Origin of the sequence: Citrobacter sp. Cpo015 (assembly GCF_030333035.1) — a bacterium.
In the GTDB taxonomy this organism is placed as follows: Bacteria; Pseudomonadota; Gammaproteobacteria; order Enterobacterales; family Enterobacteriaceae; genus Citrobacter; species Citrobacter portucalensis.
In genome coordinates this window covers 173,015-230,012 of record NZ_JAOWGS010000019.1, presented here as the reverse complement: position 1 = coordinate 230,012, position 56,998 = coordinate 173,015, and the positions used below count along the sequence as shown (strand labels likewise).

Below are 56,998 nucleotides of genomic sequence, written 5' to 3'. Positions count from 1 at the left end.
CGTTCTCGCTCAACAGCAGGCCTTTACCTGCAAAGCGGGAAAGGATCGCCGGAATGTTCATCATTGAGTTGAGCGGATCGCGTTTCAGCAACCAGGCAACACCCAGGAACGGCTTAACGAACACTTTGTCGTACAGCCAGTCGAAGCCCCAGGCGTTATACCACCAGGTACCCAGCAGGCGGCCCGGCGCACTGTTCGCAATCGACGTCACCAGTGTGCGTTTACCCAGCCACAGCCATGCTGCGATCAGGATGCCCGCAATCGCTACGATACCGGAGGTAATTTCCAGCGTCATGACGCGACCATGCTCAAGCTCGGTCGTCGCAGGCAGTACACCCTGCAGTGGCGGCACAATCAGCGCGCCAACGAAGGTGGACAGGATCATCAGCACAATCAGCGGCAGATGATGGGTAATCCCCTTCCCTGCGTGGGCGTGAATTTGTTCTTTACCGTGGAACACGATGAAAATCATACGGAAGGTGTACAGAGAGGTCATGAATGCACCGACCAGACCTGCAACCATAAGATTAATATGACCATTCGCCATTGCACCGGCCAGAATCTCATCCTTACTGAAGAAGCCAGCGGTAATCAGCGGCAGAGCCGACAGCGCCGCGCCACCGATCAGGAAGCAGAGATACACCAGCGGAATTGACTTACGCAGCCCGCCCATCTTGAAGATGTTCTGTTCGTGGTGGCAAGCCAGGATAACCGAGCCGGATGCCAGGAACAGCAGCGCTTTAAAGAAGGCGTGCGTCATCAGATGGAAAATCGCCGCATCCCACGCCTGTACGCCGAGAGCCAGGAACATATAACCAATCTGGCTCATGGTGGAGTACGCAAGAACGCGTTTGATGTCGGTCTGTACCAGCGCAGCAAAACCCGCCAGCACCAGCGTGATCGCACCGATAATCCCCACCAGGTGCAGGATTTCAGGCGTCATCAGGAACAGGCCGTGCGTACGTGCTATCAGGTAGACACCAGCGGTAACCATCGTCGCGGCGTGGATCAACGCGGAGACAGGCGTCGGGCCAGCCATCGCATCAGCAAGCCAGGTCTGCAACGGCAGCTGTGCAGATTTACCGACCGCACCGCCCAGCAGCATCAGGGTTGCCCACATCAGCATGTTGTTACCGTCTGCAAAGTGCGCAGGCGCCAGTTCCACCATTTCGCGGAAGTTCAGCGTGCCCAGCTCGTTGTAGAGGATGAACAACGCGAACGCCAGGAATACGTCACCAACACGGGTTACCACGAAGGCTTTCATTGCCGCAGCGCCATTCTTCGGATCGGTATAGTAGAAACCAATCAGCAGATAGGAGCACAGGCCCACGCCTTCCCAGCCGAGGTACATCAGCAGCAGGTTATCCGCCAGCACCAGAACCACCATGCTGGCGATAAACAGGTTGGTGTAGGCGAAGAAACGAGAATAGCCCTCTTCTCCGCGCATATACCAGGAGGCGAACATGTGGATCAGGAAACCAACGCCGGTCACCACGGAGAGCATGGTCAGCGACAGGCCGTCCAGCACCAGGTTAAAACCGATGTTGAAGTCGCCGACTGACATCCACGTCCACAGTGGCTGGCTGTAAGCCTGCTGGCCATTGGCAAAGAAATCAACGCCAACAAACGCAGTAACCAGCGCAGCCAGACCGATCGACCCGACACCCACGGTAGCGGACAGATTTTCTGACCAACGACCACGAGAAAACGCCAGTAATACAAAGCCAATAAATGGCAGAATAATGGTTAAGGCAAGCATGTTCATCCACGCATCTCACTTACTGAATCGATGTTCAGGTTCTGGCGACGGCGATGAAGTTGCAGCAACAGCGCAAGCCCAATGCTCGCTTCGGCAGCCGCAAGGCTGATGGCGAGAATATACATCACCTGACCATCGGTCTGGCCCCAGTAGCTTCCTGCGACCACAAAGGCCAACGCGGAGGCGTTAATCATGATTTCCAGCCCGATCAGCATAAACAGCAGATTGCGGCGGATAACCAGACCGGTTAAGCCCAGCACGAATAAGATCGCAGCGAGGATCAGTCCATGTTGTAAGGGGATCATGCGTGCTCCTCCGTTTTTCTTTTCGCGCGGTCATCGGTGCGATTGCTCAGCACTTCACCAGAACGCTCTTCGCGCCCCACGTGGAAGGCCACAACCAGACCCGCCAGCAGCAGCATCGAAGCCAGTTCAACCGCCAGTACATACGGTCCGAACAGGGAAATACCGACTGCTTTCGCGCTAATTGGCGTGCCGTCGATGCCCTGATCGTTAACGCCCAGAATGGCGTAAACAATAACCACCAGCATAATGGCCGACAGAATCGCCGGACCAATCCACACCTGCGGTTTCAGCCACTGACGTTCCTGTTCAATTTCAGAACCACCAAGGTTGAGCATCATCACCACGAACACGAACAGCACCATGATGGCGCCCGCGTAGACGATAATTTCCAGCGCACCGGCGAAGTAAGCGCCTAACGAGAAGAACACCCCAGAAATCGCCAGCAGCGAAATAATCAGGTACAGCAACGCGTGTACCGGATTGGTGTGGGTGATCACCCGCAAGGTTGCGAGAATGGCTATCAGGCCACAGATATAAAAAGCGAACTCCATTGCCCCTCTCCTTACGGTAACAGGCTCTTGACGTCGATAGGCTTAGCTTCGTTCTCTGCTTCGCCCTTATCTTTGCCGTCGATTGCCATACCTGCCATCCGGTAGAAGTTATATTCCGGGTATTTGCCCGGACCGGAGATCAGCAGATCCTCTTTCTCGTAAACCAGGTCCTGGCGCTTGTACTCACCCAGCTCGAAATCTGGAGTCAGCTGAATAGCCGTAGTCGGACAGGCTTCTTCGCACAGGCCGCAGAAAATGCAGCGTGAGAAGTTAATGCGGAAAAACTCCGGATACCAGCGGCCGTCTTTGGTCTCTGCTTTTTGCAGAGAAATACAGCCTACCGGACACGCAACCGCACACAGGTTACAGGCAACGCAGCGCTCTTCACCGTCTGGATCACGAGTCAGAACGATACGACCACGAAAACGGGGCGGTAGATAGACCGGCTCTTCCGGATACATCTGCGTTTCGCGTTTCGCGAACGCATGCAGGCCGATCATCCAGATACTGCGTACCTGGGTGCCGAAACCTACGAACAATTCTTTTAAGGTCATGGTCTTTGTGTCCCTTATTGCGCCTGCCAGAGAATGACAGCCGCCGTTACCAGCAAGTTGACGAGCGTCAGCGGCAGACAGACTTTCCAGCCGAAGGACATTACCTGGTCATAACGAGGACGCGGTAACGACGCACGAATCAAAATGAACATCATCATGAAGAACGCGGTTTTCAGCGCGAACCAGACGAATGGCGGTAAGAACGGGCCATGCCAGCCACCGAAGAACAGGGTAACCATCAGTGCAGAAATGGTGACGATGCCGATGTATTCACCCACGAAGAACAGACCGAATTTCATACCGGAATATTCAATGTGGTAACCGTCGGCCAGTTCCTGCTCGGCTTCTGGCTGGTCAAACGGGTGACGGTGGCACACCGCCACGCCCGCGATGGCAAAGGTGACAAAACCAAAGAACTGCGGAATAACGTTCCAGATATCAGCCTGGTTGTTGACGATGTCGGTCATGTTAAATGAACCGGCCTGCGCCACCACGCCCATCAGGGAAAGCCCGAGGAACACTTCGTAGCTCAGCGTCTGCGCAGACGCACGCATCGCACCGAGCAGGGAGTATTTGTTGTTACTGGACCAGCCGGCGAACAGCACCGCGTATACCGCGAGGCCCGCCATCATCAGGAAGAACAGGATCCCGATGTTCAGGTCAGCAACCACCCAGTTCGGACTCACCGGCACGATGGCGAAAGCCAGCAGTAGCGAGGTAAAGGCGATCATCGGTGCCAGGGTAAAGATGACGCGATCCGAGAATTTCGGGATCCAGTCTTCTTTAAAGAACATCTTGATCATGTCCGCAACCAGCTGGAGCGAACCGCCCCAGCCAACACGGTTCGGTCCGTAACGGTTCTGGAACAGACCCAGCAGACGACGTTCGCCAAAGCTCATGAATGCCCCGCAGGTGACCACCACCAGCAGGATCACGACCGCTTTGAGAATGCTCAGCAGGATCTCAATCAGATCGGGTGTAATCCAACTCATTGTTGTGCCTCCTGCAGATCCTCAAGACGCGCGCCTGCCAGAACCGGCGCGATGCCAGGCATACCCATCGGCAAACCAACCTGCCCTGCCGTTAATCCTTCAGCGATTTCAACCGGCAGCGTAACCGTGTTGCCATCGTAGCTGAAAGAAACGCGCGTACCGGCATTAACACCCAACTTCGCGGCATCAGCCGGGTTGAGTTTGATGTACGGCTGCGGCATACGGGTCTGGAAGACCGGCGCACGCTGGGACATTTCGTCGCTGCCAAACAGATGGTAGTACGGCGCGATACGCCACTGACCATCCTGAGCCTGGAAGCTCGCCGGAACGGTAGTGAAGTAATCCAGACCATCCGCAGAAGCTTCGATCAGGCGCACGCCCGGATCGCCATGACGCAGTTTACCGCCCACTTCATCCTGGAACTTGTTCCACGCCTGTGGGGAGTTCCAGCCCGGAGCCCAGGCAAACGGAATTTGTGAACGCGGCGCAGACGGTTGGTTGTTCCCTTCCATAGAGAAGGCGAACATAGTGTCTTTGTCCTGCGGCTGGCGCGGTTCGTGTACGCTGATGTTGGCGCGCATTGCGGTACGACCGCTGTAGCGGTGCGGTTCACGAGCCAATTTCTGTCCACGGATACGGAAGCTTGCGTCCGGCGCGGCATCTTTGATACCCGCCAGTTGCGGCAACTTCTCAACGACCGCGTCGATAACGTGGTCGAGCTGCGTCCAGTCCACTTCGCGGCTCTGCACGGTGCTGTGCAGCGAGTGCAGCCAGCGCCAGCTTTCCAGCATCACGGTGTTACTGTCGTAGTAGGACGGGTCGTAGACCTGGAAGAAACGCTGAGCGCGGCCTTCGTTGTTAATCACCGTACCATCGCTTTCGGCGAAGCTTGCGGCGGAAAGCACCAGATGAGCGTTTTCCATAATTGCCGTACGCTGATGGTCAATGACCAGTACCAGCGGTGCTTTAGCCAGCGCAGCGTTCACACGCGTTGCTGAAGCATGGCGATGCAGGTCATTCTCCAGCACCACAACGGCGTCAGCACGACCTGTTTCCAGCTCGGTCAGCGCATCGTCAAGGGAACCACCGCCAATCATACCAAGGCCCATGCTGTTAACAGAGCGAGCAATCATGGTGATGCCGACGTCTGCGCCACGGCCTTTCAGCGCCTTCGCCACGTTGGCAGCCGCCTGAATCACTTCGGCGCTACCGGCGTTGGTGCCGGAAATAATCAGTGGTTTCTTCGCCCCGGCCAGTGCCTGAACGATAACGTCAATTTTGTTTTGCAGGTCACGGTCGATACCGTCAACCGCCGGAGCGTTGTTATCCAGCGCATGAGCGATAGCGAAACCTAAACGCGCCTGATCTTCAACCGGTGCACGATAGGTCCATGCGGCGATGTCATCCAGACGGGTGTTATCGACGTTGGTAACGAACAGCGGGTGCTTAGCACGCTGGCCGATGTTAAGGATTGCTGCGATCTGCCAGTCAGCCACTTTCTGTGCCGCCGCCATTTCACGCGCTTTACCTTTCACCGCCTGACGCACTGCCAGCGCAACGCGTGCGCCGGTCTGGGTGACATCTTCGCCCAGCACCAGAACCGCATCATAAGATTCGATTTCGCGCAGTGCCGGAGTATGAATCCCGCCGTCACGCAGCACGCTCAGTGCCAGTTGCAGACGTTCCTGCTCGCCCTGGGCGATACCGGTATAGAAGTTATCCGCACCCACCAGTTCACGCAGCGCGAAGTTACTTTCAACGCTGGCGCGCGGGGAGCCGATACCAATTACTTTCTTCGACTGACGCAGAATATCTGCCGCGCCCTGCATCGCCTGCTCGGCGTTCAGCGTGATCAGGTCATCGCCACGACGCTGTACTGGCTGACGCGGACGGTCTTTCAGGTTCACGTAACCATAGCCAAAACGACCACGGTCGCAGAGGAAGTAGTGGTTAACGGTACCGTTATAACGGTTTTCGATACGACGCAGTTCACCGTAGCGTTCGCCCGGGCTGGTGTTACAGCCGATGGAACACTGCTGGCAGATGCTCGGCGCAAACTGCATGTCCCACTTACGGTTATAACGCTCGGAGTGCGTTTTATCAGTGAAGACGCCGGTCGGGCAAATTTCTACCAGGTTACCAGAGAACTCGCTTTCGAGCGTACCGTCTTCCGGGCGACCGAAGTAGACGTTGTCATGTGCGCCATAGACGCCCAGATCCGCGCCATCGGCGTAATCTTTGTAGTAACGTACGCAGCGATAGCAGGCGATGCAGCGGTTCATTTCGTGAGAGATGAACGGCCCCAGGTCCTGGTTACGGTGAGTACGCTTCGTGAAGCGGTAGCGACGGAAGCTGTGACCGGTCATGACGGTCATATCCTGCAGGTGGCAGTTGCCGCCCTCTTCACAGACCGGACAGTCGTGCGGGTGGTTAGTCATCAACCACTCCACGACGCTTTCGCGGAACTGTTTCGCTTCTTCGTCATCAATAGAAATAAAGGTGCCTTCGGTGGCCGGTGTCATACAAGACATCACCAGGCGACCACGCGTGTCTTCCGCGTTTTGATATTGCTTCACCGCACACTGGCGGCAAGCACCGACGCTTCCCAGCGCCGGGTGCCAGCAAAAGTACGGAATATCAAGGCCGAGAGACAGACAAGCTTCCAGCAGGTTGTCCGCTCCGTTGACCTCATATTCTTTGCCGTCTACATGAATCGTAGCCATAGTCAGCATGCTTCCAGTTGGCTCGGTCGTAACCGAGCGTTAATCGAATTTCTTATCGCGACACAGGGCTAACCCTGTAATCACCAGCGCTCTTTCAGCAGGTTCGGCTGAATACCACCAATCTGATGGGTATTGCTGAAGGACTGCTTGATGCCAGCTTCGAATTCTTCGCGGAAATATTTAATGGCGCTCTGCAGCGGTTCCACTGCGCCCGGTGCGTGTGCACAGAAGGTTTTACCCGGGCCGAGGAAACGACACAGTTGCTCAAGTGTCTCGATATCCCCTGGCTGGCCTTCGCCACGCTCCAGCGCGCGCAGAATTTTCACACTCCACGGCAGACCGTCACGGCACGGCGTACACCAGCCGCAGGACTCGCGGGCAAAGAACTCTTCGAGGTTACGCACCAGAGGAACCATGCCAATCTCGTGATCGACAGCCATGGCCAGCGCGGTGCCCAGACGGCTACCTGCTTTACCAATGCTTTCGAATTCCATCGGCAGATCGAGGTGTGCTTCGGTCAGGAAGTCAGTCCCTGCGCCGCCTGGCTGCCAGGCTTTGAACTTCAGTCCATCGCGCATGCCACCCGCGTAATCTTCGAGGATCTCACGCGCGGTAGTACCGAAAGGCAGTTCCCACAGGCCAGGATTCTTCACGCGACCAGAGAAGCCCATCAGCTTGGTGCCCGCATCTTTGCTCTTCGAAATGTTCTGGTACCACTCCACGCCGTTCGCGAGGATAGCCGGTACGTTACACAGGGTTTCGACGTTGTTTACGCAGGTCGGTTTGCCCCATGCGCCAGAGCTTGCCGGGAACGGCGGCTTGGAACGTGGGTTAGCACGGCGACCTTCGAGGGAGTTGATCAGCGCGGTTTCTTCACCGCAGATGTAACGCCCAGCCCCGGTGTGGACAAACAGTTCGAAGTCGAAACCGGTGCCCATGATGTTTTTGCCAAGCAGACCGGCTTCGGTCGCTTCGGCGATCGCGCGACGTAGATGCACGGCTGCTTCGATATATTCACCGCGCAGGAAGATGTAACCACGGTACGCTTTCAGCGCAAACGCGGAAATCAGCATGCCTTCCACCAGCAGGTGCGGCAGCTGTTCCATCAGCAGACGGTCTTTATAGGTGCCCGGCTCCATTTCATCGGCGTTACACAGCAGGTAACGGATGTTCATGGATTCGTCTTTCGGCATCAGGCTCCACTTCAGACCGGTGGAAAAGCCCGCGCCGCCGCGCCCTTTCAGGCCAGCGTCTTTTACCTGATTAACGATTTCGTCCGGTGACAGCCCGGTCAGGGCCTTACGCGCACCTTCGTAGCCGTTCTTGCTACGGTATTCGTCCAGCCAGACCGGCTGTTTGTCATCACGCAGACGCCAGGTCAGCGGATGGGTTTCGGGAGTACGGATAATGTCTTTCATTTATACCGCTCCAGTAGTTCGGGAATGCCTTCCGGGGTCAGGTGAGCATGAGTATCTTCATCGATCATCATGTTTGGCCCTTTATCGCAGTTCCCCAGGCAACAGGTCGGCAGCAGCGTAAAGCGACCATCAAAGGTCGTCTGCCCCGGCTTGATGTTGAGTTTTTTCTCAAGCGCGGCCTGGATCCCCTGGTAGCCGTTGATATGGCACACCACGCTGTCGCAATAGCGGATCACGTGGCGACCTACCGGCTGGCGGAAGATCTGGCTATAAAACGTAGCAACACCTTCTACGTCGCTTGCCGGAATACCCAGCACATCAGCGATCGCATAGATCGCCCCATCCGGCACCCAGCCACGCTGTTTCTGAACGATTTTCAGCGCTTCAATGGACGCCGCACGCGGGTCTTCGTAGTGGTGCTTCTCGTGCTCAATCGCTTCACGCTCAGCCGCACTCAGCTCAAAAGCCTCGGTTTGTGGTTGTTGATTCTCGTGCATAATTAGCGGTCCACATCTGACATAACAAAATCGATACTACCCAGATGGACGATTAAGTCGGACACCAGGCTGCCACGTACCGCTACCGGGATCTGCTGCAGGTGCGCATAGCTCGGGGTACGGATACGGGTACGGTAACTCATGGTGCTGCCATCGCTGGTCAGGTAGTAACTGTTGATACCCTTGGTCGCTTCCACCATCTGGAAGGACTCGTTTGCCGGCATAACCGGACCCCACGAAACCTGCAGGAAGTGGGTGATAAGGGTTTCGATATGTTGCAGCGTGCGCTCTTTCGGCGGCGGCGTCGTCAGCGGGTGATCCGCTTTGAACGGGCCTTCCGGCATGTTATTGAGGCACTGCTCAAGGATGCGCAGACTCTGGCGCAGCTCTTCAACTTTCAGCATCACGCGGGTATAGCAGTCAGAAACGCCGCCGCCAACCGGGACTTCAAAGTCAAAGTTTTCGTAGCCAGAGTACGGACGCGCTTTACGCACGTCGAAATCAATACCGGTCGCGCGCAGCGCAGCACCGGTACAACCCCAGTCCAGCGCTTCTTTCTTACCGTAAGCGGCAACGCCCTGCGAACGGCCTTTCAGGATGGTGTTACGCAGTGCGGCTTTCTCGTAAGAATCCAGACGTTTTGGCATCCAGTCGAGGAAGTCACGCAGCAGCTTGTCCCAACCGCGCGGCAGATCGTGTGCCACACCGCCGATACGGAACCAGGCCGGGTGCATACGGAAACCGGTGATCGCTTCCACCACGTCATAGATTTTCTGACGGTCGGTAAAGGCGAAGAATACCGGGGTCATCGCGCCGACGTCCTGAATGAACGTGGAGATGTACAGCAGGTGGCTGTTGATACGGAACAGTTCGGACAACATCACGCGAATCACGTTGACGCGATCCGGCGTGGTGATACCAGCCAGCTTCTCAACGGCCAGTACGTAAGGCATTTCGTTTACGCAGCCGCCGAGGTACTCAATACGGTCGGTGTACGGAATGTAGCTGTGCCAGGACTGACGTTCACCCATCTTTTCAGCGCCACGGTGGTGGTAGCCGATGTCAGGTACGCAGTCGACGATTTCTTCGCCATCAAGCTGCAGCACAATACGGAAAGCACCGTGAGAAGACGGATGGTTAGGACCGAGGTTGAGGAACATGAAGTCCTCATTTTCGGTGCTACGCTTCATACCCCAATCTTCTGGTTTGAAGGTCAGCGCTTCCATTTCCAGATCCTGTTTGGCTTTAGTCAGCTCAAACGGATCGAATTCGGTCGCACGCGCCGGGTAGTCTTTACGCAGCGGATGACCTTCCCAGGTATGCGGCATCAACAGACGCGTCAGGTGCGGGTGACCTTCGATATCGATGCCAAACATTTCCCAGGTTTCACGCTCATACCAGTTGGCGTTCGGGAACAGTTTGGTGAAAGTCGGTACGCGCAGATCGTTTTCAGACAAAGCCACCTTGAGCATGATATCGCGATTGCGTTCAATGGAGATCAGGTGATAGAAAACGGAAAAATCCGCGGCAGGTAACCCTTCGCGGTGCGTACGCAGACGTTCGTCCATGCCGTGTAAGTCAAACAGCATGACGTAAGGTTTCGGCAGTCTCTTTAAGAAATCGCCAACTTCCAGTAATTGTTCACGCTTGACCCAAACAACGGGTACCCCGGTGCGAGTCGCCTGAACGGTAAAGGCATCCGGCCCAAAACGGTTGCGCAGTTCGCCAATGACCGGGTCATCAAGGTGATCCCGTGTTTGCCATACGGCGTCTTGCGCGGTTAAGTCGGTCATATTGTTCACCATTGCAAATGGTCCGTGGTGGTCGGCAGTGCTTCGCGCTATTTATGTAGTGATAAGCGAAGGAAGTGCTGCTGCCGACAGGCGCAAATTAAATCTCGTCTGGTGTACGAAGATTCGTTACAGCAATACGTTCGCCGCGTTTACGCTCGCGTTCTGACTGCATATTGGCGCGATAAACGCCCTGATCGCCAACCACCCAGGAGAGCGGGCGGCGTTCTTTGCCAATGGAATCTTGCAGCAGCATCAGAGCCTGCATATACGCTTCTGGGCGCGGCGGACATCCCGGGATGTACACATCGACCGGAATAAATTTATCAACGCCCTGCACCACAGAATAGATGTCGTACATACCGCCGGAATTGGCGCATGCGCCCATGGAAATAACCCATTTCGGTTCCAGCATCTGATCGTAGAGGCGCTGAATAACTGGCGCCATTTTGGTAAAGCAGGTTCCGGCTACGACCATCAGGTCAGCCTGACGCGGCGATGCACGCAGTACTTCCGCACCAAAACGGGCCACATCGTGCACGGCGGTAAACGAGGTCACCATCTCAACGTAGCAGCAGGAAAGGCCAAAGTTATATGGCCAAATTGAGTTTTTACGGCCCCAGTTAACCATGTCATGCAGTTTGCCCATGAACACGTTTTTGTTAACTTCTTGTTCCAGGGGGTCGGTTACGATCTCCTGTTTTTGCAGGGGGTAACGGTCGTTCTCACCGTTAGGATCTATGCGGGTGAGCGTATAATCCATCTTAATGCCTCGCGGTTAGCGTTGACGATTAGCGATACTGTTCGTTTCCGGGTTCATACGCTCGCGGCGTGAACGCGCGGGCGTCCAGTCCAGCGCGCCAATACGCACCAGATAAACCAGACCTGCCAGTAACACAAAAATAAAAATTGCAGCTTCCACAAAGCCAATCCAACCGCTTTCACGGATAGAAGTTGACCATGCGAACAGATACAGCGCTTCAACGTCGAAGATAACGAAGAACATGGCTACCAGATAAAACTTGGCAGACAGGCGCAGGCGGGCGGTGCCGACCGAGTCGATACCTGATTCAAACGGCACGTTTTTAGATCTCGCGCGTGCGCGACCCCCTAAAAACCAGCCGCCGACGAGCATCAGGCAGCACAGGCCAATGGCAACGATAAGAAAGATAGCGAATGCCCAGTGATGAGCGATGATTTCAGTGGATGTTGACATACTCATTGCTTACTCATCAAAAGTAGCGCCAAATTCTCTGCTCTTTTCGGCAGATGAACGCCACATCGATTCATGGGGAGGAATAAAAAAAACCTTACAATCACTGTGAAAAATCATTTTATACAGCTAATTGATGGGGTTTTTTACTCCTTTCTATAACCTTTTGTCAACTTTAACAAAAGTTTCCTCACATTATTTTACACTGTTCCAACTTCATTAACATAAAGTGCTCTTTAGACCCATTTCGATTGCATCATCGGTCATTTTTAATGTTGTTGAATCGTGTCCGTAGTGAAGTAAAAAAGATAATACACGTCTATTTTGACAGGAATTCACCCAGATGCCTCCCCCTAAATGGGAGTATTTTCTTGATCTGTGACACGCTTTTGTTAATTCACCATAAAAAACAGCAACAATTTCTCTAGTTTTTTAACATGGAAACATTTAGCAACTCAGCTGATTATTTTTCATCCTATTGTCAGTCTGTTTTTTTACCTGCTGATTTTGTTAAGTTTTAGTATATGAATGAACAGAAAGCAGTAATATTTGCATAAAAAAAGAGCCGCTGGATGTTTTTTCATCATCAGTGGCTCTTTTTTACACTTACATTTTAAAACGTTTTTTTGTGACGCTTTACTCAAAGTCGCCTTCAACAATCAGCGAGTCATCTCCCCCTTCAGGGGTAAACTGATTGTATTGCCAAGGATTTTGATATGTCTGCATCGACTTAAAGATAACCTGAGCTAATTCATTTTGCGTGGCCGGATCGCTGCACAACAGATACTCGGTATCAGGCAGAGGTGGCAATCCGTCCGCCGCACCCAGTACGCGTAAATCCGGGCTCATCATTTCGACAGGACGGGCAGTAACGCCCAGCCCTGCTTTTACCGCCGCGCGGACCGCAGGCAATGTTGAAGCGACATAAGCCAAACGCCACGGGATCTGTGCGGCATTCAACGTCGCCAGCACGATATCGCGAAACGGGCTGGGATCGTCCAGCAGAACTAACGGCACCGGTTCCCCTTTTTGCAGGATATATTCGGCTGCGCAATACCAGTGCGTCGGTGAAGTTCGCAAATTCAGGCACTCAAAATCGCCAGGTCGGTTAGTGGTGACCACTAAATCCACTTCTTGCGACTTAAGCATCTCTACCATGTAGGCGTTGCGTTTCACTCTGACATCCAGTGCAAGTTTCGGATAAACCGAACTTATACGGTTAAGCAGAAAAGGGAGTATGGTATCGGCGGATTCATCAGAAGCACCGATAGTTAACACCCCCTGAAGATTGTTAAACATCAATGATGAGCATGCCTCATCATTAAATCGCAGTATTTTCCTGGCGTAACCCAACAGCTGGATACCATGTTCGGTCAGCAGTTTGTTGCGTCCATGGCGCGCGAACAACTCTTTCCCCACAAGTTGTTCAAGACGCTGCATTTGCTGACTTACCGCAGACTGAGTTCGACATACCGCAGCTGCCGCAGCCGCAAAGGTATTCAGGTCGGCAACAGCAACAAAGGTTCTCAGCAGATCGAGGTCGAGGTTAATTATCGGACGATTTGCATTTATCATAGTTTTTCACTTACTCGCGGGTCATACCGGGTTAATGCTGTGCATTCAGAATCAAACAACTCCATTTGTAATGTGCCTCCCTTCAGTTTCGCTTAGTGTAACCAAGTGAAAATAAGGATGTATTTGGTTTAACAAACGAAACAATTCCCTTTCTGAGCTATTTTAATACCCGTGATATTCATCGGAATATAGCAACGAGAAAGAGCCGTATTTTTAGCTGCTGGATGATTCTGACTAATGGGAAACATGTAAATTTTGTAAATTTAAAAAATAGTTAACGAACAATAATTTACACATTAAAAACTAACTTTTCAGGATGTTAGGAACAACCAACAAACATTTGAATTATCGTAAAATTCGTACTACACACCATTTCATAGGAGTTATCTTAACCTAAAACCACTATATTTATAAGTGTTATCGCGAATAATTCCGGGCAAATTGGTGTTATGTCAGCGCAACGGTTTTCGTATTATTGGCCCACTCAATTTGATGTCGTTTAAATAATAAATAATAATTAATTAAGAATCTCTCAATTCATTAATTATGCTTAACAATGGATTCACACCGCATCACGCAGGGATCAGACCGATAACAGATTTCGCAGGCAAAACCTCAGTATTTTCGAATTACGCCATTCAGCTGAGATCTCGGCCACCTTTTTCTTTACAGGTCTAACTTTTTTAGACCGGACAAATCACCACACCCACACTAACAAAGCAAAATATAAACCACGAAAAACACAACAATCCAGATTATTACTCTACAAAAGTCACATTATTTAGTCATTAACAGTGAATCATAATCCTCCTGCTTTCCAAAATCTTCTACTAAAGACCCTTCAAAACTCACCGTCGTGGGAGTACATTGTGCTGGGCTGACTTCCACGGCAGGGAGTGGCATTCACAGCTAAAAAGGTCAACGTTCATGTCCCCCATTGAAAAATCCAGCAAATTAGAAAACGTCTGTTATGACATTCGCGGCCCGGTTCTGAAGGAAGCAAAGCGCCTGGAAGAAGAAGGCAATAAAGTTCTGAAACTGAACATCGGCAACCCTGCGCCTTTCGGGTTTGAAGCGCCAGATGAAATTTTGGTGGACGTGATCCGCAATTTGCCAACTGCGCAAGGATATTGCGATTCCAAAGGCCTTTATTCAGCCCGCAAAGCAATCATGCAGCATTACCAGGCCCGTGGGATGCGCGACGTAACCGTGGAAGATATCTATATCGGTAACGGCGTATCTGAATTGATTGTGCAGGCCATGCAGGCATTGCTAAACAGTGGGGACGAAATGCTGGTTCCTGCACCTGATTATCCACTGTGGACGGCGGCGGTTTCGCTCTCTGGTGGTAATGCCGTGCACTACCTGTGTGACGAATCGTCAGACTGGTTCCCGGACCTGGATGATATCCGCGCCAAAATTACGCCGCGTACCCGTGGGATCGTCATCATCAACCCAAACAACCCTACTGGCGCGGTGTATTCTAAAGAGCTGCTGATGGAGATTGTTGAGATTGCCCGCCAAAACAATCTCATCATCTTTGCGGACGAGATTTACGACAAAATTCTTTACGATGACGCCGAGCACCACTCGATTGCGGCAATGGCCCCTGACCTGCTGACTATTACCTTTAACGGCCTGTCAAAAACCTATCGTGTTGCCGGTTTCCGCCAGGGCTGGATGGTACTGAACGGACCGAAGAAACATGCCAAAGGGTATATCGAAGGCCTTGAGATGCTGGCTTCTATGCGCCTGTGTGCCAACGTTCCGGCACAACATGCCATTCAGACCGCACTGGGTGGATATCAGAGCATCAGCGAATTCATCATGCCAGGCGGGCGTCTGTATGAGCAACGTAACCGCGCCTGGGAACTGCTTAATGACATCCCCGGCGTCTCTTGCGTAAAACCGCGCGGTGCGCTGTATATGTTCCCGAAAATTGATGCTAAACGCTTTAATATTCATGACGACCAGAAGATGGTACTCGACTTCCTGTTGCAGGAAAAAGTACTGCTGGTCCAGGGGACGGCATTCAACTGGCCGTGGCCGGATCATTTCCGCATCGTCACGCTACCGCGTATTGACGATATCGAAATGTCGCTGAGTAAATTTGAGCGTTTCCTGTCAGGGTATCGCCAGCTGTAACCACGCAAAGTGCTGCCGGGTTTGCATCCGGTAGCACTCTCTGCGCAAAATACCGTTACTGAAGTCACTGAGTAAGGGTCGTTATGAAGCAGAGCCACTTTTTTGCCCACCTCTCCCGTCTGAAACTCATTAACCGCTGGCCGCTGATGCGCAACGTGCGCACCGAAAACGTGTCCGAACACAGTCTGCAGGTTGCCATGGTTGCCCATGCGCTGGCCGCAATTAAAAACCGTAAATTTGGTGGTCAGGTTAATGCTGAGCGTATTGCCCTGCTGGCGATGTATCACGATGCGTCAGAGGTGTTAACCGGCGATCTCCCTACCCCAGTGAAATATTTCAACTCGCAGATTGCCCAAGAATATAAAGCGATAGAGAAAATTGCCCAACAAAAACTGGTCGATATGGTTCCCGATGAGCTGCGCGATATTTTTGCGCCGCTCATTGATGAACATGCCTTAAGTGAAGAAGAGAGGTCGATTGTTAAACAGGCCGATGCCCTGTGCGCATATCTGAAGTGCCTGGAAGAACTCTCCGCCGGTAACAACGAATTTCTGCTGGCGAAAACACGTCTGGAAAAAACGCTGGAGTCACGACGCAGCGAAGAGATGGACTACTTTATGGACGTGTTCGTCCCGAGTTTTCACCTTTCATTAGATGAAATCAGTCAGGATTCTCCATTGTAAGTTTGCGACGACGTTACCTTTGTAGGCCGGATAAGGCGTTAGCCGCCATCCGGCACATAAAAATCAAAACGGAAACAGCATCGGGATCATCACCACGCACACCACCATCACAATGATGGTAAACGGCACGCCAATTTTAACGAAATCGCTAAAGCTGTAGTTACCCGGCCCGAGTACCAGTGTGTTTACTGGTGAAGAAACTGGCGTCATAAAGGCTGCTGAAGCCGCCATCGCAATCACCATCGCAAAAGGATACGGCGAAACGCCCATCGACTTTGCTGCCGCCAGCGCAATCGGCGCCATCAGTACCGCCGTCGCAGTGTTAGAGATAAATAACCCAATGGTCGCGCACAGCACGAACAGGCAGCCCAGCATCATATACGGGCCGTACCCTCCGCCAACGTCCATTAGCCCTTTAACCACCAGATCAACACCGCCCGTTTTCTGTAATGCCAGCGCAAAGGGCATCATTCCGACAATCAAAATAATACTTGGCCAGTGAATGGCTTTATAGGCGCTTTCGGCATCGATGCAGCGGAATTTTCCCATCAGCAAACAGGCGATAATCGCGGCAACCGTATTAGGGATTTCATCGGTGAGCATTAACGCGACCATCAGCACCAGACAGAAAATCGCATGCGGCGCCTGGCTGTGCGCCGGAGAAGCTTCACTAACTTCCACGGGCATATTCAGCACCACGAAATCGCGCCCTTTTTGCCCCAACAAAGTGATGAGTTTCCAGTTGCCCACCACCAGAATGATATCGCCCATCAGCAGTGGTTCATCCACCACCGCTCCGGCCAGTGCCGTACCATCACGCTTCAGTCCGACGACATTCAGGCCATAACGCGTACGAAAAGCGATTTCCCGTACCGTTTTGCCGATCAATTCCGATTCAGGGATTAATGAAATCTCGGCCATACCCACGTCAAGCGCCTGCTCGGAGAAGTATTCACCGCGCAGCACCATCGGCTCCAACAGTTGCTCGCTGCAAAATTCACGCAGGTCGACGTCGGCCGCTGACATATCAATCAGCAACACGTCACGGGCACGGAACTCAGAAACCCCGTTAACATCGACAATCACGCGGCGAAAACGCCGCCAGCGTTCAACACCAATCACGTTTGCCCCGTAGCGCTCACGCAATTTCAGGTCATCCAGACGTTGGCCAATCATGGGAGAACCCGGGCGAATCGCCAGGCGACGGGCACGCCCTGTCAGGCGATATTCTTTGATCAGATCGCGAAAGGTCCGGCGCTTCCAGCCGTCTCCTGGCTGCCCGGAGTCTTCACCTTTCAGCATAAAACGCATCACCAGCATATAAATTATGCCGAGTACCAACACCACCAGTCCCAGTGGGGTTACGCTAAAAAAGCTAAAACCGTTAAGTCCTTCACGTAACAATTCACTGTTGACGACCAGGTTCGGCGGCGTTGCCACCAGCGTCATCATGCCGCTTATCAATCCGGCAAAGCTCAACGGCATCATCAGCCGTGAGGGGGAGATTTGCATGCGCATGGAAACGCTTAAGACAACCGGAATAAAGATGGCGACCACACCGGTCGAACTCATGAAGGCACCGAGTCCGGCTACGGTTATCATCAGCAACACCAGCATTTTGACTTCACTGCTGCCGGCGACCTTCACCAGCCAGGCACCCATTACCGTCGCCACGCCGGTACGCACCAGGCCGTCGCCGATAATGAATAAAGCCGCTATCAAAATAACATTAGGATCGCTGAACCCGGAAAAAGCCTCTGTGATGCTCAATGTTCCACTCAGAACAAAGGCAATAATGACCAGCAAAGCGACCGCGTCCATACGCACTCTGCCAGTTGCAAACAAGACGACGGCAATCGCCAGCAATGAGAGAACCCATATCAATTCACCGTTCACAACATATCCTTGTTAAATGAGAGGGATGGACTGATTCTGCCATAAAAAAGCCCCAACAATCTGGGGCTAAATCATGATCAGGTATTTCTTATAACGACCACATTTCCGTTGGGTTGTTTGGTCACAGAAATATGTTCCAGACTGGTCAGCGAAAAATCAACTTCGTCCAGACGCGGCGTATCCGCTGGCGCGTTAACCGCGATGACATGACACCCAGCAGCCAGTCCTGAGAGCACCCCGGCGGGGGCATCTTCCACCACTGCACATTCCTGCGGTGCCAGGCCCAGAAGCTGAGCACCTAACAGATACGCGTCTGGCTCTGGTTTCCCTCTTTTTACCCGCTCGGCGGTGACAAACACTTCTGGAGCAGGAAGCCCGGCAACACGATGACGCGCACGTGCGACTGGCATAGAACCGGAGGTCACAATCGCCCATGGAATACCTGCTTTATTGAGATGGTTGAGTAAATCAACTGCCCCCGGCAGCGCGGTGATCCCGGCGGTTTCCGTCGCTTCGATCTGCTCCAGACGGGTAAATTCCGCGGCGATCTCTGCCTCAGACTTGCCCACCATAAAGTGTCGCAGGGAGGTAATGGCCTGCTTACCATGAATAAAGCCGAGTACCTCGGCGTGATCGAGGCCGAAGCGATCGGCCCAGTTGCACCACGCACGCTCTACTGCGGGTAAGGAATCGACCAGCGTTCCATCCAGATCAAACAGAAAACCTTTGCACTGCACGCTCGCCCCCTCAGGCATTAATGATTTGGTTAATTTCATTCGCGCTCAGGTGATACTGACGCGGGCAAGAGTGCCAAACATTCAGCATACGCTGATATTTTTCCCACATTGGGGTCTGGGCGTTGAAGCCATGCGTACCCGCATCAAAGTGGGTGTAACGACCTTCCACATTGACCATAAAACGAACGTACCCGAGGAAACGGGCTTCCGTTGCGGCGTCAAAACCGAGGAAGGTCACGCGACGCTCATCAATAGCCTGCGCATCCTTAAGATTAGTCCAGGACACATGTAATGCGTGATACATCTCCATAATATCGATAATCGTACGACAGGTTTCTTCCGTCAGTTCACCAAACTCACGATCCAGCTCACGCATCTGCAAGCCGTAACCGCGTTCAATAATCGTCTGCAAACGACGATAACGCTCGGCGTTAGTTGGATCGAGCATAGTCATCATTTTGTACTGATTCGACAAAATCAGACGTTGAGCGTTGGTCATTTCCATTTGGGACTCCTGTATCACTACTACTGCGATGAAAAAAAAGAAGGCATCTTGTGCCTTCTTTTATATGCGTAATCAGGGGTCAATTACAAATCATCAAGGAAAGTTTTATCCAGTTGTTTGAAGGCGCGCTTAAGCGTGTCAGCCAGCGCCTGGTAATCCGGCTTTCCTTCTACCGGAGAGAGCGCCTGCCCAGCTTCTTGCAATTTACCCCGAACTTCGTAGAACCAATTGAGAATTGAAGGCGGCAGCGGCGTTACGGAACGTTTTCCCAGCCACCACATCCCCTGCATCGGCAGGCTAAGCGCAAACAGCGCAGTCGCCACGGCCGGGCCCAACTGCCCCCCTAACGCAATTTGCCAACATAAGGTGAAGACGGCGATAGGCGGCATAAAACGGATCGCGTAACGCGTCATGCGGATCACGCGGTTCTCAACAAACACGGGCGCAAGGCGCTTTTCCATTGGCCACGTCTTTGCATAGTGCTGCCCCCGGCGAAACAAGCTAAAAAAATTGACGGAGCGATTATCCGGTGTCGACATGGCGGTTACCTCAACTTCACATATAAAAATTAAAAAATTTGTGCAAAACAACAACTACAAGGGACATCGTTCAAAACATTTTGTCTTTGATACCCACATTCAGGTATCCTGTGCCGGCCTGTAAGGCCTGTAGTCCAAAATCATTGAGTCGTCAAATTGGCATACATTATGCCATTGCCTGAAAAATACGCAAAATGACATAGACTCAAAGGTATTTATTCCATCGTGCCCAAAAAGACTATGGCGCATGATGTTAATCATAAACGTCGGTGTCATCATGCGCTACGCTCTATGACTCCCTGACGTTTTTTTAGCCACGTATCATAAATAGGTACTTCCATGTCGAGTAAGTTAGTACTGGTTCTGAACTGCGGTAGCTCCTCACTGAAATTTGCCATCATCGATGCAGTAAACGGTGAAGAATACCTCTCTGGTTTAGCCGAATGTTTCCATCTCCCAGAAGCACGTATCAAGTGGAAAATGGACGGCGGTAAACAAGAAGCGGCTTTAGGTGCAGGCGCCGCTCACAGTGAAGCGCTGAACTTTATCGTTAACACTATTCTGGCACAAAAACCAGAATTGTCTGCGCAATTGACCGCTATTGGTCACCGTATCGTACACGGCGGCGAGAAGTACACCAGCTCCGTGGTTATCGATGATTCCGTTATTCAGGGCATCAAAGATTCTGCCTCTTTCGCACCGCTGCATAACCCGGCTCACCTGATCGGTATCGCAGAAGCGCTGAAATCCTTCCCTAATCTGAAAGACAAAAACGTGGCTGTATTCGACACCGCGTTCCATCAGACTATGCCGGAAGAGTCTTACCTCTATGCTCTGCCGTACAGCCTGTACAAAGAACACGGCGTTCGTCGTTACGGCGCGCACGGTACCAGCCACTTCTTCGTCACACAGGAAGCGGCAAAAGTGCTGAACAAACCGGTTGAAGAGCTGAACATCATCACTTGCCACCTGGGCAATGGCGGTTCTGTATCTGCTATCCGTAACGGTAAATGTGTTGATACCTCCATGGGTCTGACCCCGCTGGAAGGTCTGGTGATGGGTACGCGTTCCGGTGACATCGACCCGGCGATCATCTTCCACCTGCACGATACCCTGGGCATGAGCGTTGACCAGATCAACAAAATGCTGACCAAAGAGTCCGGCCTGCTGGGTCTGACCGAAGTCACCAGCGACTGCCGTTATGTTGAAGATAACTACGCTACTAAAGAAGACGCTAAACGTGCAATGGACGTTTACTGCCACCGTCTGGCGAAATACATCGGTTCTTACACTGCGCTGATGGATGGTCGTCTGGATGCAGTTGTCTTCACCGGTGGTATCGGTGAAAACGCAGCGATGGTTCGTGAACTGTCTCTGGGCAAACTGGGCGTTCTGGGCTTTGAAGTTGACCACGAACGTAACCTGGCCGCACGTTTCGGCAAATCTGGTTTCATCAACAAAGAAGGTACCCGTCCTGCGCTGGTTATCCCAACCAACGAAGAACTGGTTATCGCGCAAGACGCGAGCCGCCTGACTGCCTGATTTCACACCGCCAGCCTAGCTGGCGGTGCTGTTTTGTAACCCGTCTAAATTGGCGGTAACGAAAGAGGATAAACCGTGTCCCGTATTATTATGCTGATCCCTACCGGAACCAGCGTCGGCCTGACCAGCGTCAGCCTTGGCGTGATCCGCGCAATGGAACGCAAAGGCGTTCGTCTGAGCGTCTTTAAGCCGATCGCTCAACCGCGTGCCGGTGGCGATGCGCCAGACCAGACTACCAGCATCGTCCGTGCTAACTCTTCTCTGCCAGCCGCAGAGCCGCTGAAGATGAGCCACGTTGAATCTCTGCTGTCCAGCAATCAGAAAGATGTGCTGATGGAAGAGATCATCGCGAACTACCACGCGAACACCAAAGACGCTGAAGTTGTACTGGTTGAAGGCCTGGTCCCAACCCGTAAACATCAGTTCGCGCAGTCTCTGAACTACGAAATCGCGAAAACGCTGAACGCGGAAATCGTCTTCGTTATGTCTCAGGGTACCGACACCCCGGAACAGCTGAACGAGCGTATTGAACTGACTCGCAGCAGCTTCGGCGGCGCGAAAAACACCAACATCACCGGCGTAATCGTTAACAAACTGAACGCACCGGTTGATGAGCAGGGCCGTACTCGCCCGGATCTGTCCGAGATTTTCGACGACTCTTCCAAAGCGAAAGTGATCAAAGTTGATCCGGCTAAACTGCAAGAATCCAGCCCGCTGCCGGTTCTGGGCGCGGTGCCATGGAGCTTCGATCTGATCGCTACTCGTGCAATCGATATGGCGCGTCACCTGAACGCCACCATCGTTAACGAAGGCGATATCAACACCCGTCGCGTGAAGTCTGTGACGTTCTGCGCACGCAGCATTCCACATATGCTGGAACACTTCCGCGCAGGCTCCCTGCTGGTAACTTCCGCAGATCGTCCTGACGTGCTGGTTGCAGCATGCCTGGCGGCCATGAACGGCGTGGAAATCGGTGCCCTGCTGCTGACTGGCGGCTACGAAATGGACGCGCGCATCACTAAACTGTGCGAACGTGCATTTGAAACTGGCCTGCCGGTATTCATGGTAAACACCAACACCTGGCAGACCTCTCTGAGCCTGCAGAGCTTCAACCTGGAAGTTCCGGTTGACGATCACGAGCGCATCGAAAAAGTTCAGGAATACGTTGCTAACTACATCAACGCTGACTGGATTGAATCTCTGACCGCGACTTCTGAACGCAGCCGTCGTCTGTCTCCACCGGCGTTCCGTTATCAGCTGACCGAGCTGGCGCGTAAAGCGGGCAAACGTGTTGTTCTGCCGGAAGGCGACGAACCGCGTACCGTTAAAGCGGCTGCTATCTGTGCTGAACGTGGTATCGCAACCTGCGTACTGCTGGGTAACCCGGATGAGATCACCCGCGTTGCAGCCTCTCAGGGCGTTGAACTGGGCGCTGGTGTAGAAATCGTTGATCCAGATGTGGTTCGCGAAAGCTACGTTGCTCGCCTGGTCGAACTGCGTAAAAACAAAGGTATGACCGAAACCGTTGCCCGCGAACAGCTGGAAGACAACGTTGTTCTCGGTACCCTGATGCTGGAACAGGACGATGTTGACGGTCTGGTTTCTGGTGCAGTACACACCACCGCGAACACCATCCGTCCGCCGCTGCAGCTGATCAAAACTGCACCGGGTAGCTCTCTGGTGTCTTCCGTGTTCTTCATGCTGCTGCCGGATCAGGTTTACGTTTACGGCGACTGCGCGATCAACCCGGATCCAACTGCAGAGCAGCTGGCAGAAATCGCGATTCAGTCCGCTGATTCCGCAATTGCCTTCGGTATCGAACCGCGCGTAGCGATGCTCTCCTACTCCACCGGTACTTCTGGTGCAGGTAGTGACGTAGAGAAAGTTCGCGAAGCAACCCGTCTGGCACAGGAAAAACGTCCTGACCTGATGATCGACGGTCCGCTGCAGTACGACGCCGCCGTTATGGCTGACGTAGCGAAATCCAAAGCGCCGAACTCTCCGGTTGCAGGTCGCGCTACCGTGTTCATCTTCCCGGATCTGAACACCGGTAACACCACTTACAAAGCGGTACAGCGTTCTGCCGACCTGATCTCCATCGGGCCAATGCTGCAGGGTATGCGCAAGCCGGTGAACGACCTGTCTCGTGGCGCGCTGGTAGACGATATCGTCTACACCATCGCACTGACCGCGATCCAGTCTTCCCAGCAGCAGCAGTAACCTGCCGAGTGTGCCGGATCTCTTATCCGGCAACACATCTGCTTATCAAACCGGAAATAGCTGATATTTCCGGTTTTTTTATGTCTATTTCCCTTTTGGCATAATCTGAAACATTTGCCTGGATGCGCTGCATCAATGAATAACTATTCTTCTGTTCGCATACTTACTCTCTTTTGCGTTGCAACAGGGATAGTCTTTCATGTCAGCAGTAACAGAATCACAGCCAGCTAAAAAATGGGCGATGCCCGACACGCTGGTGATTATTTTTTTCGTCGCCGTTTTAACCAGTCTGGCGACATGGGTTGTTCCCGTCGGGATGTTCGACAGCCAGGAAGTTCAGTATCAGGTTGATGGACAAACCAAAACCCGTAAGGTGGTTGACCCCCATTCCTTTCGTATTCTGACCAACGACGCAGGTGAAGAGCAGTATCACCGGGTGCAGTTATTCACCACCGGAGATGAACGCCCAGGCCTGATGAATTTCCCGTTTGAAGGATTAACCTCCGGCTCGAAATTCGGCACAGCTGTCGGCATCATTATGTTTATGCTGGTCATTGGCGGCGCATTCGGCATCGTTATGCGTACCGGCACCATTGATAACGGCATCCTGGCGCTCATTCGCCATACGCGGGGCAACGAGGTCCTGTTTATCCCAGTGCTGTTTATTCTCTTCTCCTTAGGCGGCGCGGTGTTTGGCATGGGGGAAGAGGCTGTTGCCTTTGCCATTATCATCGCGCCTTTGATGGTACGGCTAGGTTACGACAGTATCACCACCGTGCTGGTTACCTATATCGCGACTCAGATTGGTTTCGCCAGCTCATGGATGAACCCATTTTGCGTGGTGGTCGCGCAAGGTATTGCGGGGGTACCGGTGCTCTCTGGTTCCGGGCTACGCATCGTGGTCTGGGTGATCGCTACGTTAATCGGGCTGACCTTCACGCTGGCCTATGCGGCGCGTATCAAAAAGAATCCGCTTTTGTCCCGGGTACATGAATCCGACCGCTTCTTTCGCGAGCAGCAGGACGAAGTCGTGGAACGACGCTTCACGCTGGGAGACTGGTTAGTGCTAGTGGTGCTGACCGCGGTGATGATTTGGGTTGTCTGGGGCGTTATCGTCAACGCGTGGTTTATTCCTGAGATCGCCAGTCAGTTCTTCACGATGGGTCTGGTGATTGGCATTATCGGCGTCGTGTTTCGGCTCAACGGCATGACGGTCAACATCATGGCCTCCTCATTCACTGAGGGCGCACGAATGATGATTGCCCCTGCCCTGCTGGTTGGTTTTGCCAAAGGCATTTTACTGCTGGTCGGTAATGGAGAGGCGGGTGAAGCCAGCGTGTTAAACACTCTGCTGCACAGCATTGCCAATGGCATCAGCGGGCTGGATAACGCCATCGCGGCGTGGTTTATGCTATTGTTCCAGGCAGTATTTAATTTCTTCGTCACTTCCGGCTCTGGTCAGGCTGCGTTAACCATGCCGCTACTGGCACCGCTGGGCGATCTGGTTGGCGTAAACCGTCAGGTCACAGTCCTGGCCTTCCAGTTTGGCGACGGATTCAGTCATATTATCTATCCGACGTCAGCATCTTTGATGGCTACGTTAGGCGTTTGTCGGGTGGATTTTCGTAACTGGCTGAAGGTAGGTGCTACGCTGTTGGGACTGCTGTTTATTATGTCCAGCGTGGTGGTGATTGGCGCGCAGATGATGGGTTACCATTAAAAAGTGTGCGTCCGGCCTACTCGATTTCTCGACGCAGTAGGCCGGATGAACAGAGTTTACTCAGCTTCTTCCTGCTTTTCGGCTTTCGCCCCTTCATTCTTGGCGTTGCGGGTCATCCACAGCGCCAGGGCTTTCAGGGAGTCCGGTGTAAATTCGTCGCAGCGCGCGGTAATTTCTTCCGGCGTCAACCAGCAAACTTCACTGACCTCATCTTCCTGAAGCGCAAACGGTCCGTGGGAAACGCAGCTAAACAACCCACCCCATACGCGACAGTTCTGATCTTCAAAGTAAAACTGACCATGCTCGGCAAACGGCACGCCCGCAATCCCCAGTTCCTCTTCTGCTTCACGACGCGCTGATTCCAGCATCTGCTCGTCAGCCTGAACCACACCGCCTGCGGTGGCATCCAGCATGCCGGGCAAAAAATCTTTTGTCTCAGTGCGACGTTGAACCAGAATTTTGCCCATACCATCATGCACAACGATATACGTTGCACGATGGCGTAAGCGTTGCGCCCGCATTTGTTCCCGGCTGGACTGTGCAATGACTTCGTTGTCTTCATTCACAATATCCACCCATTCAGTACTTGCCAAACGACGCTGTTCCACCATCAGGAAACCTTCTTTTTTCTGGCGCTCTTACGGCGCGTTTATGTTTGTGGGGTAAATTACGGATTAATCTCGACCTGTGCAATAACACTTTGATCATTGAGTGCCATTACGCTGAGAACATTATCATCCAGAATCCCGTAACTTGCCGCAAAGCCCCCTTTCGGGATGCTTACCGAGCCGGGATTGAAATGATAGATACCCTCGCGCCGCTCAGCAACCGGCAGATGAGTATGCCCATAAACCAGAACATCGCCCGCATTGAGCGCCGGCATATTTTGCGGGCCAAAAAGGTGTCCGTGCGTCAAAAAGAGTCGCTGGTTTTCTGTCAGAATTTGCTGCCACGGCGCAGTCATCGGAAAATGCAGGAGCATCTGATCCACTTCGCTGTCGCAATTACCACGCACCGCAATAATTCGCGATGCCAGCTCATTCAGCCGTTCAGCAACCTGCGCAGGTGCATAGCCTTCTGGAAGCGCATTACGCGGCCCGTGGTTTAAAACATCACCCAATATCACCAGCCATTGCGCGCCGCTTGCAGCAAACCGTTCGAGTACGCGTTCCGTGGCTGGCAACGAACCATGAATGTCCGATGCGAACATCAGTTTCATCACTCACTCCTCGCTGAAAATCACCTTGTAATGATACTGGATTACGGCCCGTTTTTCAGCAGGAACGCTTCGCTGAAAGCGCGATAAAACGCTGTACTGAAGCGCGCTGCCACTGGAAGGTGGCGTATTCCGCAAGCGCTTCTGGAACCTCATCACCATTCAGGACCAGGCGATTAAGCATTAGCGCTAAATCACAGTCAGCGATACACCATTCGCCAAATAAATTCTGCTTGCCGTGGCTCAGTAAACTGCTCGCAGTAGCGAACAGTTTTTCCGCACTGGCTTTTCCCGCTTCGCTTAACGGTCCTTTCTTTACGCCAGCAAAAACAACATCTGTTGATCGTTCTTCACGGATAGGCATTAAATCGCTGCGGATCCACGCCTGAACCTGGCGCGCCCGCGCGCGTTTTTGCACATCGTGCGGATAGATACGCTCCCACTGTGGCGGCGCAAAGCTCTCTTCCAGGAATTCCGTAATCGCTGATGATTCGCTCAGTTCAAAACCATCGATCTCAAGAACCGGTACGCGGCGCGTCAAGGCGTAACCTTGCCATGAAGGATGCAAGTGTTCACCACTATTGAGATCAACGGTTTTCAGCGTGAAAGGTAGCCCCTTCTCTTGCAGAGCGACATAAACAGACAGCACGTAGGGGGAGAAAAAATTGGCATCTGACCACAGCGTAATTGCAGATTTGCTCATAATGTCCTCTGAAGTGTATTGGCTTGCCTTCAAAATATAGAGTCTTTCTCTCGCTGTCACTTGATGAAAACTCACGCACGCCAACAGGCTCTATACTTGTAATGACCCGGTTCATGACAAAACGGATGCTGAAAATGATCGATCTCTATTACACGCCATCGCCAAACGGTCACAAAATCACGCTGTTTCTTGAAGAGGCACAGCTGCAATACCGTCTGATTCATGTCGATATCAGCAAAGGCAGCCAGTTTCGCCCCGATTTTCTGCTGATCTCGCCGAACAATAAAATCCCAGCCATTATCGATCATGCGCCGGAAGATGGCGGAAGGCCCATCAGCTTGTTTGAGTCCGGAGAAATTTTACTCTATCTGGCGGAGAAGAGCGGTAAGCTGCTCAGCGGTGAATTACGCGAACGCCACACCACGCTGCAGTGGCTTTTCTGGCAGGTCAGCGGTTTGGGCCCCATGCTGGGACAGAATCATCATTTCAGTCATTACGCTCCGCAAACGATCCCTTACGCTATTGAAAGATACCAGGTTGAAACCCAGCGCCTGTACAACGTGATGAATAAACGTCTGGAAACGTCACCCTGGCTGGGAGGCGATCACTACAGCATTGCTGACATTGCCTGCTGGCCGTGGATCCACGCCCATCAGCGTCAGCGCATCGACCTCGACAATTACCCGGCGGTCAATAACTGGCACGAACGCATCCGTACGCGTCCTGCCACGGAACGCGCCATGCAGCAAGCACTGAGTGAGAAGCGGTGACGCAATTCGGTTCTCGTGTATCATGCAGAGGTTCATACATGGAGGAAACCTGCAATGTCACAACCTGACGCTATTATTCGTATAAAAAACCTTCGTCTGCGCACCTTTATCGGCATTAAAGAAGAGGAGATCCTTAACCGCCAGGATATCGTCATCAACATTGCCATTCACTATCCGGCAGACAAAGCGCGTACCAGCGAAGATATCAACGACGCGCTGAATTACCGCACTATAACCAAAAGCATCATTGCCCACGTGGAGGGTAACCGCTTCTCATTGTTAGAAAAATTAACTCAAGATGTGCTCGATATCGCACGCGAACATCACTGGGTCACTTATGCTGAAGTCGAGATAGATAAACTTCACGCATTGCGTTACGCCGACTCAGTATCAATGACGCTGAGCTGGCAGCGCTAAAACGTAACCCGGGAGGCGACATGCAGATTCTGATTACCGGCGGTACTGGCCTGATTGGACGTCATCTGATCCCCTGCCTGCTGGAACTGGGGCATCAGATAATCGTAGTGACACGTACCCCTGATAAGGCTCGTCAGATTCTCGACTCTCGGGTCACGTTATGGAAAGGACTGGAAGAGCGGCAACATCTCAATAATATTGATGCCGTGATTAACCTTGCCGGAGAGCCTATTGCAGATAAGCGCTGGAGCGCACAGCAAAAGGAACGCTTGTGCCAGAGCCGTTGGGGCATTACGCAGAAACTGGTCGATTTAATCAATGCCAGCGAGACGCCGCCCTCAGTGTTAATCTCCGGTTCCGCTACCGGTTACTACGGTGATTTGGGCGAAGTTGTGGTTACGGAAGAAGAGCCACCGCATAACGAATTTACCCACAAGCTGTGCGCCCGCTGGGAGCAAATTGCCAGCACTGCGCAAAGCGACAAAACCCGCGTATGTATGCTGCGTACCGGCGTGGTACTGGCCTCAGCAGGCGGCATTCTGGCAAAAATGGTCCCGCCGTTTCGTCTTGGCTTAGGCGGCCCGATCGGTAATGGACGCCAGTATATGGCCTGGATCCATGTTGATGATATGGTCAACGGAATTATCTGGCTGCTGAATAACGATCTACGCGGTCCCTTCAATATGGTTTCGCCATACCCAGTGCACAATGAGCAGTTTGCCCACGCGCTGGGTCACGCTCTGAACCGCCCTGCCATTCTGCGCGTTCCCGCCACCGCTATGCGACTGCTGATGGGGGAATCGTCAGTACTGGTCCTTGGTGGACAACGCGCATTGCCCAAACGCCTGGAAGCTTTCGGTTTTACGTTTCGCTGGTACGATTTAGAAGAAGCGCTGACGGATGTCATCCGATAACCCCTATGCACTATTCACAGTCGCCGTTGTGGTGGTAAGGTTATAGACCAGATTTCCGCAATGGCGACGTTATGGCGATAATATCGACTCCCCGACTTACCCTCTCTTTGTTTCAATTTTCTGACTGGTCATTTTTCCAGAAACTCCGTGAATGTCCTGAAGTCATGCGCTATATGGGCAACATCGCCCCGGCGAAAGATACGCGGCTGTTATTCGCCAGACGTCTGGCCGCACAGCACACTTTCGTCATCCGCGAACATAACAGCCCGATGCCACTTGGCGATATTGGTCTGCAAATCAGCCATCTTTACCCGCAGGAAGCCGACCTCGGCTACGCCATCATGCCACAGGCTCAGGGGAAAGGTATTGCCAGCGAAGCCGTGCGCGCGGTGTGCCAGTATGCCTTCGAGCATGCAGGTGTGACGGCGATAAACGCATACGCGCTGGCGGATAACAAGGGTTCAATCCGTATTCTGGAAAAGACAGGCTTTGTACGTACGCAGGTACTGGAAAAGGCGTATGAGATTGACGGCATCGCCTACGACGACTGGGTGTTTCGGCTGGAGCGCGACGCGCTAAAATTGTAAGCCCGGAAAGCGTAGCGCCTCCGGGCTGTTGACTTACTTCAGCGATCCTTTAAGGAACTGTTGCAAACGCGGGCTTTGCGGATTACCGAATACCTGCTCCGGGTCGCCCTCTTCCTCAATTTTCCCCTGATGCAGGAAAATCACGTGCGTGGAAACATGACGAGCAAACCCCATTTCGTGGGTCACCACCACCATGGTTTTCCCCTCTTCAGCCAGCTGTTGCATAATGCGCAGCACTTCACCCACCAGCTCAGGATCAAGCGCCGACGTAGGTTCATCAAACAGCAACACTTCCGGTTCCATCGCCAGCGCACGGGCAATGGAAACACGCTGCTGCTGACCACCGGACAGGTGCACCGGATATTTTCCCTGTGCGCGCTCATCAATGCCCACTTTAGCCAGATACTTCACCGCACGGTCGCGAGCTTCCTGCTTGCTCAGCCCCAACACCTGAATCGGCGCTTCCATGACGTTTTCCAGCACTGTCATGTGACTCCACAGATTAAAGTGCTGAAAGACCATCGTCAGACGCGTACGCAGCAGGCGTAGCTGATTTTTGTCCGCAACCTTCAACTGGCCGTCTTTGTCGCGCACCAGACCAATGTTCTGACCGCTGACGACAATCGACCCGGCACTCGGTTTCTCGAGAAAGTTAATGCAGCGCAGGAAGGTACTTTTACCGGAACCTGACGAGCCAATAATGCTGATAACATCACCCGCGTTGGCCTGCAGCGATACCCCTTTCAGCACTTCATGTTCGCCGTAGTGCTTATGTAAATCGATAACGTTTAATTTATTTTCAGACATCGTGTTACTCGAATCATTTAGAGGATACATGCTGCAACCAGCGTTTTTCCGCTTTACGGAACAGACTGATCAGGACATACGAAATAATCAAATACAGCACAGCGGCAATACCGAAGGCGGTAAACGGCTGATACGTTGCCGAGTTGATATCGCGAGCGATTTTCAACAAATCTGGCACCGTGGCCGTAAATGCCAGCGCCGTGGAGTGCAGCATTAAAATGACTTCATTACTGTATGCCGGCAGCGCAATACGCAGCGCGGAAGGTAAAATAATGCATCGATACAGTTTGAATGACGAGAAACCGTATGCGCGCGCAGCCTCAATCTCACCGTGAGGCACGGAACGAATAGCCCCGGCGAAAATCTCCGTGGTATAGGCGCAGGTATTCAGCGTCAGCGCCAGCACGGTGCAATTCAGCCCGCTGCGGAAAAACGCGTTGAGGAAGTCCGTGCCTTTAACTATTTCCAGCGTATACATCCCGGAATAAAACACCAGTAGCTGAACGTACAGCGGCGTCCCACGAAAAATATAGGTGAACAGCCAGATGGGAAACTGGATAAATTTATTACTGGAAACGCGACCAATCGCCAAAAAGAGTGCCAGTATTCCGCCCATCACTACTGACGAAATCAAAAGCCACAGGGTGATAGCGACGCCAGTGTAGCGATATCCGTCGGTCCACAGCAGGGACTTCCAGTATTCCTGAATAATCTCGATCACAGGTCAGCCCTCTTCACACCCACGGAATAGCGGCGCTCAAGGTATAGCAGCACACCATTAGAAACAGTGGTAAACACCAGATAGATGACCCCGCACACGACGGCAAAATAGAACGGCTCCCAGGTGCTCTTCCCGGCAAGCTGAGTCGCTTTCACCACGTCTTCAAGTCCAAGCAACGATACCAGCGCCGTAGCCTTAAGAATAACCTGCCAGTTATTGCCGATTCCCGGTAAGGCATATCGCATCATCGCCGGGAACATAATGCGACGAAATATTTGTGAGCTGGTAAAGCCAAACGCCGTCGCGGCTTCAATATGGCCTTTTGGTACAGCCATAAACGCACCGCGAAAAGTTTCGGTAAAGTAGGCACCGTAGATAAATCCAAGGGTGATAATGCCCGCAACCATCGGATCAATATCAATCTGGCCGATACCGATGGCATCGGTAATGGTATTCAGCGCGATTTGTAATCCGTAGAAGATGAGCAGCATTAAGACCAGATCGGGCACGCCGCGGATTAGCGTTGTGTACCCTTCGAAAATAAGCCCCATTGCCCGGCTTTGCGACAGCTTTGCTGCTGCGCCGACAAGACCTATCAGAACCGCCAGTACCACCGAGCTGAGTGCCAGCTCCAGCGTAACAATTGCGCCCTGTAAAATAACACCTGAAAAGCCATACAACATGCTGCCTGTCCTGTCGTGTGTGGTGGAGTAGTAAGCCTCTTTTGATTTCAGACTAACCGTTAAATGCCGGATGGCGGCCTTGCCTTATCCGGCCTACAAAATCACCGTAGGCCGGATAAGCGCGGTGCCATCGGGCATAAATTCAACGCGTCAAAAATCTACGGGCTTTATCAGCACCTGCGGTAATTAACCGCCGTAAACATCAAAATCGAAGTACTTTTTCGCCAGCTTCTCGTAAGTACCGTCAGCTCGCATTTCGGCAAAGGCTTTATTCAGCGCTTCGCGCAGTTCGTTATCGTCTTTGCGCAGCCCCATACCGGTACCCACGCCGAACAACTTCTCGTCTTTCACAGACGGGCCGCCGAATTTGTAATCTTTACCGACTGGCTGTTTCAGGAAGCCTTCGCTAGCCGCGACTTCATCCTGGAACGCGGCGTCAATACGCCCGGCAGTCAGGTCAGAATAGATATTGTCCTGCCCCTGATAAGAGACAATCTCAATACCTTTTGGCGCCCAGTGTTCGTTGCCGAAAGTTTCCTGGGTAGTGCCCTGCAGCACACCAACACGTTTGCCTTTCAGCGACTCAATGGTCGGCTGAATAGCCGAATCTTTAGCGACAACCAGACGCGAATCGGCTGCATAAAGCTTGTCGGTAAATGCGATTTCCTGCTGACGTTTTTCAGTAATGGAAAGCGAGGACATGATGGCATCGATTTTCTTCGCTTTTAGCGAAGGGATCAGCGCGTCCAGCGGGTTTTCCACGAAGGTACATTGCGTATTGATACGTTTGCACAGCTCTTTAGCCAGATCGATATCAAAACCGACTAATTCACCCTGCGCATTCTTAGATTCGAACGGCGCATAAGTAGGATCGGTACCGATACGAATTTTTTGCGGAATGGCTGCAAATGCTGCGGTAGCACTGGAGAAAGCCAGAACCAGAGAAAGAGACAACACCAGTTTTTTCATAACTATCCTCAACAGACTGTCTTTTATAGGGGATCTTTACAGGACCAGGTGCAGTTATCGTGCCATTAATCAGGCCGACAAGGCAAAGCATTCTACCCTGTCGGCGGTATTTATTTGCATGAAAAGCGCTTAAGTATGCACTCATGCTTATTAAGTCAGCGATAAAAGCACCAAAACAGTGCACTGAATTTATTATGCACCGAAATGGTTACCCGCAATGGTGCAGTCAATTCCCCACGCCGCTGTATTAATCGCCGTAGACATTAAAATTAAAATATTTGCTCGCCATTTTGTCGTAGGTGCCGTCTTTACGCAGTTCGCCCAGCGCTTTGTCGAAAGCGGCTTTCAGCTCTGCATCATCTTTGCGCAAGCCAATCCCGGTTCCGTCACCAAAGTATTTTTTATCTTTCACCGACGGACCGGCAAAAGCGTAATCCTTACCAGCAGGCTGCTTCAGGAAGCCTTCGCTGGCCGCGACTTCATCTTGCAATGCCGCGTCCAGACGGCCTGCCGTCAGGTCAGAATAGATGAGGTCCTGGTTCGCATAGGCCACCACGTCCACGCCTTTGCTGCGCCAGTTGTCATTGGCATAGGCTTCCTGAGTAGAGCCTTGCAAGACGCCAACGTGTTTACCTTTGAGGGAATCCAGAGTCGGCTGAATTGGGGAGCCTTTCGCGGCGATCAGACGTGAGTCTGCAGCGTAAAGTTTGTCTGAGAACGCAATCTCTTGCTGACGCTTTTCGGTGATAGAAAGCGAGGAGATGATGGCATCAATTTTTTTCGCTTTCAGCGATGGGATCAGCGCATCAAAGTCACTGGCAACCCAGGTGCATTTGATCTGCATGCGCTTACACATCTCATTTCCCAGATCGATATCGAAGCCGACAAAGTCACCTTTGGCATCTTTAGAGGAAAAAGGAGCGTACGTTGTATCTGTACCAATACGAACCGTCTGCGGAAGTGCTGCGTAGCTGGCCGCGGTGGCGGAGAGTCCTACCAGCAAAGACAAAGCAAGAACCGTCTTCTTCATACATAACCCTCAAGTGGCGTAATTTTATTATGTTTTACGTTGTGTTGTGTGTTTGCAGACTTTTTCATGCAGGTCTTATGCCATTTTCACGTCGATGAGGATATTCGACGTTAAATATGTTAATAAAACGTTGCAATAATGTCCTGATTTTGAAGATAGCAGGTCTGGCGGTTGAACCGCAGCGTTTCGTTGAGTTTTAACGAATTAAATGTTGAGGATATGATCGCGGTTACAAAATTGCCCTGAAACAGGGCAACGGATGATTCTTTGCACGCTGATGGAACGGCTTACGCCCCTTGCCAGCGGGTGAACAGGTCCTGCGGAAGGGTAATATCAAACTGGTCAAGCACGCGATTAACCGTTTGATTAATCACATCATCGAGCGTTTGCGGACGATGATAAAACGCCGGGACTGGTGGCATAATTACCGCCCCAATTTCTGCCGCCTGCGTCATCAATCGCAAATGCCCCAAATGCAGCGGCGTTTCGCGTACACACAGCACCAACGGACGGCGTTCTTTCAACACCACATCCGCCGCACGGGTAAGCAACCCATCGGTGTAACTGTGGACGATGCCAGAAAGCGTTTTGATTGAACAAGGCAGAATAACCATTCCGGCGGTCTGAAAAGAGCCGGAGGAGATACTGGCGGCGATATCACGGCTATCATGATTCACATTTGCCAGCGCCTGCACGTCGCGCACAGAGAGGTCCGTTTCCAGCGCCAGCGTCTGCCGGGCAGCGGCACTCATCACCAGGTGGGTTTCCACATCAGTGACGTCACGCAATACCTGCAACAGGCGCACGCCGTAAATTGCCCCGCTTGCACCAGAAATACCAATGATGAGTCGTTTCATGTGTAATCGCCCTTACTTGCTCAGGGCCGACTTTGCAGGAAATTACGGTGAGTTGCAAGCAAGGACGCAGGTTGCGCCCTTGCTTGCGAGCAAACATTAACCTTCGTTGTGCATCTCAAGGTTTTCCGCTTCGTTCTGACGCAATACCGCTTTGGCATCGTCATTACGCAGGGAGTCGAGGAAATCGAGATATTGCTGGTCGACATCTTTGGTAACGTACACGCCGTTAAATACTGAACATTCAAACTGCTGAATATCCGGGTTCTCAGCACGGACAGCTTCAATCAGATCGTTCAGATCCTGGAAGATCAGACCATCTGCGCCGATTATCTGGCGAATCTCGTCCACTTCACGACCATGCGCAATCAGCTCCGTCGCCGTAGGCATATCGATGCCATAAACGTTCGGGAAGCGAATTTCCGGGGCGGCAGAGGCCAGATACACCTTCTTCGCTCCGGCTTCACGCGCCATCTCGATAATCTGTTCTGAGGTGGTGCCACGCACGATGGAGTCATCCACCAACAGCACGTTTTTATCACGGAATTCCGCACGGTTAGCGTTCAGCTTACGGCGCACAGATTTACGACGCAACTGCTGGCCCGGCATGATAAAGGTACGGCCCACATAGCGGTTTTTCACAAACCCCTGGCGGTACGGCTTACCGAGAATGCGGGCGATTTCCAGCGCGATATCACAGGAGGTTTCCGGGATTGGGATTACTACGTCGATGTCCAGATCTTCCCACTCACGGGCAATTTTTTCGCCAAGCTTAGTCCCCATATTCACACGGGCGCTGTAGACGGAAATTTTGTCGATAAAGGAGTCAGGACGTGCGAAGTAAACGTATTCAAACAGACATGGATTGCTCACCGGGTTATCGGCACACTGACGGGTAAACAGCTGGCCTTTTTCGGTGATGTACACTGCTTCGCCAGGTGCTACGTCGCGCAGGAATTCAAAGCCCAGCGTATCCAGCGCTACGCTCTCAGACGCCACCATGTACTCGGTACGGCCATCGCCAATATCGCGTTTGCCCATCACCAGCGGACGGATACCGTTAGGGTCGCGGAAGGCAACCATACCGTGACCGATAATCATCGCCACGCAGGCATAGGCGCCGCGAATCTGGCGGTTGGTTGCCGCAATGGCCGCAAAAATATTGTCGGCTTCCAGCGGGTAATGGCGGAAGTTATCCAGCTCGCTGGCGAAAATATTCAGCAGAATTTCAGAATCTGAAGTGGTATTGATGTGGCGGCGCTTTTCTTCAAACAGCTTTTTACGCAACTCATGTGCATTGGTCAGGTTGCCATTGTGGGCAAGCGTAATGCCATACGGTGAGTTGACGTAAAAAGGTTGAGCTTCGGAGGCGCTGGAGCTGCCAGCCGTTGGGTAACGCACATGACCGATGCCCATATTGCCCTGCAAACGCTGCATATGGCGCGCTTCAAAAATATCGCTCACCATTCCGTTTGCTTTACGCAAGCGGAAGCAGTTGTTGGCATCAATGGTGATGATGCCCGCAGCATCCTGACCACGATGCTGGAGCACCGTTAACGCGTCATAAATCGACTGGTTTACCGGCATAACACCGGCGATACCGACAATACCGCACATACGTCTTTTCCTCGTTCAGCAACGACCCAAAGTTTATACTTTGGGCAAGAAACTTGACGAGCTTTGCAGATAGTCAAAGAACCATCTGATGATGAAACTGAACTGCGGGATCAGCTGTGACTTACCCCAGTCTTCACTTTTCGACAGACCGGTAAAGGTATCGAGAAAGAACAGTATGGCGGCGACGATCAACGCTCCACGCAAAGCACCGAAGCAAATCCCCAACACTCTGTCGGTACCCGACAGTCCTGTTTTCTCTACCAGTTGGCCTATCACAAAGTTAACGATAGCGCCGACGATAAGTGTCGCGATGAACAGTATCGCGATAGCAATCCCATTTCGAACCAGTTCGTCTTCAAAGCCCGTAAACCAGACAGACAGGTAAGTGTAGTAATGGCTGGCGACAAAGAAAGCACAACCCCAAGTCACCAACGATAATGCTTCACGAACAAAGCCACGGATCAGGCTAACCAGACAGGAAAAACCAATCACCGCGATAATGGCGTAATCAATCCAGACCATATGTGTCCCACGATTTTACGCCCTGTCGTCCTGTTCGGGGCGCATTCTAACAGAAAAAGAAAACGTTTGCGTAGGGATTTCCTTTCCACGCGTAAATAAAAATGGCGCTGAAAAAATCTTCAACGCCATACGATTTTATGCCTCTTCGGACACTGCCGGATGGCGGTGTAAACACCTTGTCCGGCCTACATCAGAGCAACGTAACGCAATCCCTTAGTTAGGGGTATACCCCATCACCACCCCGCTCAAACCAGAGATCTTCTGCAGCTCGCCCAGCGAGTTCTTCAGCTTATCTTTGGAGGCGTCAGGCCCTACGAGAATGCGGGTTATTTTACCCTGCACCGGCGTTGACGGGGAAGTATATACCCGGAAGCCCGCGCCACGAAGTTTACCCACGATCTCATTGACCTTATCCGCGTTTTTCAGCGCGCCGAGCTGTACAACGTACGCTTTGCCGGTAGGGGCTGGCGCTTCCTCAGCGGCCGGTTTCGGCGCTGGAGTCGGTGCCGGTGTTGGCGTCGGGGCGACGGCAACGGGCTGCGGTTTCGGTTTAGGTTTCGGTGGTTCCACAGGCGCAGGGACAGGATCTAACTCCGCGCTGTTTGCCGTCGTCAAACGTGATGGATCCAACGATGGCGCGGCAGCATCACCCGCACGCACCTCTTCTGCCGCCCCTTCCGGCGGCTGAGTCGGCAGCGCCTGCGTTGCTGCAGGCATCATGTCTGGTTCATCGCGATCGCCGGGTTTAGGCACCAGTGGGATCGCTGCAAATTCATCCTGATAATGCTTTTTCTGGCCGTCAAGCAGCCCGGGAAGCACAATTACCCCGAGCGCGACCAGCACAATTGTGCCGACTAATCGGTTCTGAAACTTACTCGCCACCGCTTCTCCCCACGTCTATTACTTCCATGACATGTGCGACAGTGTGAAACGATCCACACACCAACACGGTATCTTCTGGCTTCGCCTCAGCAAGTGCCGCAGTCCATGCCTGCGCCACGCTGTCATAAGCGTTGCCTTTGCCCAGGTGCTCCAGCAGCTGTGCTGCCGTTGCACCACGCGGCCCTTCCAGGGGCGCACAGTACCAGTCGTCAACCACACTTTTCAGCCAGGCTAACGTACCGGCAATATCTTTATCATGTAGCATACCGATAACCGCAAGTACACGCCCGCTTTTCACTAACTTTTTCAGACGTCCGGTCAGATACTCCGCCGCATGCGGGTTATGGGCAACATCAAAAATCACCCGCGGCGACTCGCTCACAATCTGGAAGCGTCCCGGTAAAATCGCTTGTTCGATACCGTCACGAATGGCCTGCTCGCTGACGTTAAGACCGCTTGCGCGCAGTGCAGCCAGTGCGGTTGCAGCGTTAGGTTGTGGCACCTGCGGCAACGGCAGGTGCGCCAGCGTTCCATGAGCATCAGTAAACGACCAGTCGTTCTCCGTGACCGCATAGCGCCAGTCCACACCGCAACGTTGCAAAATCGCCCCGCACTCCTGAGCGACATCTGCGATGGTGTAAGGCATTTCCGGTTCGCCGACGATGGCCGGTTTCTCTGCGCGGAAAATTCCTGCCTTCTCACGACCAATACTTTCGCGATCCGGGCCCAGCCAGTCAGTATGGTCAAGCGCAATACTGGTGACTACTGCGACATCGGCATCGACGATATTGGTGGCGTCAAGGCGGCCGCCTAACCCCACTTCCAGAATAACAACATCCAGTTGGGCCTGTTTAAACAGCCAGAGTGCCGATAACGTACCGTATTCAAAGTAAGTCAGGGAAATGTCACCACGTGCGTCTTCAATCTCAGCAAACGAGGCGGTATGAGCTGATTCCGGCAGTTCACGCCCCTGCACGCGTACGCGTTCCGTGTAGCGCACCAGATGAGGCGAACTGTACACCCCAACTTTATAGCCTGCCGCAGTCAGCACAGATTCCAGCGTACGACAGGTTGTGCCTTTCCCATTGGTTCCTGCCACCGTAAAAACAAATGGCGCAGGTTTCAACACACCCAGTTTACGCGCCACCTGGCTGACGCGTTCAAGGCCCAGATCGATGGTTTTACTGTGCAGGTTTTCAAGATAAGAAAGCCACGACGCCAGGGGCGACGCGGCTTGAGGGATACGTTTATTGTCCATGATGCCTGTAGATTCTTTACGTTGAGAAAAGCAAAAGGGCAGCGCCAACCGGCCTGCCCTTTTTTACACGTCGTTTTCCACGTTGCAGATGTGTTGGCTGTACTCGCTCTCCCGAATCACTTAACGGTGTAAGTTCATCGGGATTAACACTCTTGTCGCCTGCCTGCAACCCGAAACCCATAGCGTAAACTATCAGGCCTCTGGTTCCTGATCGGGAACCGGAGGTACCACTTCGCCTTCACGCGGCTCATCCGGATTCGGCGCAGGAAGATTCATCAGCTTCGCCAGGATGCTTGCCAGTTTCAGGCGCATTTCCGGACGGCGGACGATCATATCGATAGCGCCCTTTTCAATCAGGAACTCGCTGCGCTGGAATCCCGGCGGCAGTTTCTCACGTACGGTTTGCTCGATAACACGCGGACCAGCGAAGCCGATCAATGCTTTCGGTTCTGCAATGTTGAGATCGCCCAGCATCGCGAAGCTTGCGGAAACACCACCCATTGTTGGGTCGGTCAGTACAGAAATATACGGTAAACCGCGTTCCTGCATTTTCGCCAGCGCAGCAGAGGTTTTCGCCATCTGCATCAAAGACATCAGCGCTTCCTGCATACGCGCCCCGCCAGAAGCGGAGAAGCAGATCAGCGGACAGTTGTCTTCCAGCGCCTGCTCAACGGCACGGACAAAACGCGCGCCGACCACAGAGCCCATGGAGCCGCCCATAAACGCGAACTCGAATGCCGCAGCAACGACCGGCATACCGTGGAGCGTGCCTTTCATCACCACCAGCGCATCTTTCTCGCCAGTTTCTTTCTGCGCAGAAGCCAGTCTGTCTTTGTATTTTTTGGAGTCACGAAACTTCAGCACGTCTTTCGGCTCAAGCTCGCTACCCAGTTCCACAAGAGAACCTTCATCTAACAGGCTATGCAGGCGATTGCGCGCCGACATGCGCATATGATGGTCACACTTAGGACAGACCTCAAGATTACGTTCCAGCTCAGCACGGTATAAAACCTGACCGCAGCTATCACACTTGGTCCACACCCCTTCAGGAATGCTTGCCTTGCGGGTGGGAGTAATGTTGCTTTTAATTCGTTCAATCCAGCTCATTGGTGACCTTTCTGCCTGAACCCTAGTCAGCTTTGTTATAAGGGGCGCATAATGCCATTTTTGCCCCTAACAGACCATGAATGTTGCACATTAAAACATAACAGCCCGAAACTTTGGATAAAAAAGTGGTCGAACCGCTGAGTTACTTTCTATTTTGCAGCCCGTGACGCAGCACGCTTATGGCGAATTACTTCAATCACCCCCGGCAATACGGAAAGGACGATAATCGCCACAATCAATAATTTCAGGTTTTCCTGGACGATCGGCAGATCGCCGAACAGGTAGCCTGCGTAGGTGAACAACAATACCCACAGCAACGCGCCTACGACGTTATACATCGCAAAGTGACGGTAGGACATATGTCCCATACCGGCAACAAACGGCGCAAATGTACGCACGATTGGCACGAAACGCGCCAGGATAATCGTCTTACCGCCATGACGCTCGTAGAACGCATGGGTTTTATCCAGGTAGCTGCGGCGGAAAATTTTGGAGTTCGGGTTACTGAAAAGTTTTTCCCCGAACAATCGGCCAATCGTGTAGTTCACCGCATCGCCCACAATCGCCGCCACAATCATCAGTGCCACCATCAGATGAACATTAAGATCGTTGGTTGGCAGCGCAGAAAGCGCACCCGCAACAAACAGCAGCGAATCCCCTGGCAGGAATGGTGTCACCACCAGCCCGGTTTCACAGAACAGGATCAGAAACAGAATGGCGTATACCCAGATACCGTATTCCGCAACCAGCTCCGCCAGGTGCACATCAATGTGCAGGATAAAATCGATAAGAAAGTAAATCAGGTCCATAGTTTTGCCTTTATACGACTCAAATTAGTCCGCCAGAAATAGCGGGCCCATTGGCGGTTTTGGCAGGTCGAACCGGTCCGGGTAATCTACCGCAACCAGATACAATCCTTCCGCTTTCGCCGTTGCCGCTGCCAGCGTTCTGTCCTTTGCCGCTAACAGTTCTGCTATCCAGCTCTCCGGCTGGTTGTTGGCGCCAACTTCCATCAGGCTGCCGACAATATTCCTGACCATATGATGTACAAAGGCATTCGCTTTAATATCCACCACCACATATGCACCGAAACGTTCGACGTTAATGTGCATCACGTTTCGCCACGGCGTGCGCGACTGACACTGCACCGCTCGAAACGAGGTAAAATCATTTTCGCCAATCAGACACTGGGCCGCACGATGCATACGCTCAGCGTCCAGCGGTTCATAGTAATGGGTTACCCCTTTACCCAAAACCGCAGGGCGCAACCGATGATTGTAGATGATGTAGCGATAACGGCGAGCCGTGGCGCTAAATCGGGCATGAAAATCATCGGGTACAGCTTTAACCCAGCGCACGGCGATGTCACCAGGTAAATTCGCATTTACCCCCAGTGTCCAGGCCGCATCTTTACGCTGGGCAGTGGTTTCAAAATGCACGACCTGCCCAGTGCCATGAACGCCCGCATCCGTGCGTCCTGCACAAAAAACATTGATGCGTTCATTCGCCACCTGAGAGAGCGCTTTTTCCAGTTTTTCCTGAACGCTACGCACTTCGTTCTGGCGCTGCCAGCCATAATATTTGCTGCCGTCATACTCAATGCCCAGCGCAATTTTATGGGTTGACGGCTGTTGCTGGTCAGACATTAGTACAGGTACTCCTGCACCAGTTTTTCCGCAATTTTCACCGCCATTAACGCGCCGCCAAAGCGAACGTTGTCCGCCACAGACCAAAACTGAACCTGCTCTGGCATACCGTAATCATTATGCACGCAGCCAATAGAAAGGTGCGGCGTGCCCGATGCATCGCCAACCTGGGTCGGGAAATCGGTCTCTTCCGACAACACCACGTCTTCACCGCGTGAAAACGCATCGCGCGCTTCTTCCGCCGCCAACGGGCGCAGGGCCTCAAAATTCACCATCTGCGCGTGGCCATAAAATACCGGGGACTGCACGATGCTGGCAGAGATGAGCAGACCGTCATCCTGCATAATTTTGCGCACTTCATCAACGATACGACGTTCTTCACGCACGCTACCTTCACGATCGGGCAGCAGCGGCAGCATGTTGAATGCCAACTGACGGCCAAAGAAATCATCTTCGTCAATCGGGATACCGTTAAGCAGTTTTGCACTCTGTCCGGCCAGCGCATCCACCGCTTTTTTGCCATGAGCGGAAGCTGAGATAATATTGGTCACCGTAATACGCGAAAGCCCACCGTCATCAATCAACGGTTTCAGTGCAGACAGCAGTTGGCTGGTCAGACTGTTAGGCACCGCAATCACATTGCGGTTACGGTAATCCGCCAGCACGAACGGGTTAACGTCCGGAACCACCAGCGGAACGTCTGGCTCAAGCGCGAACAGACCGCTGCTGTCAATCACCAGGCAACCTGCATTAGTGGCTTCTTCTACCCAGGCGGCGGTGGCTTCAGCGCCCGCAACAAAAAATGCCAACTGTGCCTGCGTCCAGTCAAAGTCTGCAACGTCCTGTACTATGACCGATTTACCGTTAAAACGCAGATGTTCACCGGCGCTTTCATTACGCGCCAGCGCATAAATTTCACCGACCGGGAACTGGCGTTCAGCCAGCGTATCGAGCAGGGCTTCGCCTACGGCGCCCGTTGCGCCCAGAATGGCAATATTCCAGCCTTCAGACATGGTGATTTACTCCAAGAAATACGTAAGCGTCCCTGTCGCATTATTCGACAGGGAGCATTAAGAAGACATTAATGTGCCGGATGATGAACAGCGTTAAAACCCAGCTTACACAATAAGGCAGCAGCCGTTGCGTCGTCACACATCACATATAAAGACGACCATTCACGACGCTCAAGGTAATTTTTACGCAGTTTATCAAACTCACCCGGAATTCCAGCGACTTTACGCAGCGGCGCATCATCGCGGCGCACATCATACACTAAATGCACCAGCCTTTTCAGCGTTGGCTGATCTAACGGGCCGTGCAGGGTGATACGACCAAATTCCGGCGCGGGTAACAGGGTACTGAGCGCAACGTGCTGCTCGTGACCAATAAACTTACTATAGGCCTCAAAGACCTGCGTGGTGCCACGCGCTTTTCCTTCGAGGGTATACCCGGCAATGTGCGCCGTGCCGATATCGGCTTTCTCCAGCAACGCCACATTGAGATCCGGCTCTCCTTCCCAGACATCCAGCACAACGCTCAGCGACTGACCGGCATTCAATCGGTTCAGCAATGCCGTATTGTCGATGACCGCCCCACGGCAGGCGTTGATCAGAATGGTGCCCGGCTTCAACCGGCTAATTAGCGCGTCATCCGCCATGTGCAGTGTTTTGTACGGCCCGTCTTTAAACAGCGGGGTATGGAAAGTCAGCACATCGGCTTGCTCAACCAGTTCATCCAGCGAGCAGAAATTGCCTTCGTCACCGCGATCGGCTCGCGGTGGATCGCACAGCAGCGTGCGGATCCCCAGCGCTTCCAGACGCGCCTGCAAACGCCCGCCCACGTTGCCCACACCCACAATGCCTACGGTGCGATCGCGTAACGCAAACCCGTCGCGCTCCGCCAGCATCAGCAACGCTGAAAAAACATATTCTACGACCGCTATTGCGTTACAACCGGGCGCGGCGGAAAAACCGATCCCCGCCTGCGCAAGCCAGGCGTCATCTACATGGTCTGTGCCAGCGGTTGCCGTACCGACAAATTTAACCGTTTTTCCGCCAAGCAGTGATTCATTTACTTTCGTCACCGAGCGCACCATTAAAGCATCCGCATCATCCAGTTCAGCAACGGGAATCGGACGACCGGGAACCGCTTTGACCTCCCCCAAACGACTGAACAGTTCGCGGGCATAGGGCATATTTTCATCAACGAGGATTTTCACGTCTTTCGCACCTGTTTGAGAACGAGAGTTAACCAGGCAAGTGTGCCATAATCTCGCCGCCAGGCATACTGCGAGACCTGGTCAGCACAGATTTAAGGAACAGAGATGATGCAGCCCATTTCAGGTACGCCCGCACGCCCTCCCGGCGAAGGCCAAAATGCCCCTTCCGCTGCGGGTGAACAACCGCTATCCACGCAACAACGTACTGTGCTGGAACGGCTAATTACCCGTTTGATTTCACTCACCCAGCAGCAAAGCGCTGAGGTGTGGGCCGGAATGAAGCACGATCTGGGCGTCAAAAGTGATACGCCGCTGCAATCACGTCACTTTCCTGCCGCTGAGCAAAACCTTAACCAACGACTGGGGGTTGCTCAGCAAAATCATGTTAATCGTCAGGTGCTTTCGCAGCTCACTGAATTACTGAGCCAGGGAAATAATCGCCAGGCGGTGAGTGATTTTATCCGTCAGCAGTATGGGCAAACGGCGCTCAGCCAGCTCACGCCTGAGCAGTTGAAGAACGTGCTCACGCTGCTGCAACAAGGACAGCTGTCGATACCGCAGCCGCAGCAGCGCCCGGCTACCGATCGCCCTTTGCTCCCCGCAGAGCACAATACGCTGAACCAGTTAGTTACCAAACTGGCGGCGGCCACGGGAGAATCCGGGAAGATGATCTGGCAGTCGATGCTGGAGTTGTCTGGCGTAAAAAGCGGTGAGCTGATCCCTGCCAAACAGTTTACGCACCTGGTCACCTGGCTGCAGGCGCGCCAGACGCTCAGCCTGCAAAGCGCACCGACGCTACAAACGCTCCAGGCGGCGCTGAAGCTGCCATTAGAGCCGAATGAGCTGACAGCGATAAAAGAATACGCACAGCAAACGTATCAGATCCAACCACAATCGATTCTGACCACGGTGCAGGTGCAGGACTTGCTCAATCAAATTTTCCTGCGTCGCGTGGAACGAGAACGTGAGCTCAGCGAGCCGCGTCATCTGCAGCCCATTTACAGCCCGTTCGCGCCGATGATTGAAACGGTTAAATCTCTGTCGGCACGACCGGGACTGCTGTTTGTTGCGTTGATAATTGCGTTAGCCATTTTCTGGCTGGTCGCTTAACCTTTACGCAGCGTAAGCAACGTTACAATAATCCCCACCACGGCGGATATCGCCCCGGCAAGGAACACTGAGGGATAACCGTACGCGGTGGCCAGCACCCCGGCGACCGGACCGCTTATACCGTAGGAGATATCCTGAAACGCGGCGTAACCGCCCAGCGCCGTACCGCGAACCTGCGCGGGCACTCGCTTCACCACTTCGACGCCCAATGCCGGGAAGATAAGCGAACACCCGGCCCCGGTTAATGCCGCCCCGAGCAGCGCAATCCAGGCCGATGGGGCCTGCCACAGCAAAATCAGCCCCGCAGTTTCCACCAGCAAAGAGACAACGGCGACCTTCACACCGCCGAAACGGTCCGGCATCCAGCCAAACAGAATGCGCATCAGCACAAACGCCCCACCAAACGCAGTCAGGGTGAACCCCGCCATCGTCCAGCCGTTGCTGACAAAATAGAGTGAAATAAAGGTACCGATCACCGCAAAGCCAACGCCCTGCAGCGCCAGGCCTAGGCCCGGTTTCCAGATAAGCCCCACCACGCTCCATAACGAAGGACGTTCTCCTGCATGCGCAGGCACTTTACGCACGGAGCCGTTGAATGCCCATGCCAGCAACGGTAATACCATCGTCGTTCCCGCCAGCGCCGCGAAGCCAAAGTGGCTGTGGATCAACAGGCCCAGCGGTGCACCAGCGGCCAGCGCACCGTAAATCGCCATTCCGTTCCACGACATCACCTTACCGGAGCGTGTTGGGCCGACCAGCCCCAACCCCCAGGTCAGCGTACCGGTGAGCAGTTGGCTTTCGCCAAAGCCGAGGATCAAACGCCCGACGATTAACAACGCAAATTTTACAGGGACAGAAACAGGCAATAGCGCGGCTAAAAGCCACGCCGCTCCCGCCAGCCCACAGGCAAACATCCCCTGTAGCGCCGAGCGTTTAGCACCATATTGATCGGCTAAGCGCCCGGCGTAGCCGCGCGTTAATACCGTTGCCAGAAACTGTACACCTACGGCGATACCGACCATGGTGTTGCCATAGCCCAGTTCCTGATGCACAAACAGAGGAATCACGGGCAAAGGGAGACCGACCGTCATATAGGTCAGGAAAACTGCAAAAGCGATACGAAACAGCGAAAAGTTCGCCGAAGGTGTTTTTTCTTGTTGGGTTACAGCTGTCATGCGTTACTCCAAAATGCAGAGTAAGGCGAGGAATGTCCACGCCCCCTCTACCTGACTATCAGGATTAAGGTGCGTTGGATAACGTTAAACGCTTACGCATTATCAAGAGGATAATGTTGAAGCTGGAGTCTGCCTGCGAGTGACCCTGGCTGTCAACTGTGAAAGCATAGCTGTGTGTTTCAAAGCGGTGACTTCTCAACGAACAAAAAGGGAAATACCGCATCAATGCCTTTCGCTCTAAACCTCCCGGTTACCTGTTCACGCAGCTGCGGCGTCAGGAGCCGGAACATCATATCCCAAATCTCTTTGGGCTCGGCTTCCTGCACAATGTTGCGATCAGGCGCCTCTGTTTTCTCATTTTCATTCAGATACGAGCGTACATACAGTGGGAACACAGAAATATGAAATTCCTCGGCCTTAGATTTCGCGCGCTTGCGCTTAACGCCCTCCTTCCCTTCACTGTTGGTATTTAAGCGCAGACGTACAGCTGGTGCGCTTCCAGGAAACCCCGGTAATTCAAGACACTCCTTTACCGTGAACCACTCTTTTACCATCAGTTTCTTTCCTTTCTGCTGATGAAATAAAAATATTTTTTCTTTTTCGCGAAATTTCAAATTAATTCTGGCAATATTCCTACGACAAAAAGAAAGTAACGTTCTTTTTTTCTAATTTATACCCTGAAAAATATCGGCACCGATAACACATCTTCTTAGGATTACAGAATGGAACACAAAAGCCAAGACTGGCATCGTGCAGATATTAAAAGTGCACTGGAAAAAAGAGGCATTACGCTCAGAGAATTGTCACGTTCTGCGGGCTTGTCTCCTGATTCGCTACGAAATGTATTTACCCGCAACTGGCCCAGAGCAGAACAGATCATCGCACAGGCGCTGGAAACCACGCCGGACATGATTTGGCCATCGCGCTACCTCTCGAAATCAGAAAAAATAACCGTCACAAAAAATAACCATAAACTATAAATGCGTTACCCATAATTTGCATGGCAGATTAATTTATATCTCAACCAAATATATTCCCGATATTAATAGCACTATCGGTCATGCCCATCAGATTAAATCCTGTTAAAGCAATACACGAACTTATTACATATTCTTTTAACAGGAGTCATGATGAGCTGGAATAAAACAGCAGCAACAAATTATGCGAAATCACATGCAGGCGCGCATTCTTAGAATGCGCTGTGCAGAATTTACCCGCAAAGCCATTCAGGCAGGAGGTATCTCTCTTGGGAATACCTACCATGCTAAAGATTATGGACCGCTGTTAAAAAACGCAGGATTCCGTCCTATCGGCACATTTGAACAACCCAGAGCAGGAGATGTCGTCGTCATTCAACCTTATGAGGGAGGAAACCCAAGCGGGCATATGGCGATATTTGACGGTCAGGAGTGGTACTCCGATTTTAGACAACGTGATATGTGGGCGGGGCCAGGCTATCGGGCGGCAAAGCCTTCATACACTATTTACAGGAAGTAGTAATGAAAGCGTTCCCATTGATTGCTCTAGTTTTGTTACTTTGTAGCTGTTCTTCATCACGCAGTGACAGCACTCAGGATGTTAAACAATTCTATCTCGCGTGGATGTCCGCCTACACACAAGATCGAGATACGTCCGCGCTCATGCAACGTTATGTGGCGAAAGACGTTATCGACCGTCTGGCGCTGATTGGCAGCCTTTACGAGCAGGAAATAATAAATTCTGACTACTTTATGTACGTGCAGGATTATGACCCCGAATGGATCCCGCGGCTACGGGTTGGAGCAGTTCAGCCCTTTCTCGGTGGCGAAAAGGTGGAAGTACAATTAGGTGGACCGGCAGGCGAAGCGTCCATGCAACTGGAAGTGTATACGCGTTGGGAAGAGGGTCGCTGGAAAATTTATCGCGTGCGGGATCTGGGCAATCAATTTGAACAGCCAATCTACAGCGCCGGTGATATCGCACACGCCAAGGCATGGTCTGCGGAGATCGCACCGGAGTACGAAAAAATGAATAGATAAAAAAGGGGAGCCATCAGGCTCCCCTTTGCATCTCATTTTTCATTTTGCAGACTTATGCTTTCAGCTTACGCATAACCAGCGTTGCGTTAGTGCCGCCAAAGCCGAAGCTGTTGGACATCACGGTAGTCAGCGCCTGCTCGGTCGGTTTGGTCACGATGTTCAGACCTGCCGCCTGCTCATCCAGTTCTTCAATGTTGATGCTCGGCGCGATAAAGCCGTGTTCCAGCATCAGCAGAGAGTAGATAGCTTCCTGTACGCCAGCTGCGCCCAGGGAGTGGCCGGTCATGGCTTTAGTCGCAGAGATTGCCGGGCTGTTGTCGCCAAATACTTCACGAATTGCACCCAGCTCTTTCACGTCGCCTACCGGGGTAGAGGTACCGTGAGAGTTCAGGTAGTCGATCGGGGAGTCTACACCGTGCATCGCCATTTGCATGCAACGTACTGCGCCTTCGCCAGACGGAGCAACCATGTCTGCTCCATCGGACGTTGCGCCGTAACCAACGATTTCCGCATAGATGTGCGCGCCACGTGCCAGCGCGTGTTCCAGCTCTTCAACCACAACCATACCGCCGCCGCCGGCAATAACGAAACCATCGCGGTTTGCGTCATAGGTACGGGAAGCTTTGGACGGATCGTCGTTGTATTTAGTAGACAGCGCGCCCATGGCGTCGAATTCACACGCCATTTCCCAGCACAGCTCTTCGCCGCCGCCAGCAAAAACGATGTCCTGTTTGCCCAGTTGAATTTGTTCTACCGCGTTACCGATACAGTGCGCAGATGTCGCACAGGCAGAGCTGATAGAGTAGTTTACGCCGTGGATTTTGAACGGCGTTGCGAGGCAGGCAGAAACGCCGGACGCCATCGCTTTGGTGACCACATACGGGCCAACCGCTTTCAGACCACGCGGGCTACGCATTGCGTCAGCACCGAACACTTGAAAACGCGGGGAACCGCCGCCGGAACCTGCAATCAGGCCAACGCGCGGGTTGTTCTGGTAATCTTCTGCTGCAAGGCCGGCATCAGCCACTGCCTGTTCCATAGAAAGGAATGCATAGATGGATGCGTCGCTCATAAAGCGCACTACTTTGCGGTCAATGAGGCCAGTGGTATCCAGTTTTACGTTGCCCCAAACGTGGCTACGCATGCCGGAGTCCTTCAGCTCCTGAGAGAAAGTGATCCCTGAACGTCCTTCACGCAGAGATGCCAGGACTTCCTGCTGGTTATTACCGATGCTGGAAACGATGCCCAAGCCAGTAATCACTGCACGTTTCATTCAATACCTCTGTAAGTCGCACTATTTTAAAGTTTCGAGTGGCACAATAGCGTACACTTGTACGCCGAACAAGTCCGATCAGCCATTTAATGTGGAAATTTGCGCAGCCAGGCACTCATCGCTAAGATCGGGGCACAGCCTGCCAGACGAGTAACTTACGTGAAACAATACGCTATACAACCTGCAAACCTTGAATTCAACGCTGAGGGTACACCTGTTTCCCGAGATTTTGACGATGTCTATTTTTCTAATGATAACGGGCTGGAAGAGACACGTTACGTCTTTCTCGGCGGGAATCATCTCGCCCAGCGATTCCCTGCGCATTCACGTCCCCTCTTCGTGGTGGCAGAAAGCGGGTTTGGCACCGGACTTAACTTCCTGACGCTCTGGCAGGCATTTACCGATTTTCGCGATACCCATCCTGAAGCTACCCTGGAAAGATTACATTTCATCAGTTTTGAAAAATATCCGCTAACGCGTGAAGATCTCACCTTAGCCCATCAGCACTGGCCAGAACTTGCCCCATGGGCCACGGCGCTGCAAGAGCAATGGCCGCTGCCGCTGGCGGGATGCCATCGCCTGCTCCTTGATGAAGGACGCGTCACGCTGGATCTGTGGTTTGGCGATATTAACGAACTGACCAGTAAGCTCGATGACTCCCTGAATCAAAAAGTGGACGCCTGGTTTCTGGACGGTTTCGCACCGGCAAAAAATCCGGATATGTGGACGCCAACGCTGTTTAACGCAATGGCCCGTCTGGCTCGTCCGGGCGGTACGCTGGCGACCTTCACCTCAGCGGGCTTTGTGCGTCGGGGGTTGCAGGAAGCCGGGTTTACGATGCAAAAATGCAAAGGCTTTGGTCGCAAACGCGAAATGCTCTGTGGTGTAATGGAACAGACGCTGGCGCGCCCCTCCTCGGCTCCCTGGTTTGCACGTTCCGGAACAGATAAACGCGAAGCCGCCATTATTGGTGGGGGGATTGCCAGCGCATTGCTGTCGTTGGCGTTACTGCGCCGCGGTTGGCAGGTCACGCTCTATTGCGCAGATGCGAAACCTGCCGGGGGCGCATCCGGCAATCGTCAGGGCGCGCTCTATCCGTTGCTCAGCAAGCATGACGCGGCCATTAATCTCTTTTTCCCCACCGCGTTTACCTTCGCTCGTCGACTGTATGACGCCCTCCCCGTTGAGTTCGCGCATGACTGGTGCGGTGTGACACAACTAGCGTGGGATGAAAAAAGCCAGCAAAAAATCGACCAAATGCTGTCCCTTGAATTGCCTGATGCGCTCGCCGTCAGCGTTAACGCAGAGCAGGTTTTACAAACGACCGGCGTAGAAACCGGATGCGGCGGGATTCAGTACCCTGCCGGAGGATGGCTGTGTCCGGCACAATTAACCGCCGCCGTATTCGACTACGCCGCAACGCTGGGATTACGCACCCGGTATCAACATACGCTGGCCTCGCTGTCTCGGCAGACAGAACACTGGCAATTGACGTTTGCCAGTGGCGAAACCGCCACTCACGCTGCGGTGGTTCTGGCTAACGGGCATCGCATTAATGGCGTTGAGCAAACGCAGTCGCTACCGGTGTACTCCGTAGGCGGTCAGGTGAGTCACATTCCTACCACGCCTTCGCTTTCAGCGCTGCGTCAGGTGCTGTGCTATGACGGCTACCTCACGCCGCATAACCCGCAAAACCAGCAGCACTGCATTGGCGCCAGCTATCATCGCGGAAGTGAAGAAACGCTGTATCGCGCGGACGATCAGCAGCAAAACCGTCAGCGCTTAATAGATTGTTTCCCGAATGCCTCGTGGGCAAAAGAAGTAGACGTTAGTGGCAATGCCGCCCGTTGTGGAGTGCGCTGCGCCACGCGCGATCACATGCCAATGGTCGGCAACGTCGCGGATTATGACGCCACGCTCAGCCAGTATGCCACTCTTGCCGAAGACAAAGAGCACGCCGTAAACGCCCCGGTGTATTCCGATTTATTTATGTTAGGTGCACTGGGCTCGCGCGGGCTGTGTACTGCCCCGCTGTGTGCAGAAATTCTGGCATCGCAAATGAGCGATGAACCTATACCCATGGATGCCAGCACGCTGGCAGCGCTGAATCCGAATCGTCTGTGGGTGAGGAAGTTATTGAAGGGTAAAGCGGTGAAATAAGATACCATCTCGCCATTGCCTGATGGCGCTACGCTTATCAGGCCTACAACCCCCGTCCGCGTAGGCCGGATAAGACGCCTTCGCGTCGCCATCCGGCACAATCCACTGCTATTATTATTGCGTTGCCTTCTGAAACAGTGTGTCCCACATCTCTTTCACTAACGCCTGGTCACGCGGCGAGAGTTCGCCTGCGCTGATGGCTTTTTCCAGGCTGCTGGTCACATTGGCGTACAATGCCTCAGCGGAATGGTCCTCGCCAGCATCCAGCTCAGCCACAGCCAGCGTCAGGTGCCCACGCAAATAGCCACTGGCAAACAACTCATCATCGCTGGCGTGCTCTACCATATCGTCGATTAATGCCAGAATGCGTGATTCAAACTCCGCGATCATCTTATTTCCTCATTGTAAACGTGGCAGCGGCTTCAGTTGAGCGTTTCGGGCCACGGGAATTGTTCCGCCGTAAGTTCAGGCGTGTGATAATAATTCTGTAACGCGTTAATGAAACGCGCCGGACGTTCAGGGATCCCCTTTTCCAGGTACTCCATCACCTGAGTATGAACACGGCGCTGGAATACCACGCGATCCGGTTCAAAGTCCCCTTCCAGGTTGTCGCAACTGACGTTAAACGGGTAGCCCGCCGCCATGCAAAACAACCAGTCAAACGCCTGCGGCTTCACTTCCACATCTTCAAACTGGCATTGTGTCTTCGCGTCGCGTCCGTCCGGGCAGTACCAGTAACCGAAATCGACCAGTTCACGACGGGCTTTACCGGCGATACACCAGTGTGAAATTTCGTGTAACGCACTGGCGTAATAACCATGCGCAAAAACGATACGGTGATACGGTAATTCCGCATCCGCTGGAAGATAGATCGGTTCGTCGTCGCCTTTAATCAGACGGGTATTAAATTCATCGGCAAAGCAGCCGTTAAAAATCTCAATTAACTGTTCGTAGTGATGCGTATTATTCATTAGTTCATCCCCAGCCAGTGGAGAATCTCCTGTCCATGATTATCATAAAGTAGCTTTGCGCTCATCACGGCGGAGACAATAACGATCATTGGCCGAATGAGTTTTTGTCCTTTGCTGAGTACCAGTCGAGAGCCCATCCGTGCGCCAATAAACTGGCCAATGAGCATCACAAAACCTGTCGCCCAAATCACTTTGCCGCCGAGAGCAAACAGCAACAACCCACCGATATTCGATGTGGCATTTAATACTTTGGCGTGGGCCGTCGATTTCGCCAGGTTGTATCCGCACAGCATGACAAAGGCCAGCGCGTAGAATGACCCTGCCGCCGGACCAAAAAAGCCATCGTAAAAGCCGACGCAGCCCCCGGCCACCAGCGCGAAAGGCAAACCGTGCAGTCGGCGCTGTCGGTCCTCTTCCCCGATTTTCGGCATCAACAGAAAGTAAAGGCCAATACAGATAACCAATACTGGCAGGACCTGGCGCAGAACATCTGACTGCACGTGCTGAACCAACAGCGCGCCACTCATTGAGCCGATAAAGGTCATGAAGATATTGAGTTTCTGATCCGCCAGATTAACCACACCCCGACGAATAAAATAGAGGGAGGAAGAGATAGATCCCCCGCAGGCTTGCAGCTTATTGGTTGCCAGCGCTTGCGCAGGTGGCATCCCGGCCGCCATCAATGCCGGGATGGTGAGTAGACCACCACCTCCGGCCAGAGAATCAATAAAACCTGCCAGCATCGCCACAAAAAAAAGCACACCTAACAGCAGTGGCGACACCATAAACAGAGAGGCAAAATGATCCATTAGAGTACATGCTCGTCCAGTAGCGCCTGGCAGGAAGGCGGCAACGGCGGCGGTGTCTTCTTCTCAGGCTTGGTGGTTCCAGGTTTTGGAGGTTCGAACCAGCTTTGCAGCTCTGCGCCACAGCCGTCACCCGGTGGCGGTAACGGTTGATCTTCGCACTCAAGGCTGTCGGCAGGACAACGTAACCGCACGTGCATATGCGCACGATGCTGGAACCACGGCCGCACTTTACGCAACCAGTCCCTGTCGGTCCCTGCATCCAGACAAAGTTGTTGCTTAATCGCCGGATTCACGAAAATACGCGTTACTTCATTATCTTTTGCAGCCAGCCTGATCAGGCTGAAAATCTCCGGTTTCCACAGTGACGGCACAACACGTTTACCATCCTGTGAGACCAGATCTAACGCCTGCGGCCGCAGCAGTTGCGACTGGGTCCAGCGCGTTTTCGGCAGTTGCAGGAAAATATCCACATCCAGTCCCGTCTGGTGGCTGGCGTGACCGCCATTGAATCGCCCACCGGCCGGCATACCCATATCGCCGATTAATACCGTGCCCAGTCCCTGACTATTGGCCTGATAACTCAGACGCTGGATAAACCTCACCAGATCCGGATGGCCAAAGTAACGACGCTGATCGGTGCGCATCACCTGATAGTGTTCTGACTGGACAGGCAGCGTATCTGCGCCAACAATACAGCCATTGGAAAACGCGCCGATAGACTGCGCGCTGCCCGCAACCGGATGGGTAATTTTCTGCCAGGGCGTCGCCGCCAGACAGGCGGTACTGGCAAACAGAGCCAGCGCCGCAAGTGCCGTTTTTTTCATCTCTTACCAGCGTGGAATATCGGTCTTCACGTCCGCATTTTGCGCCCGCTGACGCAGCAGGTGATCCATCAATACGATCGCCAGCATCGCCTCGGCGATCGGTACGGCGCGGATCCCTACGCACGGATCGTGACGACCTTTAGTGATCATTTCGACTTCTTCACCAAAGCGGTTAATAGTGCGCCCAGGAACGGTAATACTGGACGTCGGTTTCAGCGCCATATGAGCAATGATTTGTTGCCCGCTGCTGATCCCGCCCAGAATGCCGCCCGAATGGTTACTCTGGAAACCTTCTTTGGTGATTTCGTCACGGTTCTGGCTGCCGCGCAGCGCAACAACGTCAAATCCATCACCAATCTCAACGCCCTTAACGGCGTTAATACTCATCAGCGCATGGGCGATGTCGGCATCCAGGCGGTCGAATACAGGTTCGCCGAGACCCGCAGGTACACCGCGTGCAACAACGGTCACCTTCGCTCCGATGGAGTCACCTTCTTTCTTCAGCCCGCGCATCAGTTCGTCCAGCGCTTCGAGTTTATCCGGGTCCGGACAAAAGAACGGGTTAAGTTCCACCTGGGACCAGTCCTTGATCTCCAGCGGAATATCGCCCATCTGCGTCAGGCAGCCGCGGATCTCAACACCGAATTTTTCCGCTAGATATTTTTTGGCAATCGCTCCGGCCGCCACGCGCATCGCCGTTTCACGTGCGGATGAACGTCCGCCGCCACGGTAGTCGCGCAGGCCATATTTTTGCTCATAGGTATAGTCGGCGTGTCCCGGACGAAAAACGTCCTTAATCGCGCCGTAATCCTGTGAACGCTGATCGGTATTTTCGATCAGCAGGCCAATGCTGGTGCCAGTGGTAACGCCCTCGAACACCCCGGAGAGGATTTTCACCTGATCCGGCTCACGACGCTGCGTAGTGTAGCGCGATGTGCCCGGACGGCGTCTGTCGAGATCGTGCTGCAGGTCAGCTTCTGTCAGAGAAATGCCCGGCGGAACACCATCGACAATACAACCGAGCGCCAGCCCGTGTGATTCGCCGAAAGTGGTTACGCGAAAGAGTTGCCCAATTGTGTTTCCTGCCATCACGGCTCCGTTATGCGTGTTGTGTATGTGCGCGTGTAATTAGTCTTTATAAATGCTGAAGTGCTCGCGAGCAGCAACTAACTGCTCTTTGGTCAGCATGAATACGCCGTCACCGCCGTTGTCGAACTCCAGCCAGGTGAACGGTACATCCGGATATTGCTCTATCAGATGTACCATGCTGTTTCCGACTTCACAAATCAGAATACCGTTATCTGACAGGTAGTCCGGGGCGTTCCCCAGAATGCGGCGGGTAAGTTTCAGCCCATCGCTGCCGGACGCCAGCCCCAGCTCAGGTTCGTGACGATATTCGTTTGGCAGATCGGACATATCTTCCGCATCGACATACGGCGGGTTGGTCACAATCAGGTCATACTGGACTTTCAGCAGATCGCGGAACAGATCGGAACGGATCGGCGTGACGTGATGGATCAGGCCGTGTTCTTCAATATTGTGTTCGGTCACCGCCAGCGCGTCAGTGGAAATATCCACCGCATCGACTTCGGCTTCCGGGAAGGCATACGCGCAGGCAATGGCAATACAGCCGCTGCCGGTACACATATCGAGGATATGCTGCGGTTGCTCATTAATAAGGCCCGCAAAGCGGTTATTGATAAGCTCGCCAATCGGTGAACGTGGAACCAGCACGCGTTCATCAACATAAAATTCATGCCCGCAGAACCAGGCTTTGTTGGTCAGATAAGCAACCGGAATGCGCTCGTTGACGCGGCGAATCACGCGTTCAACAATACGATGACGCTCGCTGGAGGTCAGACGCGCGGTACGCATATCTTCTGGAATATCCAACGGCAAATAAAGTGACGGCAGCACCAGTTGTACGGCCTCGTCCCATGGGTTATCCGTGCCATGGCCATACCAGATGTTCGCCGCGCTAAAACGGCTGACCGCCCAACGCAACATGTCCTGAATGGTATGCAGTTCACTCACTGCTTCATCGACGAAAATTTTATCCACGTATTCCTCCAGGGCATGCTCGTATTAATTTCGGCGGCTAGTTTGCCACGAAGACGGCGATAAATCAGCATTCACACGGGGCCTGAACGCGAAAATTGCGTTTTAAGCGATCGGATGCCCGCCGAGTCGGGTTAAACTAACGGAAAATAAAAGTTGAGACTCTCGAATGAAAAAGAAAACATCGCTCAGCGAGGAGGATCAGACGCTGTTTCGCCAGCTGATGACCGGCACGCGTAAAATTAAACAGGACACCATCGTTCACCGACCTCCACGTAAAAAAATTGCCGAGGTTCCGGTTAAAAGACTGCTACA

General features: G+C 52.9%; 57 protein-coding genes and 1 pseudogene (2 of these 58 cut by a window edge). 15 read left to right on the top strand and 43 right to left on the bottom strand.

Features of this window, described 5'->3' with window-relative positions; all coding sequences use genetic code 11:
- The 12 genes from nuoL to lrhA all read right to left on the bottom strand — a co-directional run.
- Positions 1 to 1,765, bottom strand: partial view of an NADH-quinone oxidoreductase subunit L gene (gene nuoL / locus OGY67_RS01180; RefSeq protein ID WP_003834744.1) — the 5' portion only. Its footprint begins 77 nt before the window's first position; the window shows 1,765 of its 1,842 coding nt (coding positions 1-1,765); its start codon is at positions 1,763 to 1,765; its stop codon lies off the left edge, out of view.
- Positions 1,762 to 2,064: an NADH-quinone oxidoreductase subunit NuoK gene (gene nuoK / locus OGY67_RS01175; RefSeq protein WP_000612644.1), complete on the bottom strand. Its 303-nt coding sequence runs from the start codon at positions 2,062 to 2,064 to the stop codon at positions 1,762 to 1,764. Before nuoK ends, nuoL begins: the two co-directional genes overlap by 4 nt.
- Positions 2,061 to 2,615: an NADH-quinone oxidoreductase subunit J gene (gene nuoJ, locus OGY67_RS01170; protein WP_003028059.1), complete on the bottom strand. Its 555-nt coding sequence runs from the start codon at positions 2,613 to 2,615 to the stop codon at positions 2,061 to 2,063. The genes nuoK and nuoJ overlap by 4 nt, the downstream gene beginning before the upstream one ends.
- A gap of 11 nt (positions 2,616 to 2,626) precedes the next feature.
- Positions 2,627 to 3,169 carry an NADH-quinone oxidoreductase subunit NuoI gene (nuoI, locus tag OGY67_RS01165; protein WP_003028062.1) on the bottom strand — a complete coding sequence of 181 codons (543 nt, stop codon included), beginning with the start codon at positions 3,167 to 3,169 and terminating at the stop codon, positions 2,627 to 2,629.
- Positions 3,170 to 3,183: 14 nt separating this feature from the next.
- Positions 3,184 to 4,161 (bottom strand): NADH-quinone oxidoreductase subunit NuoH, encoded by a 978-nt coding sequence (gene nuoH, locus OGY67_RS01160; protein WP_003028063.1) that lies wholly within the window; start codon positions 4,159 to 4,161, stop codon positions 3,184 to 3,186.
- On the bottom strand, positions 4,158 to 6,884 hold the full coding sequence (gene nuoG / locus OGY67_RS01155; protein WP_128612040.1) for an NADH-quinone oxidoreductase subunit NuoG: 2,727 nt from the start codon (positions 6,882 to 6,884) through the stop codon (positions 4,158 to 4,160). Before nuoG ends, nuoH begins: the two co-directional genes overlap by 4 nt.
- An 80-nt stretch (positions 6,885 to 6,964) precedes the next feature.
- Entirely contained in the window at positions 6,965 to 8,302 is a 1,338-nt protein-coding gene (gene nuoF / locus OGY67_RS01150) for an NADH-quinone oxidoreductase subunit NuoF (RefSeq protein WP_003834753.1), read from the bottom strand.
- Positions 8,299 to 8,799 (bottom strand): NADH-quinone oxidoreductase subunit NuoE, encoded by a 501-nt coding sequence (nuoE, locus tag OGY67_RS01145; RefSeq protein ID WP_003028069.1) that lies wholly within the window; start codon positions 8,797 to 8,799, stop codon positions 8,299 to 8,301. The genes nuoF and nuoE overlap by 4 nt, the downstream gene beginning before the upstream one ends.
- Positions 8,800 to 8,801: 2 nt before the next feature.
- Positions 8,802 to 10,604: an NADH-quinone oxidoreductase subunit C/D gene (gene nuoC, locus OGY67_RS01140; protein ID WP_003834757.1), complete on the bottom strand. Its 1,803-nt coding sequence runs from the start codon at positions 10,602 to 10,604 to the stop codon at positions 8,802 to 8,804.
- A gap of 85 nt (positions 10,605 to 10,689) precedes the next feature.
- On the bottom strand, positions 10,690 to 11,352 hold the full coding sequence (gene nuoB / locus OGY67_RS01135) for an NADH-quinone oxidoreductase subunit NuoB (RefSeq protein WP_003028075.1): 663 nt from the start codon (positions 11,350 to 11,352) through the stop codon (positions 10,690 to 10,692).
- A 15-nt stretch (positions 11,353 to 11,367) separates the two neighbouring features.
- Positions 11,368 to 11,811, bottom strand: a complete 444-nt coding sequence (gene nuoA / locus OGY67_RS01130) for an NADH-quinone oxidoreductase subunit NuoA (protein WP_003028077.1) — start codon at positions 11,809 to 11,811, stop codon at positions 11,368 to 11,370.
- Positions 11,812 to 12,438: 627 nt separating this feature from the next.
- Positions 12,439 to 13,377, bottom strand: a complete 939-nt coding sequence (gene lrhA / locus OGY67_RS01125; protein WP_003834760.1) for a transcriptional regulator LrhA — start codon at positions 13,375 to 13,377, stop codon at positions 12,439 to 12,441.
- Positions 13,378 to 14,304: 927 nt separating this feature from the next.
- Here lrhA and alaA point away from each other — a divergent pair.
- Positions 14,305 to 15,522, top strand: a complete 1,218-nt coding sequence (alaA, locus tag OGY67_RS01120) for an alanine transaminase AlaA (protein ID WP_003028082.1) — start codon at positions 14,305 to 14,307, stop codon at positions 15,520 to 15,522.
- Positions 15,523 to 15,605: 83 nt separating this feature from the next.
- On the top strand, positions 15,606 to 16,205 hold the full coding sequence (gene yfbR / locus OGY67_RS01115) for a 5'-deoxynucleotidase (protein WP_003028083.1): 600 nt from the start codon (positions 15,606 to 15,608) through the stop codon (positions 16,203 to 16,205).
- Positions 16,206 to 16,268: 63 nt separating this feature from the next.
- Here yfbR and OGY67_RS01110 read toward each other — a convergent pair whose 3' ends face one another.
- The 4 genes from OGY67_RS01110 to yfbV form a co-directional block, all read right to left on the bottom strand.
- Entirely contained in the window at positions 16,269 to 18,101 is a 1,833-nt protein-coding gene (locus tag OGY67_RS01110) for an SLC13 family permease (RefSeq protein WP_032944084.1), read from the bottom strand.
- Between the two features lie 77 nt (positions 18,102 to 18,178).
- On the bottom strand, positions 18,179 to 18,856 hold the full coding sequence (locus OGY67_RS01105; protein ID WP_008785348.1) for a sugar phosphatase: 678 nt from the start codon (positions 18,854 to 18,856) through the stop codon (positions 18,179 to 18,181).
- On the bottom strand, positions 18,849 to 19,343 hold the full coding sequence (locus tag OGY67_RS01100) for a YfbU family protein (protein ID WP_003028086.1): 495 nt from the start codon (positions 19,341 to 19,343) through the stop codon (positions 18,849 to 18,851). Before OGY67_RS01100 ends, OGY67_RS01105 begins: the two co-directional genes overlap by 8 nt.
- A gap of 83 nt (positions 19,344 to 19,426) precedes the next feature.
- On the bottom strand, positions 19,427 to 19,882 hold the full coding sequence (yfbV, locus tag OGY67_RS01095) for a terminus macrodomain insulation protein YfbV (protein WP_003028087.1): 456 nt from the start codon (positions 19,880 to 19,882) through the stop codon (positions 19,427 to 19,429).
- A gap of 339 nt (positions 19,883 to 20,221) precedes the next feature.
- Between yfbV and ackA the strand changes: the two genes are divergently transcribed.
- The 3 genes from ackA to yfcC all read left to right on the top strand — a co-directional run bounded on the left by ackA (position 20,222) and on the right by yfcC (position 25,364).
- Positions 20,222 to 21,424: an acetate kinase gene (ackA, locus tag OGY67_RS01090; protein ID WP_003834770.1), complete on the top strand. Its 1,203-nt coding sequence runs from the start codon at positions 20,222 to 20,224 to the stop codon at positions 21,422 to 21,424.
- Between the two features lie 75 nt (positions 21,425 to 21,499).
- Positions 21,500 to 23,644, top strand: coding sequence for a phosphate acetyltransferase (gene pta / locus OGY67_RS01085; protein WP_008785351.1), 2,145 nt, complete (start codon positions 21,500 to 21,502; stop codon positions 23,642 to 23,644).
- A 199-nt stretch (positions 23,645 to 23,843) separates the two neighbouring features.
- The gene (gene yfcC, locus OGY67_RS01080) at positions 23,844 to 25,364 is read left to right on the top strand and encodes a putative basic amino acid antiporter YfcC (protein ID WP_128611951.1); all 1,521 of its coding nucleotides are present in this window, start codon (positions 23,844 to 23,846) and stop codon (positions 25,362 to 25,364) included.
- 56 nt (positions 25,365 to 25,420) lie between these two features.
- On the opposite strand, the gene yfcD is transcribed toward yfcC, so the two are convergent.
- The 3 genes from yfcD to yfcF are packed head-to-tail and all read right to left on the bottom strand — an operon-like array spanning position 25,421 to position 27,283.
- Positions 25,421 to 25,975 carry an NUDIX hydrolase YfcD gene (gene yfcD / locus OGY67_RS01075; protein ID WP_003834775.1) on the bottom strand — a complete coding sequence of 185 codons (555 nt, stop codon included), beginning with the start codon at positions 25,973 to 25,975 and terminating at the stop codon, positions 25,421 to 25,423.
- A gap of 56 nt (positions 25,976 to 26,031) precedes the next feature.
- Positions 26,032 to 26,583 (bottom strand): phosphodiesterase, encoded by a 552-nt coding sequence (gene yfcE, locus OGY67_RS01070; RefSeq protein ID WP_048234823.1) that lies wholly within the window; start codon positions 26,581 to 26,583, stop codon positions 26,032 to 26,034.
- Between the two features lie 55 nt (positions 26,584 to 26,638).
- The gene (gene yfcF / locus OGY67_RS01065; protein WP_003834778.1) at positions 26,639 to 27,283 is read right to left on the bottom strand and encodes a glutathione transferase; all 645 of its coding nucleotides are present in this window, start codon (positions 27,281 to 27,283) and stop codon (positions 26,639 to 26,641) included.
- Between the two features lie 134 nt (positions 27,284 to 27,417).
- Here yfcF and yfcG point away from each other — a divergent pair, with 134 nt between their 5' ends.
- From yfcG to OGY67_RS01045, 4 genes are all read left to right on the top strand, one after another.
- Positions 27,418 to 28,053, top strand: coding sequence for a GSH-dependent disulfide bond oxidoreductase (yfcG, locus tag OGY67_RS01060; RefSeq protein WP_020996685.1), 636 nt, complete (start codon positions 27,418 to 27,420; stop codon positions 28,051 to 28,053).
- A gap of 54 nt (positions 28,054 to 28,107) precedes the next feature.
- A complete protein-coding gene (gene folX / locus OGY67_RS01055; RefSeq protein ID WP_003028107.1) occupies positions 28,108 to 28,470 on the top strand; it encodes a dihydroneopterin triphosphate 2'-epimerase in 363 nt (120 codons plus the stop codon).
- A 20-nt stretch (positions 28,471 to 28,490) separates the two neighbouring features.
- The gene (locus OGY67_RS01050; RefSeq protein WP_286573147.1) at positions 28,491 to 29,384 is read left to right on the top strand and encodes a TIGR01777 family oxidoreductase; all 894 of its coding nucleotides are present in this window, start codon (positions 28,491 to 28,493) and stop codon (positions 29,382 to 29,384) included.
- Positions 29,385 to 29,455: 71 nt separating this feature from the next.
- The gene (locus OGY67_RS01045) at positions 29,456 to 29,971 is read left to right on the top strand and encodes a GNAT family N-acetyltransferase (RefSeq protein ID WP_071692556.1); all 516 of its coding nucleotides are present in this window, start codon (positions 29,456 to 29,458) and stop codon (positions 29,969 to 29,971) included.
- Positions 29,972 to 30,004: 33 nt separating this feature from the next.
- Here the strand turns inward: OGY67_RS01045 and hisP are convergent, their stop codons facing one another.
- The 15 genes from hisP to pdxB all read right to left on the bottom strand — a co-directional run bounded on the left by hisP (position 30,005) and on the right by pdxB (position 44,285).
- A complete protein-coding gene (hisP, locus tag OGY67_RS01040) occupies positions 30,005 to 30,778 on the bottom strand; it encodes a histidine ABC transporter ATP-binding protein HisP (protein ID WP_003028114.1) in 774 nt (257 codons plus the stop codon).
- Positions 30,779 to 30,791: 13 nt separating this feature from the next.
- Positions 30,792 to 31,499 (bottom strand): histidine ABC transporter permease HisM, encoded by a 708-nt coding sequence (gene hisM, locus OGY67_RS01035; RefSeq protein ID WP_003028116.1) that lies wholly within the window; start codon positions 31,497 to 31,499, stop codon positions 30,792 to 30,794.
- Entirely contained in the window at positions 31,496 to 32,182 is a 687-nt protein-coding gene (locus OGY67_RS01030; protein WP_003028118.1) for a histidine ABC transporter permease HisQ, read from the bottom strand. Before OGY67_RS01030 ends, hisM begins: the two co-directional genes overlap by 4 nt.
- A gap of 186 nt (positions 32,183 to 32,368) precedes the next feature.
- Entirely contained in the window at positions 32,369 to 33,151 is a 783-nt protein-coding gene (gene hisJ / locus OGY67_RS01025) for a histidine ABC transporter substrate-binding protein HisJ (RefSeq protein ID WP_003028120.1), read from the bottom strand.
- Between the two features lie 247 nt (positions 33,152 to 33,398).
- Positions 33,399 to 34,181 carry a lysine/arginine/ornithine ABC transporter substrate-binding protein ArgT gene (gene argT, locus OGY67_RS01020; protein WP_006683634.1) on the bottom strand — a complete coding sequence of 261 codons (783 nt, stop codon included), beginning with the start codon at positions 34,179 to 34,181 and terminating at the stop codon, positions 33,399 to 33,401.
- Positions 34,182 to 34,468: 287 nt separating this feature from the next.
- Positions 34,469 to 35,038, bottom strand: coding sequence for a UbiX family flavin prenyltransferase (locus tag OGY67_RS01015; RefSeq protein ID WP_060683492.1), 570 nt, complete (start codon positions 35,036 to 35,038; stop codon positions 34,469 to 34,471).
- A gap of 96 nt (positions 35,039 to 35,134) precedes the next feature.
- Complete coding sequence (purF, locus tag OGY67_RS01010) at positions 35,135 to 36,652, bottom strand: amidophosphoribosyltransferase (RefSeq protein WP_003028127.1); 1,518 nt, start codon at positions 36,650 to 36,652, stop codon at positions 35,135 to 35,137.
- 33 nt (positions 36,653 to 36,685) lie between these two features.
- Entirely contained in the window at positions 36,686 to 37,174 is a 489-nt protein-coding gene (gene cvpA / locus OGY67_RS01005) for a colicin V production protein (protein ID WP_003028129.1), read from the bottom strand.
- 213 nt (positions 37,175 to 37,387) lie between these two features.
- The gene (dedD, locus tag OGY67_RS01000) at positions 37,388 to 38,056 is read right to left on the bottom strand and encodes a cell division protein DedD (RefSeq protein ID WP_003834793.1); all 669 of its coding nucleotides are present in this window, start codon (positions 38,054 to 38,056) and stop codon (positions 37,388 to 37,390) included.
- A complete protein-coding gene (gene folC, locus OGY67_RS00995) occupies positions 38,046 to 39,314 on the bottom strand; it encodes a bifunctional tetrahydrofolate synthase/dihydrofolate synthase (protein ID WP_057067945.1) in 1,269 nt (422 codons plus the stop codon). Before folC ends, dedD begins: the two co-directional genes overlap by 11 nt.
- A gap of 192 nt (positions 39,315 to 39,506) precedes the next feature.
- Entirely contained in the window at positions 39,507 to 40,421 is a 915-nt protein-coding gene (gene accD / locus OGY67_RS00990; RefSeq protein ID WP_003834797.1) for an acetyl-CoA carboxylase, carboxyltransferase subunit beta, read from the bottom strand.
- A 149-nt stretch (positions 40,422 to 40,570) separates the two neighbouring features.
- Positions 40,571 to 41,230, bottom strand: coding sequence for a DedA family protein (locus tag OGY67_RS00985; RefSeq protein WP_003028140.1), 660 nt, complete (start codon positions 41,228 to 41,230; stop codon positions 40,571 to 40,573).
- Between the two features lie 24 nt (positions 41,231 to 41,254).
- Complete coding sequence (gene truA, locus OGY67_RS00980) at positions 41,255 to 42,067, bottom strand: tRNA pseudouridine(38-40) synthase TruA (RefSeq protein ID WP_003028142.1); 813 nt, start codon at positions 42,065 to 42,067, stop codon at positions 41,255 to 41,257.
- The gene (locus tag OGY67_RS00975; RefSeq protein WP_008785360.1) at positions 42,067 to 43,080 is read right to left on the bottom strand and encodes an aspartate-semialdehyde dehydrogenase; all 1,014 of its coding nucleotides are present in this window, start codon (positions 43,078 to 43,080) and stop codon (positions 42,067 to 42,069) included. Before OGY67_RS00975 ends, truA begins: the two co-directional genes overlap by 1 nt.
- A 68-nt stretch (positions 43,081 to 43,148) precedes the next feature.
- Positions 43,149 to 44,285: a 4-phosphoerythronate dehydrogenase PdxB gene (gene pdxB / locus OGY67_RS00970; protein WP_239605447.1), complete on the bottom strand. Its 1,137-nt coding sequence runs from the start codon at positions 44,283 to 44,285 to the stop codon at positions 43,149 to 43,151.
- A 108-nt stretch (positions 44,286 to 44,393) separates the two neighbouring features.
- On the opposite strand from pdxB, the gene flk reads away from it, so the two are divergent.
- The gene (flk, locus tag OGY67_RS00965; protein WP_008785362.1) at positions 44,394 to 45,395 is read left to right on the top strand and encodes a flagella biosynthesis regulator Flk; all 1,002 of its coding nucleotides are present in this window, start codon (positions 44,394 to 44,396) and stop codon (positions 45,393 to 45,395) included.
- On the opposite strand, the gene OGY67_RS00960 is transcribed toward flk, so the two are convergent.
- Together OGY67_RS00960 and OGY67_RS00955 are read right to left on the bottom strand one after the other, a co-directional pair.
- The gene (locus tag OGY67_RS00960) at positions 45,392 to 46,570 is read right to left on the bottom strand and encodes an MFS transporter (protein WP_198801510.1); all 1,179 of its coding nucleotides are present in this window, start codon (positions 46,568 to 46,570) and stop codon (positions 45,392 to 45,394) included. The two genes, flk and OGY67_RS00960, sit on opposite strands and share 4 nt — an antisense overlap.
- Before the next feature lie 179 nt (positions 46,571 to 46,749).
- Positions 46,750 to 47,124, bottom strand: coding sequence for a hypothetical protein (locus OGY67_RS00955; protein ID WP_286573796.1), 375 nt, complete (start codon positions 47,122 to 47,124; stop codon positions 46,750 to 46,752).
- A gap of 168 nt (positions 47,125 to 47,292) precedes the next feature.
- Here OGY67_RS00955 and OGY67_RS00950 point away from each other — a divergent pair, with 168 nt between their 5' ends.
- The 3 genes and pseudogenes from OGY67_RS00950 to OGY67_RS00940 all read left to right on the top strand — a co-directional run bounded on the left by OGY67_RS00950 (position 47,293) and on the right by OGY67_RS00940 (position 48,588).
- Positions 47,293 to 47,550, top strand: coding sequence for a helix-turn-helix domain-containing protein (locus OGY67_RS00950; protein ID WP_060683488.1), 258 nt, complete (start codon positions 47,293 to 47,295; stop codon positions 47,548 to 47,550).
- Positions 47,551 to 47,700: 150 nt separating this feature from the next.
- Positions 47,701 to 48,067 (top strand): annotated as a pseudogene (locus tag OGY67_RS00945) (CHAP domain-containing protein).
- A 2-nt stretch (positions 48,068 to 48,069) separates the two neighbouring features.
- A complete protein-coding gene (locus OGY67_RS00940; RefSeq protein WP_286573142.1) occupies positions 48,070 to 48,588 on the top strand; it encodes a YqhG/Tai3 family protein in 519 nt (172 codons plus the stop codon).
- A gap of 52 nt (positions 48,589 to 48,640) precedes the next feature.
- Here the strand turns inward: OGY67_RS00940 and fabB are convergent, their stop codons facing one another.
- A complete protein-coding gene (gene fabB / locus OGY67_RS00935; protein WP_286573140.1) occupies positions 48,641 to 49,861 on the bottom strand; it encodes a beta-ketoacyl-ACP synthase I in 1,221 nt (406 codons plus the stop codon).
- 159 nt (positions 49,862 to 50,020) lie between these two features.
- On the opposite strand from fabB, the gene mnmC reads away from it, so the two are divergent.
- Positions 50,021 to 52,021, top strand: coding sequence for a bifunctional tRNA (5-methylaminomethyl-2-thiouridine)(34)-methyltransferase MnmC2/FAD-dependent 5-carboxymethylaminomethyl-2-thiouridine(34) oxidoreductase MnmC1 (gene mnmC, locus OGY67_RS00930; protein WP_286573138.1), 2,001 nt, complete (start codon positions 50,021 to 50,023; stop codon positions 52,019 to 52,021).
- Positions 52,022 to 52,135: 114 nt separating this feature from the next.
- Here the strand turns inward: mnmC and OGY67_RS00925 are convergent, their stop codons facing one another.
- Genes OGY67_RS00925 through prmB form a run of 6 tightly spaced genes read right to left on the bottom strand, consistent with a single transcriptional unit; the run spans position 52,136 to position 56,686 of the window.
- Positions 52,136 to 52,411: a YfcL family protein gene (locus OGY67_RS00925; RefSeq protein ID WP_003028163.1), complete on the bottom strand. Its 276-nt coding sequence runs from the start codon at positions 52,409 to 52,411 to the stop codon at positions 52,136 to 52,138.
- A 32-nt stretch (positions 52,412 to 52,443) separates the two neighbouring features.
- On the bottom strand, positions 52,444 to 52,992 hold the full coding sequence (locus tag OGY67_RS00920; RefSeq protein ID WP_286573136.1) for an elongation factor P hydroxylase: 549 nt from the start codon (positions 52,990 to 52,992) through the stop codon (positions 52,444 to 52,446).
- Positions 52,992 to 53,801: a sulfite exporter TauE/SafE family protein gene (locus OGY67_RS00915; protein WP_286573134.1), complete on the bottom strand. Its 810-nt coding sequence runs from the start codon at positions 53,799 to 53,801 to the stop codon at positions 52,992 to 52,994. The genes OGY67_RS00920 and OGY67_RS00915 overlap by 1 nt, the downstream gene beginning before the upstream one ends.
- Positions 53,801 to 54,625, bottom strand: coding sequence for a penicillin-insensitive murein endopeptidase (mepA, locus tag OGY67_RS00910; RefSeq protein ID WP_032944099.1), 825 nt, complete (start codon positions 54,623 to 54,625; stop codon positions 53,801 to 53,803). The genes OGY67_RS00915 and mepA overlap by 1 nt, the downstream gene beginning before the upstream one ends.
- A 3-nt stretch (positions 54,626 to 54,628) precedes the next feature.
- Positions 54,629 to 55,714, bottom strand: coding sequence for a chorismate synthase (aroC, locus tag OGY67_RS00905; RefSeq protein ID WP_286573132.1), 1,086 nt, complete (start codon positions 55,712 to 55,714; stop codon positions 54,629 to 54,631).
- Positions 55,715 to 55,753: 39 nt separating this feature from the next.
- Positions 55,754 to 56,686: a 50S ribosomal protein L3 N(5)-glutamine methyltransferase gene (prmB, locus tag OGY67_RS00900; protein ID WP_003028173.1), complete on the bottom strand. Its 933-nt coding sequence runs from the start codon at positions 56,684 to 56,686 to the stop codon at positions 55,754 to 55,756.
- Positions 56,687 to 56,852: 166 nt separating this feature from the next.
- Here prmB and smrB point away from each other — a divergent pair, with 166 nt between their 5' ends.
- A protein-coding gene (smrB, locus tag OGY67_RS00895; protein WP_003839296.1) for an endonuclease SmrB crosses the window boundary here: on the top strand, positions 56,853 to 56,998 show its 5' portion. The gene runs 406 nt beyond the window's last position; only the first 146 of its 552 coding nucleotides appear in the window; the start codon lies at positions 56,853 to 56,855; its stop codon lies beyond the right edge, outside the window.

Excerpts from the sequence above, each read along its gene's own strand:
- nuoK (WP_000612644.1), bottom strand. The coding sequence starts at position 2,064 with ATGATCCCCTTACAACATGGACTGATCCTCGCTGCGATCTTATTCGTG.
- nuoJ (WP_003028059.1), bottom strand. The coding sequence starts at position 2,615 with ATGGAGTTCGCTTTTTATATCTGTGGCCTGATAGCCATTCTCGCAACC.
- nuoI (WP_003028062.1), bottom strand. The coding sequence starts at position 3,169 with ATGACCTTAAAAGAATTGTTCGTAGGTTTCGGCACCCAGGTACGCAGT.
- nuoH (WP_003028063.1), bottom strand. The coding sequence starts at position 4,161 with ATGAGTTGGATTACACCCGATCTGATTGAGATCCTGCTGAGCATTCTC.
- nuoG (WP_128612040.1), bottom strand. The coding sequence starts at position 6,884 with ATGGCTACGATTCATGTAGACGGCAAAGAATATGAGGTCAACGGAGCG.
- nuoF (WP_003834753.1), bottom strand. The coding sequence starts at position 8,302 with ATGAAAGACATTATCCGTACTCCCGAAACCCATCCGCTGACCTGGCGT.
- nuoE (WP_003028069.1), bottom strand. The coding sequence starts at position 8,799 with ATGCACGAGAATCAACAACCACAAACCGAGGCTTTTGAGCTGAGTGCG.
- nuoC (WP_003834757.1), bottom strand. The coding sequence starts at position 10,604 with ATGGTGAACAATATGACCGACTTAACCGCGCAAGACGCCGTATGGCAA.
- nuoB (WP_003028075.1), bottom strand. The coding sequence starts at position 11,352 with ATGGATTATACGCTCACCCGCATAGATCCTAACGGTGAGAACGACCGT.
- nuoA (WP_003028077.1), bottom strand. The coding sequence starts at position 11,811 with ATGAGTATGTCAACATCCACTGAAATCATCGCTCATCACTGGGCATTC.
- lrhA (WP_003834760.1), bottom strand. The coding sequence starts at position 13,377 with ATGATAAATGCAAATCGTCCGATAATTAACCTCGACCTCGATCTGCTG.
- alaA (WP_003028082.1), top strand. The coding sequence starts at position 14,305 with ATGTCCCCCATTGAAAAATCCAGCAAATTAGAAAACGTCTGTTATGAC.
- yfbR (WP_003028083.1), top strand. The coding sequence starts at position 15,606 with ATGAAGCAGAGCCACTTTTTTGCCCACCTCTCCCGTCTGAAACTCATT.
- OGY67_RS01105 (WP_008785348.1), bottom strand. The coding sequence starts at position 18,856 with ATGCCTGAGGGGGCGAGCGTGCAGTGCAAAGGTTTTCTGTTTGATCTG.
- OGY67_RS01100 (WP_003028086.1), bottom strand. The coding sequence starts at position 19,343 with ATGGAAATGACCAACGCTCAACGTCTGATTTTGTCGAATCAGTACAAA.
- yfbV (WP_003028087.1), bottom strand. The coding sequence starts at position 19,882 with ATGTCGACACCGGATAATCGCTCCGTCAATTTTTTTAGCTTGTTTCGC.
- ackA (WP_003834770.1), top strand. The coding sequence starts at position 20,222 with ATGTCGAGTAAGTTAGTACTGGTTCTGAACTGCGGTAGCTCCTCACTG.
- yfcC (WP_128611951.1), top strand. The coding sequence starts at position 23,844 with ATGTCAGCAGTAACAGAATCACAGCCAGCTAAAAAATGGGCGATGCCC.
- yfcD (WP_003834775.1), bottom strand. The coding sequence starts at position 25,975 with ATGGTGGAACAGCGTCGTTTGGCAAGTACTGAATGGGTGGATATTGTG.
- yfcE (WP_048234823.1), bottom strand. The coding sequence starts at position 26,583 with ATGAAACTGATGTTCGCATCGGACATTCATGGTTCGTTGCCAGCCACG.
- yfcF (WP_003834778.1), bottom strand. The coding sequence starts at position 27,283 with ATGAGCAAATCTGCAATTACGCTGTGGTCAGATGCCAATTTTTTCTCC.
- yfcG (WP_020996685.1), top strand. The coding sequence starts at position 27,418 with ATGATCGATCTCTATTACACGCCATCGCCAAACGGTCACAAAATCACG.
- folX (WP_003028107.1), top strand. The coding sequence starts at position 28,108 with ATGTCACAACCTGACGCTATTATTCGTATAAAAAACCTTCGTCTGCGC.
- OGY67_RS01050 (WP_286573147.1), top strand. The coding sequence starts at position 28,491 with ATGCAGATTCTGATTACCGGCGGTACTGGCCTGATTGGACGTCATCTG.
- OGY67_RS01045 (WP_071692556.1), top strand. The coding sequence starts at position 29,456 with ATGGCGATAATATCGACTCCCCGACTTACCCTCTCTTTGTTTCAATTT.
- hisP (WP_003028114.1), bottom strand. The coding sequence starts at position 30,778 with ATGTCTGAAAATAAATTAAACGTTATCGATTTACATAAGCACTACGGC.
- OGY67_RS01030 (WP_003028118.1), bottom strand. The coding sequence starts at position 32,182 with ATGTTGTATGGCTTTTCAGGTGTTATTTTACAGGGCGCAATTGTTACG.
- hisJ (WP_003028120.1), bottom strand. The coding sequence starts at position 33,151 with ATGAAAAAACTGGTGTTGTCTCTTTCTCTGGTTCTGGCTTTCTCCAGT.
- argT (WP_006683634.1), bottom strand. The coding sequence starts at position 34,181 with ATGAAGAAGACGGTTCTTGCTTTGTCTTTGCTGGTAGGACTCTCCGCC.
- OGY67_RS01015 (WP_060683492.1), bottom strand. The coding sequence starts at position 35,038 with ATGAAACGACTCATCATTGGTATTTCTGGTGCAAGCGGGGCAATTTAC.
- purF (WP_003028127.1), bottom strand. The coding sequence starts at position 36,652 with ATGTGCGGTATTGTCGGTATCGCCGGTGTTATGCCGGTAAACCAGTCG.
- cvpA (WP_003028129.1), bottom strand. The coding sequence starts at position 37,174 with ATGGTCTGGATTGATTACGCCATTATCGCGGTGATTGGTTTTTCCTGT.
- folC (WP_057067945.1), bottom strand. The coding sequence starts at position 39,314 with ATGGACAATAAACGTATCCCTCAAGCCGCGTCGCCCCTGGCGTCGTGG.
- accD (WP_003834797.1), bottom strand. The coding sequence starts at position 40,421 with ATGAGCTGGATTGAACGAATTAAAAGCAACATTACTCCCACCCGCAAG.
- OGY67_RS00985 (WP_003028140.1), bottom strand. The coding sequence starts at position 41,230 with ATGGACCTGATTTACTTTCTTATCGATTTTATCCTGCACATTGATGTG.
- truA (WP_003028142.1), bottom strand. The coding sequence starts at position 42,067 with ATGTCTGACCAGCAACAGCCGTCAACCCATAAAATTGCGCTGGGCATT.
- OGY67_RS00975 (WP_008785360.1), bottom strand. The coding sequence starts at position 43,080 with ATGTCTGAAGGCTGGAATATTGCCATTCTGGGCGCAACGGGCGCCGTA.
- flk (WP_008785362.1), top strand. The coding sequence starts at position 44,394 with ATGCAGCCCATTTCAGGTACGCCCGCACGCCCTCCCGGCGAAGGCCAA.
- OGY67_RS00960 (WP_198801510.1), bottom strand. The coding sequence starts at position 46,570 with ATGACAGCTGTAACCCAACAAGAAAAAACACCTTCGGCGAACTTTTCG.
- OGY67_RS00955 (WP_286573796.1), bottom strand. The coding sequence starts at position 47,124 with ATGGTAAAAGAGTGGTTCACGGTAAAGGAGTGTCTTGAATTACCGGGG.
- OGY67_RS00950 (WP_060683488.1), top strand. The coding sequence starts at position 47,293 with ATGGAACACAAAAGCCAAGACTGGCATCGTGCAGATATTAAAAGTGCA.
- OGY67_RS00940 (WP_286573142.1), top strand. The coding sequence starts at position 48,070 with ATGAAAGCGTTCCCATTGATTGCTCTAGTTTTGTTACTTTGTAGCTGT.
- fabB (WP_286573140.1), bottom strand. The coding sequence starts at position 49,861 with ATGAAACGTGCAGTGATTACTGGCTTGGGCATCGTTTCCAGCATCGGT.
- OGY67_RS00925 (WP_003028163.1), bottom strand. The coding sequence starts at position 52,411 with ATGATCGCGGAGTTTGAATCACGCATTCTGGCATTAATCGACGATATG.
- OGY67_RS00920 (WP_286573136.1), bottom strand. The coding sequence starts at position 52,992 with ATGAATAATACGCATCACTACGAACAGTTAATTGAGATTTTTAACGGC.
- OGY67_RS00915 (WP_286573134.1), bottom strand. The coding sequence starts at position 53,801 with ATGGATCATTTTGCCTCTCTGTTTATGGTGTCGCCACTGCTGTTAGGT.
- mepA (WP_032944099.1), bottom strand. The coding sequence starts at position 54,625 with ATGAAAAAAACGGCACTTGCGGCGCTGGCTCTGTTTGCCAGTACCGCC.
- aroC (WP_286573132.1), bottom strand. The coding sequence starts at position 55,714 with ATGGCAGGAAACACAATTGGGCAACTCTTTCGCGTAACCACTTTCGGC.